Below are 57,671 nucleotides of genomic sequence, written 5' to 3'. Positions count from 1 at the left end.
GCTTAGTCAGGGTGAGGCAGCAACGCCATTGCCGGATCTGAAATGGTTAATGATTATTGCTGAACCTTGTCCTGTGCCTTTGGTTAATCGCTGGTTGCAATATTACCCTGAGATTCCGGTGATGAATGGTTACGGGCCTAGCGAAGCATCGGACGATATTACCTATTTTATTATTAACAAACCGCTAGAAGAGCGGGTTAAAAATATTCCTATAGGCAAGCCGTTGCCAAACCTGACCATGTATGTTCTGGATCAACATATGCAAATTCTGCCGACTAATGTTATTGGCGAATTATGTGTGTCCGGTGTTGGTGTGGGCAAAGGTTATTGGAATAAACCTGAAAAAACGGCAGAAAGTTTTAAAGATAATCCCTTCCACACCATGAACGGGCATGGGGCCCGGCTTTATCGCACCGGCGATTTAGGTTATTGGAACGCCAATGGCAATCTCGAACTCATCGGGCGTATTGATAATCAGGTAAAAGTTCGCGGTTTTCGTGTTGAACTGGGGGAAGTTGAGTCGGCTTTGGTGAAGTTACCCCAAGTGGCGGAAGCTGCGGTACTCGTTCATAAAGACAGAACGGGTGAAAATTGCCTGGTTGCTTATCTCGTATTAACTGCAAATGTTGCTCAGGTTGAGCAGATTATTAATAACATTAAGCAGGGATTAAGCCATCACTTACCGGATTATATGATCCCCGGCTACTATGAGATTCTGGATAAGATGCCATTGAATGCGGCGGATAAAATTAATCGCCATGCATTGCCGAAGCCTTGTTTAGTGAATCATCACGTTGAGTGGGTTGAACCTGCCAACAAGATCGAGCGAGCATTAGCCGGTATTTGGCAATCAGTACTCAATGTTAACCGGGTCAGTCGAAACGACAATTTTTTCTACCTCGGCGGCCACTCTTTATTGGTTATTCGGGTCATTTCAAAAATACGTGCAGAACTTGGACGGGAAATTGCCGTTAAAGCTATTTTTGATCATCCAACGCTTGCCGAGCTTGCGGTTATGCTTGAACAGCGGGCGGTGACGACAGTGGATTCGATTCCCAAACAGCCACGAACTGGTGAGTTACTGCCTCTGTCATTTGCGCAAGAACGCTTGTGGATTCTTAGCCAAATTGATCAAAGTAGTGCGGAATACAATATGCCGATTGCATTTGCTGTTGAGGGCGAATTTGATGTTGGCGTAGCTGAACTCGCACTTAATCAAATCATCGAGCGTCATGAAATATTACGTACGGTCTACATTAAGAAAGATGGCAAACCGTTCCAGAAAATTTTATCTGGGAGAAATCTGACGCTTAATTATATTGATTTAACCTGTATGCCTAAGGAGCAACAAAGTCAGCATGTAGCTGAATTAATGGAAAAAGACGCTAAACAAATTTTTGATCTAAGCCGTGATTTAATGATTCGAGCCACCTTTATTCAACGTCAAGTCAATAATGGCGTATTGCTATTTAATGCTCATCATATTGCGTCTGACGGCTGGTCTGAAGATATTCTTACCCATGAGTTTATTGCTTATTATGATGCTTTACGCAATGGGAATAATGTCGACATAAAGGAACTTGATATTCAATATGCTGATTTTGCAGTTTGGCAACGTGACAGGTTGCAAAGTGAGTATTTAGCGTCGCAGATCAGCTATTGGAAGCGGCAGTTGGATGAGATACCACCCGTACACGGTTTACCGCTGGACAGGCCGAGGCCGAAGGTGAGACAACATCAAGGTGCCGTGGTGACAGGCTCATTGCCGGAGGAGACGACGCAAGCACTTGTCAGTTTGGCCAGACAGCATCAACTGACTCCGTTCATGCTGTTCCATGCTGCATTGGCATTATTACTATCTCGTCACAGCAACAGCCATGACATTGTGATAGGTACGCCGGTGGCGAACCGTTTGCAGGCAGAGCTGGAAACGCTTATTGGCTTCTTTGTCAACACCTTGATATTACGCGTGGATACTCGGCACGCGATGCTTAGTGATTACCTTTCTCATGTCAAACAGGTGCATCTGGATGCTCAGGCCAATCAAGACGTGCCGTTTGAACAACTGGTTGAACAGTTACAAGTAACAAGGAGTACAGCATATACGCCATTGTTCCAAATCATGTTGACGACCGATACAGATTATGGACTGACTAGTGACGTTGGCGAGGTGACCTTCAGCCTGCCGGGAATGAAGCTGAATTCAATAGCTCCGAACCATATCCAAACCAAGTTTGATCTCAATATTGACTTGAGTATTAGTGAACATAGATTGCATTTGCACTGGGTCTATGACACCAGCGTGTTCAGTCATGAACATATTGAGCAGCTCAATGATCACCTGTCACGTTTACTGGTAGGGCTGGCCGAAGCGACGAAGGCCGATGACGATACACGGGTTTCGCTTGCCAGTTTGCCGATGCTGTCAAATGTGGAGATCGAGTACCTGCGGCATACTCTCAATGATACTTATGTAGAATATCCAAAGAACCAATGTATCCATGAGCTGTTTGAACAACAGGTCGAAGAAAACCCCGATAACATTGCGCTGGAGTGCGGTGATCGCCAATTGACTTACAGGCAGCTCAATGAAAAATCTAACCAGTTGGCGCACTATCTGTTGGAACACCACGCTATTGAACCGGATACGCTAGTCGGTTTATGCGTGGCGCGTTCACTGGAGATGGTCATTGGCATTTTGGCGATCCTCAAGGCAGGGGGAGCTTATGTGCCGCTGGACCCAAGATATCCTCAGGAACGTTTGGGTTACATGTTGGAAGATGCTCAGCTTGAGGTGGTGCTGATCCAATCACATCTGGAGCAGGTACTATCAGGCTTCAATGGTCATCGGGTGATATTAGATAACCTTGGCTGTGCGAATGGTCAAATCAGCACGGCATACCGCCACTACCCTACCACTAATCTGGATAAGCATTCATTGGCGTTGACTGCCGGTCATCTGGCCTATGTAATTTACACCTCAGGATCAACGGGTAAACCTAAAGGGGTGATGATTGAGCATAGTAATACAATTGCCATGCTCAGTTGGGCTTGTTCGCAATATACCAAGGAGGACATTGCTTGTGTTCTCATGTCAACGTCTCTGAACTTTGATTTATCAATATTTGAACTGTTTTTACCTTTAGTCTCGGGTACACGGGCGTGTATTGTTGAGGACATTCTGGTTCTACATCAAGGCATTGACCGCAAGGTGACTCTGATAAATACAGTACCTTCGGCAATGAACTCTCTGGTTGAACAAAATGCGATACCGAAGGGGACTCGGGTTATTAATTTGGCCGGCGAGGCGTTATCTGCAAATTTGGTCAATGCAATATATGAGAAAAATCAAGGTGTAACAGTTTATAACTTATATGGACCGTCAGAGGATACGACATATTCTACTTGGGCGAAATTGGATTCTCCCGTGCACACCACACCGGCTATTGGCAGGATTATTAGCAATAGTCAGGCTTATATTTTGGATAAAGAGCAGCAACTTGTGCCTTACGGCTCTACGGGGGAGCTTTATATCGGCGGCGCGGGCTTAGCCCGTGGTTATCTCAATCGTCCTGAACTCACGAAGGAACGCTTCGTTGCCAACCCATTGCATGATCTGACCAATATCAATAGTAGTGAGCGTTTGTATAGAACCGGCGATTTGGTGCGCTACCTGTCAGACGGTAATTTGGAGTTCGTTGGTCGTATTGATGATCAGGTGAAAATCCGTGGTTTCAGAATAGAGTTGGGTGAGATTGAGTATCAACTCAATCAGCAGGCCGGAGTGAACTCGTCTCTGGTGCTGGTCAAGACAACGTTGACAGGCGACAAACAACTGGTTGCCTATATCAAACAGGTATCGGATAAGCTGACGAATGAGAGGGAGCGTGCAGAGGAATGGCAGCAGGCTCAAACTCAGTTTATTCAGGGTATCAAATCTGCATTAGCCAAATCCTTGCCAGACTACATGATACCGTCAGTCATGATGGTGGTTGAAGAATGGCCGTTGACGCCTAATGGCAAGATTGACCGTAAGAGGCTGCCTGAACTCAATACAGAGCATGATAAAAGCGATAATTTTATTGAACCGGTTGGTGAAACGGAAATCTCTTTGGCGGCAATTTGGCAAAGGGTACTGAATGTCAAACAAATATCGCGTAACGATAACTTTTTTGAACTAGGCGGTCACTCATTATTGGCAATCAAATTAGTCACGGAAATCAATGCTGCATTTGTCATTGAGCTTGGTGCTATGCAGGTTTTCCAGACACCTCTCTTGCATGAGCTTGCAGAATTAATCTGCAACCAGCAATTACAAGGACAAATCCAAAGTGAGCTTGAAACGGCAGGTGAAGAGGGGTGGTTATGATGGACATGTTTAAATTAGTTAAAGATGCTTATGAGCAGGGTGTATTGCTATTCAGTAAAGAGGGTAAGTTAGGGTTTAAGCTAAAAGGGGCTGACTTCCCTGATGAACTAAAAGCCAGGATTAAAGCACACAAAGCTGAGCTGATTGATTTTCTCGATAAAGGCAGAGTGGATATCCCTGGTAATGAAATGGTGATTGAACCGGCTCTTCGAACCCAAGAGTTGCCACTAAGTTCTTCACAGCAACGGATCTGGTTTATCGAGCAGTTTGGCGGTGGGAGTACCGCCTACAACATGGTGTCAGCCTATACGGTAAGTGGTGAATTTGAATTGGCGGCGGCGAATCTGGCCTTGCAAACCATCATAGATCGACACGAAGTGCTGCGTACTGTTTACCACAGCGATGAAAATGGAACCTGGCAGGTTATCAAGCCGGAGTGGTCATTCGAGATAGCCCAATCAGATATCCATGATATAGGCGAAGCCGGGCAAGAGGCGTGGGTTGAGCAGGCCATTCAGGATGAAATGACCTACCGATTTGATTTGGCTCAGGATGTGATGGTGCGTTGTCGCTATATCAGCACTTCGATGAAGCAGGGCGTGCTGTTATTTAACATGCATCATATTGCTTCCGATGGTTGGTCGATGGGGATATTGGTTAAAGAGTTTGTGAGCTTGTATCAGGCTTATCGCCAAGGTCGGGCTAACCCGTTACCGGCGCTGGAGATTCAGTATGCCGATTATGCGGTCTGGCAGCGCAGCCCGGAGAGAGAAGCTCAGTTAGCGGCAGGGTTAGCATATTGGCAGCAACAGTTGTCGGATTTACCCCCAGTACACGGGATGCCTCTGGATTACGCGCGACCAACCCATCAAACCAGTCATGGCGGCAGTTATGAATTTAGCCTGAACAACGCGGTTAGCAGAGGGTTGCAGCAACTGGCGCTGGTGCAGGGTTGCACTCTTTTTATGGTATTGCATGCGGCGTTTACGGTACTGCTCGGTCGCCACGGCGGGCAACGGGATATTGTGGTAGGAACCCCGGTAGCTAACCGTTTGCAGATATCATTAACGCCGTTGATAGGCTGCTTTATGAATACGCTGGTGTTGCGCAGCGAGTGTGATCTCGAACAATCATTCATCGATTACCTAGACTCGGTCCGGGAGATAAACCTGACTGCCCAGCGGCATCAAAATGTCCCATTTGAGTCATTAGTGGAGCGATTGCAGCCGGAACGTAGCACCAGTTATTCACCGTTATTCCAAATCATGTTTTCTATGAATACGAATGACCGTGTGGCATTGCAACTGGAAGGGGTAAGTTTGCAGCCGCGGCCAGAACAGACCCGCAATGCGATGTATGAATTGACGTTAGAGGCCCAGCAAACAGAGGAAGGTCTGACTTTTAGTTTCGAGTACAACACGGATTTGTTTGCAGAGGAGACAATAAAGCGGCTGGCGGCGCGTTTGACGACTTTGCTGATGGGCATAGTGGCCTCTCCGACCGAAAAGCTTGGTGATTTGGCGCTGTTGCCGCCGGAAGAGCAGGATTATCTGCTGCACAATTTGAACCAGACCGCAGCAGAGTATGACCGTAGCCAATGCATTCATGAGCGGATAGAAGCATTTGCTGAACGAACGCCGGATGCCATTGCGCTGATCTTTGGCGACCAACAGTTGACTTATGCTCAACTCAATGCCCGCGCTAATCAGTTAGCGCATCAATTAAGAGCTCAGGGCGTTTCAACGGGTGGACGAGTTGCTGTGTTGTTGCACAGAGGCATCGACATGGTTACCGCACTATTGGCAGTGATGAAAGCAGGCGCTGCGTATGTTCCGGTTGATCCCAGCTTTCCTGCCGACAGAGTGCGGTATATGCTGAGCGATGCGGAGCCACAATGTATTATAAGCAACCGCGAATGTGCATCACGATTAGTCGGTTTTGCGGAACTCACCTGCTTACTGGATCGCCTTGATCTTAGCCAATCACCCACCACAAATATTCCTAAACAGTCGATCGGTTTAGCCGCGTCTGCTCTGGCCTACGTGATTTACACCTCGGGTTCTACGGGCAAGCCCAAAGGTGTTATGGTCAGCCACTCTGCGGTTAATAACTTCTTGATCTCAATGCAAGATAACTTGCAGTGTATGGCACAGGACAATATTTTAGCCATCACGACGATTTCCTTTGATATTGCAGTGTTAGAGCTCTATCTGCCTTGGCTGTCTGGTGCCGCTTGTGTCGTGGCGGCGCAGCAGGATGTGACTGATCCCGCCAGGCTGATTGCGCTACTCGAACAACATAACATTTCGTTGTTACAAGCCACGCCAACAACGTGGAATATGTTGCTTGAATCGGGCTGGCAGGGGCGCTCGTCGTTAAAAATGATCAGTGGTGGCGAGGCTTTGCCATTAGCGACAGCAACGGCATTATTGAGCAAAGGCAACGCGCTCTGGAATATGTACGGACCGACGGAAACCACGGTTTGGTCAACCATTGAGAAACTGGACGCACAACGGCTTGAGCAGCAACTTGTTACTATCGGGTTACCGTTAAACAACACCACGATTTATTTACTTGATGAACAATTAAAGCCGGTGCCTTTTGGGGCGGTGGGAGAGTTATACATCGGCGGTGATGGGCTTGCTGAAGGCTATTTTAAACGAGCAGATCTGACTGCTGAGCGATTCATTAACCTGACATTCTCTGACGGTTTAACCGCTAAGGTTTATAAAACGGGTGATCTTGCCCGTTACACTACCGAGGGTTCACTTGTCTATCTGGGCAGAAATGATTACCAAGTGAAATTACGGGGCCATCGAATTGAACTTGGCGAAATTGAACAGGTTATTAACCTGTTTCCACAAATAACCCGCTCTGTTGTGGTTGCGCTAAACGATCAGCAAACACAACAGTATCTCGTGGGTTATGTGGTCGCCGAGCAACAAATTGATATTGATGCGCTACGTCAACATCTTGAACAGAAATTGCCGGCCTATATGTTGCCTAGGGCAATTATTCAGCTCGAAACATTGCCACTGACGTTAAATAACAAGATTGATCGCAAAGCGCTTCCGGCACCGCAAGACAGTGATATCGCGATTAAAGCCAGTACGCCACCTATCGGCGAGACAGAAGAAGCACTGGCAGCTATTTGGTGCGAAATGCTCGGTATTGAGCAAATAGGCCGGGATGACAACTTTTTTATGGCTGGAGGCCACTCATTAATTGCGACTAAGGTGATCACAAAGGTTAATGAGCAGTGTCAATGCCATTTACAGGTAAGAGATATCTTTGAGGCTGCAACAGTGGCTTTACTTGCAGAAAGAGTGCCTTATGCAGCGTCGGATAAGCGTTATCTGACGATTCCTATTATTGAACGCAAGACAAATTTATTACCGCAATCTTATGCTCAACAACGGATCTGGTTTATTGAGCAGTTTGGCGGTGATAGCACCGCCTACAACATGGTGTCAACCTATACGGTAAGCGGTCAATTTGAACTGGCGGCCGCGAATCGGGCTCTGCAAACCATCATAGATCGGCACGAAGTGCTGCGTACTGTTTACCACAGCGATGAAAATGGAACCTGGCAGATTATCAAGCCGGAGTGGTCGTTTGGGATAGCTCAATCGGATATCAGTGATATAGGCAAAGCTGAGCAAGACGCACGGATTGAACAGGCCATTCAGCATGAAATGACCTACCGATTTGATTTGGCACAGGATGTGATGGTGCGTTGTCACTACATCAGCACCTCGATGGAGCAAGGTGTGCTGTTATTTAACATGCATCATATCGCTTCTGATGGCTGGTCAATGGGGGTATTGGTTAAGGAATTTACGAGTTTGTACCGGGCTTATCGTCAAGGCCGAACTAACCCGTTACCGGCGCTGGAGATACAGTATGCCGATTATGCGGTCTGGCAACACAGTGCAGAAGGAGAATCTCAGTTAGCGGCAGGGTTAGAATATTGGCAGCAACAGTTGTCGGATTTACCCCCGGTACACGGAATGCCTCTGGATTACGCGCGACCAGCCAACCAAACCAGTCATGGCCGCAGTTATGAATTTAGTCTGGACAATGAGGTTAGCAAAGGGTTGCAGCAACTGGCGCTGACACAAGGGTGCACTCTTTTTATGGTGTTGCACGCGGCGTTTACGGTACTGCTCGGTCGTCACAGCGGGCAACGAGATATTGTGGTGGGAACCCCGATAGCTAACCGTTTGCAGACATCATTAACGCCGTTGATAGGCTGTTTTATCAATACGCTGGTATTGCGCAGCGAATGTGAGCTGGAGCGATCGTTTATCGATTACCTGAGATCGGTCCGGGAGATAAACCTGTCTGCCCAGCGGCATCAAAATGTCCCATTTGAGTTATTAGTGGAGCGGTTGCAGCCGGAACGTAGCACCAGTTATTCACCGTTGTTCCAAATCATGTTTTCTATGAATACGAATGACAGTGTGGCGCTGCAATTGGAAGAGGTCAGTTTGTGTCCGAGGCCGGAGCAGACCCGCAATGCGATGTATGAGTTGACACTGGATGCTAGCCAGACAGAGGAAGGTCTGACTTTTAATTTCGAGTACAACACGGATTTGTTTGCAGAAGAGACAATAAAGCGGCTGGTGGTACGTTTTACGACCTTGTTGATGAGCATAGTGGCTTCTCCATCCGAAAAGCTTGGCAATTTGGATCTGTTGCCACCGGAAGAGCAGGATTACCTGCTGCATCGTTTGAACCAGACAGCAGTGGAGTATGACCGTAGCCAATGTATCCATGAGCGGATAGAAGCGTTTGCTGAACAAACGCCGGATGCCATTGCGTTGGTCTTTGGTGAACAACAGTTGACTTATGCACAACTTAATGCCAGAGCCAATCAGTTGGCACATTATTTGGTTGTTCAGGGCGCCAAACCGGATTCAATGATTGCGATATGTATTGAGCGAAGTATTGAGATGATTGTGTCGGTACTTGCCATCTTGAAATCGGGTAGTGCTTATTTACCGCTCGATCCTGCCTATCCGCAAGAAAGGCTTGCTTATATTATTGATGATGCACAGCCTTTGATGGTGATAACCAACAGCCATAACCAGAAATTATTGCCTGAAAACAGTCCATTTAGCATTGATGTGACGACAACCTCGTTTGCCGGGCTTTCAACCGATAATATTCCCGCCACTGAATTAAGTTTGTGTTCTACCCACTTGGCCTATGTTCTCTATACCTCAGGTTCTACGGGCATGCCGAAAGGTGTGATGATTGAACATCAGGCATTGGTGAATCTGGTGGTGGGGCTTGCGGATGCCTATCTTTATTCAAAGCAGGATCGGGTACTGCAATTTGCCGCCCTCAGTTTTGATATGTCTATCGAAGAGATATTTGGCGCCCTTGGTAATGGCAGTACTTTAGTCTTACGTGGCGAAGATTGGTTGATGGATGTCGCCACTTTCTGGCAAAGATGCCGGGAATACCAGATCAGCGCGGTGAATTTGCCAACCACGTTCTGGCACGAAGTAGTCAGTGAAGAGACGGTATTGGTCCCTGAGCATATTCGCCAAATCAGTGTCGGAGGCGAGCAGATTAAGCCGGATAAAGTGGTTGCATGGTACCGGCGACCGGGGCATTTACCCCGTTTAGTCAATGCCTATGGGCCAACGGAATACACGGTCAATACTTGCATTGCCTACGATTTTCAGGGAGACACCCTCAGTATTGGGCGGCCAATTCAAAATACGGCCATCTTCTTGTTGGACAAAAACCAACAGCTTGTGCCTTTTGGCGCTGTTGGGGAAATTTGTGTCGCGGGTGACGGCGTTGCGCGGGGCTATATCAACAAAGAGCAATTAACCCGTGAACGATTTATGGATAATCCTTTTACAAGCCGCTATCCAAAGCTCTATCGAACCGGCGACTTGGGACGTTACTCACTGGCCGGGGATATTCAATATTATGGGCGTGATGACCATCAGGTTAAGATCCGTGGATTCCGTATTGAGTTAGGGGAGATAGAAACAAGGTTGCGCAGCTTGCCGACAATTCGCGATGCGGTTGTCATTGCTCGGGAGGATGAACCGGCTCACAAGTATCTGGCGGCCTATATCACCCTTGATGGTCAGCAGAAAATTGCTGAGATCCGACACCTATTAAGTCAGCAATTACCGAGCTATATGGTCCCCGCCGCTTTTGTGGTGCTAGAGGAAATACCGCTTACCGCCAACCGTAAAGTGGATCGTAAAGCGCTCCCTAAACCAGATTTTGTTGCTCAGGGAGAAATTGAATATATCGCGCCGGCCACTGAACAGGAGACACTGCTAGCTGAAATTTGGCGAACACTGTTTGGATTGGTGCAAGTCAGTGCTGTTGCCAACTTCTTTGAGTTGGGTGGACACTCGTTGTTGAGCATGAAGATGCTATCCCATCTTAAAAAGCAGGGTTATCGATTGGATATTCGAGCCTTATTTGAATACCCGAAATTGCGGGATATGGCGAAACAACTACAGGCAATTGAGCAGGAATCACCGCTGTTAACAGCCCATGAAGCACTGGAAAGTAGGGTTTCCCTGTCAGAAACTGAGCGGGCCTTGATCGTATCTCAGTCGCCGGGAGGTGAGCAAAATATTGTTGGCATTTATCCTTTGGCGCCATTACAGGAAGGGATCTTGTTCCATCACATGATGTGTGAGCAATCTGACCTTTATGTGACGCCGATGCTGTATTCATTTCCGTCAAACACCGCGATGGAAAGCTTTATTGGCGCATTGGATAAAATAGTACAGCGGCATGATGCGCTGCGAATCGGAATTTTTTGGCAAGGCATTGATGAACCGGTGCAGGTTATCTACAAAGAGGCACCATTGCCGGTGGTTGACATCGATTTGAGGGATGATGTTGATATCCAGCAGCAGTTAGCGCGGTTTATGGAACCATCACAACAATGGATGGATGTTACTCAGGCACCGTTGGTCAGAGTAACCCGGTTTATCGACCGCCAGCAAAAACAGCGCTATGTCATGGTGCAGGAGCATCACCTGATAAGTGATCATGTGTCATTGGAGATTATTCAAGAAGAGTTGCTGACTATCTTGGCAGGTGATGAAAAATCACTGCCGGCAGCGTTGAGTTATCGGGAGTTTGTCCTAAACGCTATCAGCCAAACCGACACGAAAGCGGCGCAGCAGTTTTTTACCGAGCAGTTGGCTGGGGTTGATGAAATCACGGCACCCTTTGGGATCACAAGTGGAATGGTTGACAATAACTTATTCACTGAAATCCAAGTTGGCTTGCCTGCGGATTTATCCGCACAGATTCGTCGGTCTTCTTCTGCCTGGCGGATAAGCCCAGCGCTTATTTTTCACATGGCATGGGCATTGGTTCTGGCAAAAACCAGCGGCACTAAAGATGTCATATTCGGTACTGTATTATCTGGTCGCTTGCAAGGGGTTGATCATGTTGAGCGAGTCGTTGGTTTATTCGTCAATACCTTGCCGCTGCGTGTTGATTTGAGTCAGTTGAGCGTTGATCAGTTAATGCAGGAAATGCAACAGAAACTGGTTAGCTTGCTACAATTCGAGCAAGTACCGACTGCGATTGCTGAACAGTGTAGCAAATTGGCCGGTTCTAGCCGTTTATTCGACAGTATCTTGAATTACCGTCACTCCGAAGTGAGTGGCGAGACAAGTGAGCTTAACCAGCTTTGGCAAAAAACCGGCATTGAGTTAGTTAATGTAAAAGAACGTACCAATTACCCGATTACCCTATCCATTGACGATTTTGGTGATGATTTTTCTGTTGCAGCCCAAATTGACAGTCGATTTGATGCTGAACGCTTGGTGGTGTATCTCATCAATGCTAGCAGGCAACTTGTTGCTGCTTTACAAAGTCAGGAACAGGTTGCCGCACTGTCACTCGACATCCTTGATGCTGAGGAACGAGCGTTCCTGCTGCATTCGTTAAATCAAACGGTATTACCGTATGACAACTCACTCACTCTGATTGATAGATTCGAAGCCCAAGTTAAGGCGACTCCCGATGAGATTGCGTTGAATTTTAATGGCGAGACGATGACGTACTGTGAGTTAAATCAACGAACCAATCAACTCGCGCAGTCTCTCCTGAACCGGGGGGCGAAAGTGAATACTCCCGTCGTGATGTTTATTGAACGCTCCTTCGAGATGGTCATCACTGTTATCGCCATCTTAAAAACGGGCGCCGGTTATGTGCCACTGGATACCTCATTACCGACAGAACGCTTAAACATCATTCTTAGTGATCTGTCTGACGAGATCTTAGTCACGACGTGCGCCTTGAATGATAGGATTGCGGTAAAACGCCAGAAAATGGTGTTATTGGATGACCCTTGCACAGCAGAGATACTGGACAAACAGCCAATCAGTAATTTGGCTATCGAATCCTCTTTGGATGACCTCGGTTATGTGCTCTATACCTCAGGTTCAACGGGTAAGCCTAAGGCGATTGAAATGCCACAGCGGGCGCTGAGCAATTTATTACAAGGTATTAGCCAGCTTGAACCCGCGCTTGCGGGGCCGAACCGTTGGTTACAATTCTCATCAATCGGTTTTGATCTCAGTTTTGAAGACATATTCATGCCGCTGTTGTCCGGGGGATCAGTACAGCTTATTGATAAATCGACTCAGTTGGATATTAGGCTGCTCGCGAAGCAAATCCAGCAGGCGCAACTTCAAGTTCTGAACTTACCTTATGTGGTATTGCAGAATTTGGCTGAATATAGCGGTGTCAATGGGCTACAGTTCCCTGAATTAAAGGTGATTGTTTCGAGCGCTGAAAGGCTCAAAATCACGGCGGCCATCAGACAATTTTTCACGACACATCGTCACTGTACGTTAGTGAACCACTATGGCCCGGCAGAGACTCATGTCGTAACGTCTAAGACATTACAGGGAGAACCTGCTTCATGGCCTGATTTGCCGACGATTGGCCGATCATTGCCTAACGTGGCTGGTTATATTTTGGATGAGTATTTGCAGCCTGTCCCGATGGGCGCCATCGGCGAACTGTATTTGGCAGGGGACTGTTTATCAAGAGGCTATTATCAGCAGCCCCAGCTTACCGCAGAGCGTTATCTTGATTGCGATTGGGTTTTTGGGAAACGAGTGTATCGAACCGGGGACTTAGCCAGCTTTCATCAAAACGGTGAAATCAACTACTTTGGCCGCAACGACCATCTGGTCAAGATCCGTGGGTTCAGAATTGAACTCGGTGATATCGAAGCCCAATTGAGTAAGTTCGATGGAATAACCGGAACCGTAGTCATTGCTATTGATACAGAAGCCGGTGATAAGCAGCTTATCGCTTATTTTATCGCGGCTAACCCATTGGATTTATCCGAAATTAAAACCTATTTATCGGCTAGCTTACCTGATTACATGTTGCCATCTGCGTATGTGCAGATGGCGGCTTTTCCGCTGAATACCAATGGCAAAGTGGATCGCAGCCGCCTTCCACAACCTGGAGCAGATAACTTTGTAAAAGCCAGATACATCGCGCCAGTGACTGAACTGGAACAAAGCGTTGCGAAAATTTGGCAGGGGTTGTTGCAGCAAGACAGGGTAAGCATGGCCGACAGCTTTTTTGATTTAGGTGGTCATTCCTTATTAGCTATGAAGCTAATTTCTCGCATTGAACAGGCATTTTCCGTTGGCGTACCGATTGCGATCGTGTTTGAGAGATCAAGATTAGAACAGTTATGTGATTGGCTTGAAAAAGAAATGGTTATTCAACGTAACAAGTCAATTGGGGCTGTAGTGGAAGAATATGAGGTAACCGAGTGGTGATTATGAACCTAAAAGGCTTTATTGATAGATTGTCCGAGCAGGAAGTTCGTCTTTTTGTTGAAAATGGGACGCTAAAATCTCAGTCTGCTCCGGGTGCCATCACACCTGAACAGGGAAAATTTATTAAACAAAACAAACAAGCCATTATTGATTTTCTCTCTTATGCAGAAGTCGGGGGGCAACAGAAGTTTTCGTTATTACAACGTCGGCACCTTACCAAGGCTCCGTTATCCTTTGCACAGCGCCGTTTTTGGCTGGTCGAACAGGTTTCTACTATTATTGAACGTCAGTATAAGATTTCAACCGCGTTCAATTTATATGGTCAATTTTCCTTGGCAGCCGCAAGCCAGGCGATAGATGCCATTCTTAAGCGACATGAAATTTTACGAACGGTTTATCAGGAATCACAGGGCATGCTCGAACAAGTCGTGTTGAGCGACTATGTTTTCCAGATAGACAAAGACACCCTTGCCGATGATGTTGACCAACAGCAACACATAGAGGATTGGCTGGAGGGACAGAAACAGAGAATATTTGATTTAAGTAGGGATTTACCGCTAAGAGTGGCTTATCTGGCATCTGATCTAAAATCAGATACATCTGATAAGCCGTTGGCCGGCGTATTGTTTTTTGATTTGCACCATATTGCTGCTGATGGTTGGTCTTTGGCGATATTAGTTGATGAATTTACCCTTCTTTATCAGCAAATTGTTCATGGTAAACCGGCTTTGTTGACTGAGCTTGAACTGCAATACTCGGACTATGCCTACTGGCAGAATCAAGCTGAAACTCAGCAAATGTTTGACGAGCAGTTGCAATATTGGCAACAACAGTTAGCTGACTTGCCATTGGTTCATGAATTGCCGTTGGATTATGCTCGCCCTCAAAAATTGGATATGCGTAGCGCAATACACACGCAAAAGATACCCATGGAGACGGTGAGTAAACTTAAGCGATTAGCTGTGGATTCAAATGCCACGTTATTCATGCTGTTGCATACCGCTTTTGCGGTGATGCTGGCTCGCTACAGTGATAACCCGGATGTGGTTATTGGGACACCTATTACAAGTCGACCGGTACAGAAGCTGGAGTCGCTAATTGGCTGTTTCCTCAATACGCTCGTATTGCGTTTGGATTGTACATCGACGCTGACATTCAATGAGTTGTTGAAGAGTGCAAGGCAGGTGCACCTTGATGCACAGAGCAATCAAGCCATTCCATTCGAATTATTGGTTGAGAAGTTGTTAGCTGAACAAAGCACTGCGTTTACTCCCTTATTCCAAGTGCTTTTCTCAATGCAAAATTATGAATCTCAGCAGCTAGAACTTGCTGATGTTGAATTTGAAGAGGTGATGGAGCAAAGGGGACAAACGCAGTTTGATTTGACCTTAACCGCAGCAGAAGATAAGGACGAACTGTCACTGATTTTTGAGTTTAATCAAGGGCTCTTTAATTCAGACACCATCGCCCGTTTTGCCGAAAATATGCAGTTGTTGTTAGCGCACATTGTGGTCAATGGTGATAGGCCAATTAATCAATTGGCGATTGTCAGTGAGCAGGAACAAGCTGTGTTGGACAAATCTCATCAATCAGCTTGGCAACTGCCTGAGGAGCAACCTTTTGTGCATCGGCTTATTCAACAGCGGGCGGCTGAGTATCCTGAGCGAGTGGCAATTCGCTATCAGGAGCAAAGCCTCAGTTTTGCTGAACTTGATGCAAGGGCTAATCAGATCGCCCAATTATTATTGACTAAAGGTGCCGACAACAACCCGTTGGTTGCGATTTTGATGGCGCCTGGCATTGACTTTGTTGTCAGCATGCTAGCGATATTGAAAGCAGGGTGTGCTTATTTGCCATTGGACCCCACTTATTCTGTGGCGCGGTTAAATTTTATCTTGGCTGACAGCCATGTTGGTTTGGTTATCGTCGATAACGAGAGTATCGATAAGGTCGATTTACCAACGAGTCGCGTTTGCACTATCTTGCTTGATGAGACTGAAATTGCCGCCCAGCCCCGTACTGAACCGATGTTGACCTCAAGTGTGACAGCGGAGTCCCTCGCCTATGTCATTTATACCTCGGGTTCGACGGGTAATCCTAAAGGAGTGATGATCCAGCATGGGGCGTTGAGCGCATCCACTGCTGGGCGGTTTAATTCATACTCGATAGTCCCGGAGAAATTTTTACTGGTGTCATCATTTGCTTTTGATTCATCGGTTCCGGCGATATATTGGGGGCTTGGCAGCGGTGCAACGTTGCATTTAATGGCCCCTCAGGATGCGAAAGATGCATCGCATGTGGCGAAGATTATAGACAGTCAACAAATTAGCCACGCCCTTTTTATTCCCAGTTTCTACGATGCCATGCTTGATTACCTTGCAGGACATTCACTCCGTAAGGTGATTTGCGCCGGTGAAAATTTGTCGGACAACGTAAAGACAAAACATTTCCAATATCAGCCTCAGGCAACGCTTGTCAACGAATATGGGCCAACGGAAACCACGGTATGGTCTTCGTTGAAACTCTTTGAAAAGGCGACGGAGCCAGTCACGATTGGTCGTCCCGCTCCCCATGTGTCACTTTATGTGTTGGCAAAAGATCGCTCCCAATGTCCGGTTGGTGTAGTTGGAGAACTGCATGTTGGTGGTGTCGGACTCGCAAAAGGGTATTTGAACCGTCCAGAACTGACGGCTGAACGTTTTATTGATCATGTGGACGCTAAAGGTAACCGCGAACGGCTATATCGCACCGGTGATTTAGTGAAAGTGTTGCCAACAGGCGAAATTGCTTACATTGGCCGAAATGATTTTCAAGTGAAATTGCGCGGTTTTCGTCTCGAATTGGGTGAAATTGAGCACTGTATCCGCGCTAATTTTGATGTAACGGATGCTGTGGTTTGTGTGAGACAGGATGACAAGCTGCGGCAATCCTTGGTGGCTTATTTGGTGGCTCCGTCGATGCTCGACATACGTGCACAGCGCGATAAAGTCGAGCGCATCTTGCCGGAGTTTATGTGGCCTAGCTTCTATGTGTTATTGCCGGAAATGCCATTGACTGAGAATGGCAAAGTTAATCGTAACGCCCTGCCTGCGCCAAGCATGGAAAATATCGCTAAGGCGCCTTTTACATCACCAGAAACGGCAACTGAAAAGCAGTTAGCTGGATTGTTCCATCGGGAGCTTGGGTTGACGCCAATCAATATTGGGGCTCGGTTTGTACAGCTCGGTATTCACTCACTGCAATTTGTCAAACTCGGCAGTGCCATCAGCGAAGAATTGAAGATCGAACTGTCCGTGAAGGATTTTTACGTCTATGACACGCTGTTTGCTTTAGCACAGTATGTTGAGCAGCAGCTTGCCGAACAACAGAAACAGAGTGGGGAAGAAAGGGAGGTCGTTGAACTGTGAATATCGCCGCATTTTTAGCTGACTTAAAACAGCAAGACATTATGGTATACCTTGAATCTGATTCGCTTAAGTTAAACGCGCCTAAAGGCGCGGTATCGCAAGATATACTGACTGAGTTGAGAGCGCATAAGGTAGAAATTATTGCCTATCTGCAAGGGCAACAATCAAATCCATTACCGATCAAGACTGTCGACAGAGGGTTGACTCGATTACCTCTTTCTTTTGCACAACAACGCCTGTGGTTCATCGACCAGCTCTTTGGCAGCAGCGAACATTACAATATGGCGACGGTGTTGGAAGTGAGTGGCGCATTCGATTTAACGATTGCTGAAAAAGTCATGCAACGAATTGTCGAACGCCATGAAGTGTTGCGCTCAGTTTACCGAGAAGAACAGGGAGAGGTATGGCAGGAGATTCAGTCAAATGTTAAGGCAAAAATCAATGTTCGGCACTTGACATGTGAACCTGCCGAGCTGAAAGCGATACTTTATCAGTATGTTTCTGCTCAGTTTGACTTACAAAAAGATCTCATGGTGCGGATCGACTTTTTTACCACTGATATTCAGCGGCAATTCCTTATCATCAATTTGCACCATATTGCGGGAGACGGATTATCTTTCTCTCTATTGATGGAAGAATTTGTCGCTCATTATCAAGCGATTAAGCAAAATCTGCCGGAATCCTTGCCAGTATTGCCGGTACAATATGCAGATTATGCTTACACTCAGCAGTCATGGATTGCTGATGGGGTGTTTGATGCGCAACTTGATTATTGGCAACAAAAATTAGCGGATATACCGCAAGTTCACCAATTTCCATTAGATTTTCAGCGGCCGGTAAAACAGACCAACTATGGTGTTAAGGTGCGATTCCGATTGGATCGGCAGCCTTCGGCAATGTTGCGTCAGCATGCAGGCAATGCCGGTGCGACCCTGTTTATGTTATTGCACGCTGCATTCTCAGTATTTATTGCTCGCTATAGCCAGCAAACAGATATTGTCATTGGTACGCCGGCCACCAACCGTAAACAAAAAGAGTTGCAGCCACTGATAGGGTTGTTTGTCAATACGCTGGTGCTGAGAACCGAATATCAGGGCAAAGTTGATTTCATGCAGTTTATGCAGCATGTAAAGCAAGTCAACATTGAAGCACAAATGAATCAGGATTTGCCGTTTGATGTTCTCGTGGAGAAATTGGCGGTGAGTCGGAACATCGCTTATTCACCGATATTCCAGTTCATGTTCACAATGGATACGACTGAGGCCAGTGAATCGCGATTGGATGACGTGGTGTTTACGCCGGTATCTTCGGGTGAATCATTCTCTAAATTTGATTTGGAACTCGATGCGATTGATGACAGTGACACGATTCTGTTTGAAGTGGTATACAACAGTAGCCTATTCCATGAACACACGATTGCAAGGTTACTCAAATCATTTGAAGTCTTGTTGATTGATATCGCCGAAAATCCTTATAAAACATTAGACTCTTTAGCGTTGTTAGATGAAGACGAGAAACGTCGTTTAGGTCAACAATTGGCGATACCGTCTTCTATCGCAACAACGACAGAATCTGTGCAATGCCGATTTGAACGTCAGGCAGCACAAAGATCCGATGCGACTGCTTTGGTATGGCAGGTTGCAGGAGAAAAGCAAACCCTGACATATCGCGAGTTAAACCAGCGGGCTAACCGATTGGCGCATCACCTCATCGAAAAGGGGGTTAGGCCGGGCAATATTGTCGCGTTATGTTTACCTCGTTCCCCTGAGATGATTGTCAGTATATTGGCGGTACTGAAAGCAGGCGCCGCTTACACCCCCATTGACGTTGACAACCCTCAATCCCGAATTAATCACATTATTGCGGATTGCCGGCCGGCGGTCGTGTTGACCAACAACACATATGCAGACAAGTTTGCTGAACTGAATGTCATTGTTGAGCGGTTAACTGCGGAAATGGAACAATTTTCAGAGGCTGCATCGGATAATCCAAATATCAACCATAGTTTGGATCAACTTGCCTACGTTATGTATACCTCCGGATCGACGGGCAAACCTAAAGGGGTCATGGTAGAGCATTCGCAGTTGAGCCATTTTGTGGCGGCAGCATTGGCAATGTATGCCGTTAAACCTGACGACAACATATTACAGTTCTCCTCATTTGCATTTGATATTTCCATTGAAGAGTGTTTTGTCACCCTAAGTGCAGGGGCCACTCTGGTATTGAGGAACGATGATTGGCTTAACAGCGCTGACCTATTTTGGCAACAGTGTCATCAGCACAACATCACTGTAATGAGCTTACCCACTACCTTTTGGCATCAGGTGAGTAGTGGCGACGCTTTGGTGCCTGACACACTACGGTTGGTTATCGTTGGCGGTGAAGCCATTAATGCTGAAATTGTCAGACATTGGTTCGCATCAGCAAACCGTCCTCCGGTGATGAATACCTATGGGCCGACCGAAACAACCGTCTTGGCGAGTTACTACTTGATTGAATCTGCGTTGCAGATTGAGCAATCGGTTCCCATTGGCAAGGTATGTGGTCATGTTAAAGCCTATATTGTTGATGAGCGTTTGAATTTGGTGCCACAAGGCGTCATTGGTGAATTAGTTGTTGGCGGTAAAGGTGTTTCCCGCGGTTACTTAAACAGACTTGAGGAGCAGCAGAGAAGTTTTATTCAGATTGCTTTTTTCGACGGTGAGGTTGAGCGGCTTTACCGAACCGGCGATCTGGTGAGGTTTAATGTTCATGGTGAGATTGAATATATCGGGCGCAAGGATAGTCAGATAAAAATTCGAGGTTTCCGTATTGAGCCAGGTGAGATTGAGAGCCAACTTATTGCGATTGAGGGGGTAAGGCAGGCAGTTGTTACGGTTGATGAGCTTAACGGCAACAAACAACTGATTGCATATTACGTTGCTGATGCGCCGCTGGAGCCAGCTGCGCTGAAGGAACAAATCAGCCAAACCTTGCCGGAATATATGGTCCCTAATGCCTTTATTTCGCTAGCCAGTATTCCAATGACGGTCAACGGAAAAGTCGATTACAAAGCGTTGCTGAGTGTAGAGACGCAAGAACCGTTGCCTGAGAATTATTGCCTACCGAAGGGAGAACTGGAGGAACAACTGGCTGATATGTGGCAGCAGTTGTTAGGCCATCCTAAAGTGAGCCGTACCGATAACTTTTTCAAGCTAGGGGGACATTCCCTGTTGGCGATTAAGTTGGTATCGGAGATCCAGAAAACCTTGGCCGTATCGATCTCTGTTCGGGTTGTCTTTGAAAGCCAAACCTTGGCGGAACTGGCGCAATTGATCGTTGAACAACAAAGAGCAACTCGCGGCAATGCAGCGATAGCGCCAATTACGCCTGTCGCTGAAATGGCGCGGCTTCCATTGTCGTTTTCCCAGCAACGGCTTTGGTTTATTGACCAATTAGATGGGCAAACGCCTCAATATAATATGCCGCTGGCATTAACCGTCAAAGGGGATTTCAATCTCGCTATCGCTGAACGTGCGATAAACATGATTGTCCAACGCCACCAGGTGCTGCGAACTGTCTATCGGCATGATACCGCCGGTGCATGGCAGGAAGTGCTGGACAAAGTAATCGTGAAGATCGACCGGATTGACTATCAAAGCCTTGGAGAAAAAAGTTGTCAGCAGCAGGTACAAGAATTTATTCAGCAGCACGCGGAGCAGGTATTTGATTTAGCTAACGATGTCATGCTGCGAGCGGCCTATCTGAAGATAGCCGAAGATCAATGTGTTATGGTCTTCAACATGCACCATATTGCATCAGATGGTTGGTCAATCAAAGTGCTTGCTGATGAATTTGTCGACATATACCGCCAACTGCTTGAAGGCAGTCAGCAACCGGCTTTGCCATCGCTACCCATTCAATATAAAGATTATGCTGTCTGGCAACGGCAACAACTACAGGGTGAAACGTTACAAACGGATCTTAACTACTGGCTAACTCAGCTTCATGAATTGCCTCCGGTACACGACTTACCGTTGGATTACCCGCGTCCATTACAACTTGGCAGCCGTGGTGGGTTATTTGAATTTAGTACTGATAAGTCTCTTTTGATTGGGCTTAAATCGCTTGCCGGTCAACATAATACGAGCCTGTTTGTGGTATTGCATGCGGCATTTACCTTGTTACTTGCCCGTCATGGACAAAGCAAGGATATTGTCATCGGGACGCCGGTTGCGAATCGTTTGCAGGCGGAAGTTGAACCGCTTATCGGCTTTTTCGTCAATATGCTCGTGCTGCGCACCCAATACCAAGCCGATCTCACTTTTGCTGAATATCTGTCACATATTCGCCAAGTTAATATTGATGCTCAAGCGCATCAGTTACTGCCGTTTGAATTGTTGGTTGAAAAAATGCAGCCGGAGCGGAGTACAAGTTATTCGCCGCTATTCCAAATTGTATTCTCGATGGATACCAATGAATCCAAGGTATTGCAATTGAGCGACGTCGAATTTGAGTACCTTGATAGCGAACATGTCACGGCTCAGTTCGATTTGACCTTAGATGCCAGTGAAAGTGAGGACGCTCTTGATTTTAGTTTTGAATACAACTGTGAATTATTCGAACGGTCAACAATAACCCGATTCAGCCAACGGTTCCTGACTTTATTGTCTGCATTAGTGAGTGAGCAATATCAAACGGCTCCTTTGACGAAACTGCCGGTGTTAACTGAGCAGGAAAGACAATATCTGTTGGTCGATATCAATGACAATTGGCAGCCTTATCCGGCTGATAAGTGCATTCATCAATTGTTTGAAGAACAAATGGAACGGAGTCCAGAACAAATAGCGGTTATTGACGGCGAGCTTCATCTCACTTACCGGCAAGTGAATGCTCAAGCGAATCAGGTCGCTCACTTTTTGTTGGGCAAAGGTTATACACCGGATTCCTTTATTGCGGTTTGCATGGAGCGAACTGCGGCCTCGGTGATTACTGTACTTGGCATCTTGAAGGCGGGTTTAGCCTATGTGCCATTTGATGCTGATCAGCCATTGCAGCGGATTGAATACATTCTTCAAAATAGCGGTGCGCCATTAGTTGTGGTTGATGATATTCAGCGTTTGCCTACTGAGGTGGCTTCGGCGTACAACGTCTGGAGATTGGATGAAATATTAAGCCAGTCACGGATTGAGACCCATATTGCGGTGACGCAGAGTCATTCAACCGCGACCAATTTGGCTTACATGACTTACACCTCAGGAACAACGGGTCATCCCAAGGGCGTGATGGTTGAACACACGGCGATGATTGCGCGTTTGTATGGTTGGGATGCCGTATTTGGTTTATTCCAGAAGCCGCCAACCGTATTACAAATGGCGGGTTTGGCTGTAGATATTTTTCTGGGTGATATCGTTAAGAGCTTGACCACCGGTGGCCGCTTGGTGATTTGCCGCAAGTCGGATTTAATTACCACAGAGGCTTTGTATCAGCTTATCGAACAACAACAAGTGACGTTTGGTGACTTTGTGCCGGTCATTCTGAGAAATTTACTCGATTATGCTGAACAAAACAGGGGCCGATTGAATTCACTGCGCCATATATTAGTGGGTTCCGAAGCTTGGTATGGTCGTGATTTGAACCGCTTGCAAAAACTGATGCATACCGATGCCCGTTGTTTCAATATTTATGGACAAACAGAATCAGTGATTGATGCCAGTTACGGTGATGTGACCCATCTCTCTTTGCCTGATGATGCCTATGTTCCCATTGGTACGCCGTTTGCCAACACCCACATTTATATCCTTGATGCTTATGGCGAGCCTGTGCCTATGGGCGTGATGGGTGAAATTGCGGTAGGCGGCCCAGGTTTGGCAAGAGGTTACAACCGCAATAGCGAATTAACGCAACAAAAATTTGTTAAAGACAACCTTTCTGGTCGTTGTGGTTACATTTATCACACAGGTGATCAAGCGAGATTAAAATCTGATGGAACGCTGGCGTTTTTAGGGCGTAATGATGATCAAATAAAACTGCGTGGATTTCGTATTGAACTGGCTGAAATTGATGCCAAGCTTCGTGCATTGCCTGATGTGCAGAATGCTATTGCCGTGGTGCGGGAAATTGAGCAGGGTAATAAACAAATTATTGCTTATCTTCAAACGCCACAACCGTTATTGGTTGAACAGATCAGAGAACAGCTACGGCATCAATTACCTCATTACATGATCCCCAGTGCATTTGTCTGTCTGAATGTTTTCCCGATGACGATTACCGGAAAAGTGGATAAAGAAAAACTCCCTGCACCGGAAGCCAGCGCTTTTACCAGTACTGAATATGTTGCGCCACAAAATGACGTTGAAAGAACATTAGCCTCTATTTTTGCGGTTGTTTTGAAGCAGGAGAAAGTGAGTCGTTACGATAATTTCTTTGCTTTGGGTGGTGACTCAATATTAATTGTGCGTGTTGTTGCAATGGCTAAACAGGCGGGGTTGGCACTCAATGTAAAAGATATTTTGGCCTATCAAAGTATTCATGAAATAACGCAGCAGTTACCTGATTTAAACAACAAAAATGTCTCTTCTAAAGATGCTTATCACGCTTTTTCATTACTCACAGATGACGAACGGGCGGCATTAAAGGCGCCATCCGCATTGGATGATGCATATTCATTGTCGAGTTTGCAAATGGGGTCTATTTATCATCAGCTAAAAGATAAAAGTTACCACATTGTAGAACATTACTCGATTGATGCTGTATGGAGTGAACAAACGTTTCGTCAGGCATTTAATGCCATAGTACAGCGCCATGAGTTATTGCGTGCGACATACAACTTCGAATTAGGAAGAGCATTGCAATATATTCATAAAACGATTGCTTTGCCGGTTACGCTTAATGATTATCGCCACCTTTCCGTGCAGGAATTTGAGCATCAATTAGCGCACTGTTTAGCACAGGAAAATAGCCACTTTTTTGCTGAAAATGAATTAATGTGGCGAGTTAATGTATTTATTGATGCTAATAATACATTTGCTCTGGTTTTGTCCCATCAACACGCCATTCTTGATGGTTGGAGTGTCGCCAACCTAAAAGTTGAGTTTATGGAGAACTATTTATCGGTGTTGTCTGGCGGTTCTATTCCACCAAGAGCTGACTTACCGCATTACGGTGAATACATTGCTGAAGAACTGGCTGCTATTGATGATCCTGAACACAAAGCCTATTGGCAGAACATAGCCAACGCTGCGGTATTGCCTGACTGGACCAGCAAAGGGTCAACACAACATTATTCTGTTCGCCTTGAGCTATCTTATTTACATGACGATTTGCAACAACTTGCGATGCGCTTAAAAGTGCCGTTGCGCACATTGCTGTTGGCGGTACATGTTTATGTATTGGCGAAAGTCAATGGCACTGATTCCATAACCAGTTCGGTGGTAAGCCACGGGAGACTTGAAGTAGAAGGCGCTGAATCTTGTCTTGGATTATTCTTAAATACGCCGCCAGTTAATGCCGATATCCATCAACAAACCTGGGCGTCATTGATTCAGCAATTAACCGAATATAGCACGGCAAGCTGGCCTTATCGGCATTATCCGGTTGCTATGATGCAAGAGGAATTCAAGTGTGATTACTCTGGCGCTTTGTTTAACTATGTCGATTTTCATGTGTCTGATGAGTTACAGACAACGCAAGATGTTGAGCCTGAGCAGGCTTATGATCATGAATATGAACGAGTTGACTATGGTTATGATTTTGTTTGCCATCATAGTTCAGCTAACGGTTTTCTGGTTCTGCAATTAGCGTTGACACAATCGGTGTTTGGAGCACATCAGGCAGGTCAAGTATTAGCCTATTATGAAACGGCAATAAAATCGATGTTAGTTTCACAACATCATCGCTTGGGGCATGCGGATTATCTGGCATCAGGTCAAATCCAACACTTGCAACAATTAGCCCATAATCCGTCATCTATTGCTAATGATTGCCCATCTCTGACGCAATTATTTGCCCGAGTTGTGCATCAGATACCTGATGAAGTGGCCTTGTCAGGGCCTTGGGGAAGCATGAATTATGCTCAGTTGGCGTTAGCGGCTGACAAGCTGGCGGCACTCCTTGCTGCGCGGGGAATTGGGGTAAATGATACGGTGGGTATTTATTTATCAAGTCGTCCTGAGGTGGTGATTAGTGTCTTGGCTATTTTGAAGGCGAACGCAACGTTTGTGCCATTGGCAACCGATTATCCAACAGAACGCATTGCCCATATTATTAATGATGCTGATATTCAGCTTATTGTTTCACAGCGTTCTGAAAGCCACACTTTGCCTGTTGATAAACAGCGTATTGTTATGGTTGATGAGATTGAATCGGTTGATACTGCGGTTGTGACACAAGACGTAGCATTATCAGCGCAAGAGCGTGTTGCTTATATCATGTATACCTCGGGTTCAACGGGTACGCCTAAAGGCATTAAGATCAGTCATCACAATTTACTGAGCTATTATGAGGCGGTTCAACGCTGTTATCCGACAAATTCTGCCCGTGTATTGCAAATTGCCAACATTGGTTTTGATATTTTTATCGAAGAATTAATGTTGTCGGTATTTTCCGGTGGTTGTCTGGTTCTGGATAGCCATAAAACAGCGTATAGCGTTAAACAGTTATGTCAGATCATTGATGCACAAAAAGTCACACTGATTTCAGTACCCACAGCTTTATGGCATGAATGGACGTATCAGTTAACTGCCGACGATGTTGAGCAACTGGTTAAGCATTTGAAGATATGCATCGTGGGTGGTGAAGCCATGCGAATGGAGTTATTGGCGCTATGGCAACAAAAAACAGACGGAAAGATCCGTTTATTCAACACGTATGGACCGACAGAAACAACCATTGTGGCAACCGCCATTGATGTCACACAACTCGATACCTCAACAAACTCAGTGGTGCCGATAGGACGTCCTTTGGCGCATTGTCAGACCTATGTTTTGGATTCTCAGGGTGGATTGGTGCCGCCAAATGTTATTGGTGAACTCTACATTGCGGGTGATGCTTTAAGCTTAGGTTATGTGAATAACCCAGAGCAAAATGCGGCACAGTTTATTGAAATGGCTATCTTGCCGGAACAAACAGTACGCTTATATAAAACCGGTGATCGTGTTTATTGGAATAACGAAGGTGAACTGGTTTATGTCGGTCGTCTTGATAATCAGGTCAAGATCAGAGGTTTTCGTATCGAAACCCGCGAAATAGAGTCAGCACTGTCAGCGATTGATAGCGTGGCGACAAGTATTGTGCGAGTGACAGTCGATGCAACCGGCGAAAAACAGCTATGTACTTGGCTAGTGATGCCAAAGGGCGCCGAAACGGATGTTGTCATCCCCTTGATAAGAGAACAACTGAAAACCCGATTACCAGAATATATGGTGCCAACCCTATATGCCGTGATAGCCGCTATACCAACCACGGCTAATGGTAAAGTGAATTTTGCTGCCCTACCTGAGCCAAAACCTTGCATTAAGAGTGGGTTAGAGCGTGTTGCAGAAACTGAAATTGAAAAACAATTGGTACAACTGTGTGCCGATGCACTGAAATTACCGTTAAGCATGGTGAATTTAACCGCGTCTTTTATCGAGTTGGGAGGGAACTCCTTAACCTTGTTAAGGTTTTTACATCAGATACAACAGACTTTTGCTGTAGCGGTAAGCGTTGCCGATATCATGACGGCCAGTGATCTAGCCATGCTGGCACTGATCATTGAACGTAAGCAGTTGCAACAGGTTGAACTAGCCAATCAGGGAGATAACGCTGTGGCGGAAGAAGGCTGGTTATAATGATAAAAATAGACGCGGATAAATCAGGTGGAATAATGCGAATCGTTGATATTATTCGTCAAACTTCGGCTGCGGGGGTGCAGTTATTTGTTGAGCACGGCAAATTAGGTTTTAAAGTCATGTCAGGTTGCGTTTTTACCCCTGAACTAAAAAACCTAGTGATTGCCAATAAAGCTGAAATTATTGCTTTTTTGGTGCCCGATGACGCCATTAAATTGGTGTCATTGGGCGCTGACCGAACGCCATTATTTTTGGTTCCTGGCGCAGGTGCTCCAGTCTCATCTTTTATTGATTTAGCCCGAGAAATAAAAAACGATTTCTGCCTCAAAGTATTTGACGCAACTTCCCTATTCTTGGAAGGGAAAACAGTGACTGTCAAAACATTGGCTGAACGTTATGCGGTATTGCTTTTGCAAACTTATCCTCAAGCGCATTATCGATTGATGGGTGATTGTGTGGGGGCATGTGTTGCTTTCGAGGTCGCTTTATTGTTGGAAAATGAAGGAAAAACGGTTGACTTGATAACGCTTGATAGTTTTCTGACCGCCTATGAGCAACAGCCTTATACCCGCGAGGAGATCGATGGAGTCAGTGCCGAGTTAGCTCAAGGCATTGAAGGTGAAGCCCTAGAAAGCTTTATTGAAGTTTATAAACGCAACTCTATGATGGTTTGCAATTATGTGCCATCGGCTAGGTTAAAGGGCAAGATGACATTCATTTATTGCGAAACTTCTATACAACTACGGGCAGAAAAAGAGAAAATTATTGCATCCTTACAAGATTATGTCACACAACCGATTATTTGTGGCATGGTAAGTGGTGATCATTATTCAATATTAAAACCGGGTGACGTTGAATCTCTGGCCGAAGCTATATTACGACAACGTTACCGGCCAGAGCCTGCATTCAAAAAATCGAATTTAACCTATCAAGAGTTGCTCGACATTGTGCAATATCGGGCCGATATTTATCGGCCTGTAAATGACATCAATCATTGTCACCGAGTGAGAATATCACAGGTCGGGTGTTGGTTTATTGAAATAGCGGATGGCCGTGTACATATTGATTTCAACGCTGATGATGCAATGTATAAACAATATGATTTTTATAGTGAGATTGAAATCAGCACGGATTTATTAATGGCGTGCGTAACCAGCGAGGAACCCGCAATCGCTATCGCTAAGGCGATATTGGATCATAAAATTCAGGTACAACAAGGAGAAGAGCTATATCACTTATTATGGATTATTTTTGGCATCACGAAACCTGATGAAATTTTTAACTGGATTGATCAACAAGATAGCCAAGATCAATATTTAGGTGTTCAAACTGATGGAATTGCTTTTGACGATAAATGTCATATCAATTCTTACGATGGCACTTACTTTATGCCTGCTCATTACAGTGTGATTCATAAGGCATTAATATCTCTGCCGATCGAGTACAGTGACTTTGAATTTGTCGATTTGGGATGTGGTAAAGGGCGGGCGATTATATGTGCATCTAATTACAATTTTAGCAAGATTACCGGAGTAGAAATTGTTGAATCATTGGCGTTAATTGCACAGAAAAATATTAACATTATAAATAAAAAAAATCACATTGAGATAATACAGACCGAGGTAAATAATTATCAATTTAATGAAAACAATGTGGTTATTTATAACTTTGATCGTTTTTTTGATGATCAGCTTAAACAACTGCTAGGGCGGTTAAAAACAGATATTTATGACAAAGGCTATAAGGTGTTGATTTTGCAAATTAATGGTGATGATACTCTTTATCAACACTGTTTTTGGTTAACGTCAAAAACAGTTAGCCGAGGTTTTATGGGGGGATGGAATATCACTTTATGGCAAAGTAAAGATTGTTAAAGTCTGGCAATAATAAAATCTTATTTAGGAGTTAATCTCGATGATCTCTGATTTGGTTAAAGCCAATCGGTTAAAAATTATTTTTAATAGTATTGTTGGTGCTTTTAGCGCTTTCTTTAGTATTTGGTTAATTTCCTTGATTACCGATGATGCATTGGAGCAGATTAGTGCTGACTTATTATCATGGACAGTTAGGTTCTTTATCGGGCTAGCATGTTTATTTATTGTGAGCTCTTTTGCTAATTACCTAATGACAAAGTTAAGTATCAAAATTATTTTTGAAGTTCGTAGTACCTTAGTGAAACGTATCTTGAATACCCCTTATGCCATTTTGGATAGTATCGGAGGACATAAAGTTCAGGCTAGCTTAACATCTGATGTCGGTGATATTTCCAGGGCTATTTCTACCATGCCGCAGTTTATTTATCATGTCATTACAGTGATTGCATGTTTAGGTTTTCTGGCATTCAAATCGATTGAACTATTTATGGTCACGCTGGTAATTCTGCCATTAGGGATTTTGGTTTCGCGTTATTTCATCCGCAAAGCCGAAGCTTATGATGAGATATATCGTGATGATTATGATAATCTTCATGAGCAGTTTAAAAGCCTGGTGGATGGGGTTAAAGAGCTTAATAACAATGAAAAGCGTAAACATTCATTTTTTAATCGGGGTGTTTTACCATCATTAGAAAAGATTAATGACTCTGATCTTAAATCAGAAATTTTCTGGAAATTGAATGAGAATTGGGGGCAAATACTATTATTTCTGGTCCTTGGTACTATTTTATTTTCTCATGTGATGTGGGGTATAGGGGAAAGTAACGATATTCTCACCTTTATCTTTATTATGACCTTTTTACTGGGGCCTGTTGATTTTATCCTGTCCTCACAGGAAACCATAGTAAAAGCGCTCATCTCTCTGCGTAAGATTGATCGCTTGAGGTTTTCTGAAAACTTATCAATGGAGCCGACGTTAACCAACCCAGAAGAATATAAAGAATGGTCTCGAATTTCCCTGCGTTCCATTAGCTTTAAGTATGCCGGTGAAGGGAACTGTTTTTCTGTTGGGCCGATTAATCTGGATATTCAGCGCGGCGAAATTATCCTTATTAAAGGCGGTAATGGCAGCGGTAAGTCAACTTTTGCCAAATTGTTGATTGGCTTATTGAATAAATCTGAAGGTGATATTTTCATAGATGATAAGGTGGTTAATAAAGATAACCTAGAGAATTATCTGAATATGTACAGTGTTATTCATTCGGATTTTTATCTGTTTGATACGGTAATTAATCGAAAAGGTGAACTTGCCGATGATGAATTAACTCGTCAATATCTGAAAAAATTGGATTTAGCAGCAAAAGTCACGGTTAAAGATGGCAAATTATCCACAACTAAGCTTTCTCATGGTCAACGTAAGCGCTTAGCGCTGGTTATCTCTTATATGGAAGATGCGCCTATTTATTTGTTTGACGAATGGGCAGCCGATCAGGACCCTAATTATAGAAAATTTTTCTATCATGAATTACTTCCTGAAATGAAGCGCAATGGAAAAACGATCATTGTTATTAGTCATGATGATAAATATTTTCATATCGCCGACAGAGTTATCACGATGGATAATGGTTTGGTAGATAATATTGAAATCAACGTACACCCCGATAAAGTAGAAAATACTGCTTTAGAGCCCGCTATTGCTAAGATGTAATCATAATATACCCTATGGATTTCAAGATGGATCGTGGCGGCAAAGGAGTGCAGCCAACAAAGAGGCAGCTTGAAAGATGATGGGTATATACCCTATGGATTTCAAGATGCATCGCGGCGGCAAAGGAGAGAATCCCCGGGAGCATAGATAACTATGTGACCGGGGTGAGCGAGTGCAGCCAACAAAGAGGCAGCTTGAAAGATGATGGGTATAAAGCATAAATATCAGGAGGTTATCATGTTAGAACTATTTGAAGATCAATTGGCTGGAATTAGAGAAAAATATGGGAGTGACTGTTTAAAAAGAGTAGAGGATATGTTTTATCCTTTACTACAACAAAGAGCGCCATTACAAGCAGATGCCAAATATATCATGCCCGGTCTTTCTACCACGCCGTGGTTGGATACGAATTCGTTTCCGCAGTTGCAACCGTTAGTCACCTCATTGATGAATAATGCGGGTAAAATAAAACAGGAAATTAACGCAGTCATCAGTGGTGAGTCCCAATATATCACCGATTATGAGCACTATTTGGGAACGCAAAAAGATTGGAAAGCATTATATTTATTTAAAAATGGTCAGCCTAATAACGCAGTTGCCAATATTTTGCCTGCTACATGGCATATTTTTAATAATGAATTACGGGATTGGCATTGTCCTCTATTGGAAGTTCATTTTTCGGTGTTGCAACCAGGTACGGTGATTAAACCGCATTGTGATTTATGGAATTTCACCCTTAATTTACATTTTGCGGTCGATATTCCTGCTAGCAATTGTGAGATCATTGTTGCGAATGAAGCCAGATGTTGGAAAGAAGGAGAGTGTTTACTTTTTGATTACTCTTATCAGCATGAAGCTTATAACCGTTCAGATAAACATAGAATTTGTTTATTAATGGATATCTGGCATCCCAATTTATCATTTGCAGAACGAGAAGCACTGGTTTTGATCATTACCGGTATTCGTAAACTTTTTGGTTAGTTTATACCCAATGGATTTCAAGAAGGACAGCCTATTATGAATAGAAAAGGGCAGTGCATCGTGTCTGATATTCAAGAGTTTGATGACTTCATTTTTGAGCTTGACTCAGCAGAACAGACATATTTAAAGCAGGCATTTTTAAAGTCTTCTCTAAAATATGACATTGATAATTTCGAAGATTTTTATTGGAAATGTTTTTATCAATCATTTAATTTGCCTGTGCGTTTACAGAAAAAACTATTTGATTTTCGAGCGTTAGAAAATGAAAATTATTTGTTGATAAAGGGATTGCCTGTCCCTGATGATCTTGGCTTAACGCCTTTATCTTATGAACAAACAAATAGTTCTGAGGTAGCGGGTGTTCGTACTTTGATATCAACGCTCTTATCTCGAATTGGGTATATTTATTCGTTTGTCAATAAAAAGAACTTTAATTTTATCGATGATGTCTTTCCAATGGAACAATATAAGAATATGCAAGTAGGCACAAATAAAGAGTTTTTGGAATGGCATGTTGAAGATGGTTTCCATGATGCAAAAGCAGACTGGGTTGCTTTATATTGTCTGCGTGGCGATATAAATGCCGAAACCTACTTATTTCAAACAAAGAATATTCATTTGGATGCTGAAACCATTGCTGAATTGCAAGAACCAAACTTTGAGATCGATGTCGATCCAACCTTTGTGTCGAATATTGCTGGCCGCCGTCGTGTTGCTATATTAAGTCAACATGAAGAGCCAGAAATGATATTTGACCCAGCTTATATGCGTTGTTTAACACCAAAGGCAGAAGCCGCGTTGGAAAAGTTAAATCAGTGTATTAATGAAAATAGAGAGACTTTTATATTATCTCCTGGAGAAATGTTGCTATTTGATAACCGTAAAGTCGCTCATGCGCGTAGCGAATATGAACCTCGATACGATGGTTATGATCGTTGGTTACTCAGAGCATTAATATTGGAATCAAAATTCAAAGCCAGAGATTGCTTTTATACAGGCACATTAAGGGCAAAATAAAAATGACATCATTTAAAACAGTATTATTTAAAACAATATCATTTAAAACAATCACATTACTGTCAACTATTTTGTTGACAATAAGTTGTGGCGGATTTAAAAGTTATTCAGCAAAGACGACGACAGCATTTGAAGCGAAAATTGTTCGTACTCATTATGGTGTTCCTCATATTTATGCGCAAGACTTGGGAAGCTTGAGTTTTGGCAATGCTTATGCTCAGGCACAAGATAATATATGCATTATGGCGGATAATTATGTGCGCATTCGAGGGGAGCGTGCGCGTTTCTTTGGTGCTGATAGAGATCAGGTGGGTGACTCACTGAATTTAATTCAGGACTTCGGCTATAAAGCTTTAGCTTTGGTGGAACAGGCGCGTGAAAAATGGCCGCAATTAAGTACTGATTCACAGGTAATTATTGATGGATTTGTTGCAGGTTATAATACCTACCTGTCCCATGTAAAGGAAGGGCGTTATACCTTACCAAAAGCTTGTCGAGATAAGGAATGGGTAGTACCTATTCAACGTGAGGATGTACTGGCATATGTGTTTTCTATAGCGGTATTTCCTGGTTCTGCTCAATTTCTTGCTGATTATTATGCTGCTGATCCCAATAAAGATGATCAAAAACAATTGTCTTTAAATATATCTAGGAATGATGGTTATTCCATTGGTTCGAATGGTTGGGCATTAGGCCGTGACAAAGTTGAAGAGGTCAATAGCATGTTATTGGCGAACCCCCATTTTCCTTATGAAGGCAACATGCGTTTTTGGCAAGTGCATCATGTCATGAACGGAAATATTGATGTTATGGGAGCGTCTTTAATTGGTTTCCCGGGTATTGTTAATATTGGATTTAATCACAACATTGCCTGGACTCATACTTATTCATCGGCTGAACATGTCATTGTTTACAAAATGCAAACTGTTGCTAACAATCCGCTCAATTATGTGATTGATGGCGTTATTAAACCGGTAATGTCGAAGCCAATTCATATTGACGTCAAAACCGATAGCGGTATTAAAACTGTCACGAAAGATCATTTTTATACTGATATTGGGCCCATTATTGAAAATGAAGACTTTGTTTGGTCCGAGTCTGAATTTTATGTCGTGAAAGATGTCAATCTTTACAATATTAATATGATTGATCATTGGTTGGCGTTGAATCGAGCGGATAGTCTTGCCGATGCAAAACAATCTTATAAAGATTTTAATGGCTTGGCTTTTAATAACACGTTGTTAACCGGTAAAGAAGGCGTTGGTATTTTTATTGGTGATAGAGCTGTACCGGCATTATCTCTTGAAGCTATTCAATTATTGAATGATAACGAAACCCTAGCGGCGGCACGTGAGAAGTATGGCGTGACTATTTTACCGGGTAACGCATCATCAATGATTTTTACCGAAGCCTTGGGTTATGATCAGATCCCACAACTTGTGGAAACATCCTATGTACAAAATTCCAATGGTTCTCACTGGGCAACGAACCTGGAACATTTGCTCGAAGGTTTTTCTCCACTTCTTGGTAATGAACAAAAACCCCTGTCGTTCAGAACTCGTATGGGGTTGCAACTAATAGAGGATGCGGCGGGTGATAATAAGCGATTTTCTCTCATGGAGTTAGAGAGGGCGTTATTCTCTGAGCGTTCATATTTAGCTGAACTGATATTAAAAGATGTGATTTCCTTATGTGATAAAACACAGAACCGATTAATTAAATTGGTGAATGGCATGAAGGTGGATATTACTCTGGCATGTCAATTGCTATCACAATGGAACGGTGAATTTAATGCGGATAGTCGGGGCGCGATTATATTCCGTGAATTAGCGTTTTTAATTGATCAGCAAAAACATTTTGCCGTACCGTTTGATATAGCCCACCCGGCAACAACGCCACGCCAATTAAAACAAAGTGAAGAGCTTGTTACCTTGTTAGCACGGGCGGTTGCTAATGTGAAGAATACGGGGCTGGCTTTAGATACTCCGGTAAGTAAATTTCAATTTATTGAAAGTACCGCACCTGACGGTAAACCGGCAGGTAATCGCATGAGTTGGCCGGGATTATTTCAAGAAGAAGGCGGCTTTAATATGATCGCGACATGGGATGGGGATGAAACCCTATTTCCTAAACATCATTATACTGTGGGTAATGATGTGGTGAGTGGTGAAGTATTGGAATCGGAGCTAACTGATCAAGGATATCATATTCGTTATGGTTCTAGTTGGATAATGTTGGTGGCATTTGATCAACAAGGGCCTAATGCGCGCGGGTTACTCACTTATTCGCAATCTTCTGATATTGATTCGCCTCATTTTGCAGATCAGAGCAGATATTATTCTCATTATAAACAGCTATTGCCGTTGCCTTATGGGTTAGAAGAAGTTCAGCAATCAACTATTTCGGAATTAATTATCCAACATTAAGTTAAGATTGCTTGGCACTGGTTCACAAGAAATTTTTTGATGTTTTTAACATAAGCATTATAACTGGCTGGTTATTTCAGTCAGTTATAGAAAAGACTATTTATTCTTTGGAACGATATAAATATGATAGATTTTTCTAATTCTGGTTATCAGAAATGCGTAGAGTTCACCGAGCCATCCATAGAGGATGTGTTTGCTTGTATGCTGAATAGAGTCCCTTTTATTATTCGAGGAGGCGCTGAACAGTGGGTAGCAAGAACAAAGTGGACATGGGACTATTTTCAGCAAAAATTTGGTCATCACCTGATAAAAGTATTTCGATCATCAAATAATAAAGATAATAAATATATGTCTCTTGGTGACTATATTGATTATATAAAAGATGTGGAAGACCCTGATCCTTATTACGCCTCTGCGTGGCCGTTTTCGCTCTATTTTAAAGCGTTGGTGAGTGATTATGAGGTCCCTGACTATTTTTCTTGCTTAATTCGTCAACGTGTTTCAGACGATATTTTGCATAATGAAGCAGCATTACTATTACTTCGCTGGATATATATGGGGCCTAAAAACAGCGGCTCTCGTATGCATTTGGATATTGCTTCTACTCATGCTTGGAATGCGGTGATTAGTGGTCGAAAAGAGTGGGTATTTTATGGGCCGGAAGAGGCAATGGAAATAGGTTATGGCAAAGTTGATGCTTTTAACCCTGATCTGGTCTTATATCCCGATTTCATTCAGGCTCAAGGAATTCATTGTATACAGAATCCTGGTGATATTGTTTTCACGCCTTGTACACACTATCATCAAGTTAAAAATTTGGTGGCAGGAATTTCAATCACTGAAAATTTTATTAATGACACGAACTTGGAGCTTGTTAAGCATTCCATAAACAACGATGATGATATATCACCGGAACAAGCAAATTTTATTCGTATGTTGATTCCTGAGTTAAGTTAACCTTAAGTCTGCTTAAGCCGTCACTCTCGAATGGAAAAATTCAGTGACGGTTTCTTCTTTTTCAAATAATAAGTAATGAATCCACCCAACACGGTTAATAAATTCCTCTTGCCGGTACATGGTCGTGAACGTCCTAATATTGCGTCTACGACCATGATGTAGTATGGAAACCCAGCATATCAATAAATTGATGTGTGTAACGATGATTTATTATCTCTGCTTATCTTTATTCCAATTACTGGCCATTTAGCGGAATTGAGCAGAAACGTGGCAGGTTGTCCAGTTGTACCAATAACGGGATCGCCAGCTTTTAATGAAGCACCATATGGAATGGCATGAAAAATCGCAGGTGTAACTTCAACGAAGTTCTCAGTTAAAAACTGAATTGATTGAATGGAATCAGCTTGAAAACGCGTTGAAGTTGCAACAAATAAAATCCAATAAAGACAATATGTTGGAGGGTATTTTTGAGAGGTTTAATACTTAAGGTTCAGTGTATGATCGGTGATTACAAGTAATAGTTTCATGTAATGATAACCATGACTATTTGTATTTTGAATATTAACATTTAAATACAATAACGACTTGACAGCCAAAAAAAACCTACAATACTTATGTGTAATGAAAATTCCAATTTTGCATGACACATAAATAACAATGGAGGATGTATCTATGATCACTCAAGTAACAAACATAGAAATTCTTGAAGAAATTGCTTCTGATATGGATATTGAGACAGCTGCTGTTGAAGTAGATTATGAAGCGATCGGGGGTAAGACAGCACCTGAATTTTAATTTTTTAGCCTTACTCCTTTTTATAAGGAGTAAGGCTACACTAAGGGCTTGAAAATATGTATTTAAAAGTTAAGGATGATATTATCTGTCTGGAAGACCTAGGTTTTTGTTTTTTCCATAATGGTGAATTAATGGTAAAACTAAAAAAAATATTGGTTATGAAAAGTTTTGAGGATAGTAATTTGGCTATTCGACTTGCTGAAAGATATCCACTTTTTTTCATATTATGCCAAGTAACTCATGATGGAATATTTTCATATGAACAAAGTATTCAGAGATTTACATTGCCATAATATAGTGTCCTGTAAAAATAATATTCGCTTAGCATTAGTTGCATTGCCTTATGGAGAAGGGCCGCAGGTCATTATGCCTTTGGGTCTTCAGAATATTTCCGCATATATCAAGAAAAATACAAGTTTTGTCAAGACAAAAATATTTGATTATTCAGATTTAACTCAGGACAGAACAGAGGAATTAACTGATTTAATTGAATGGAAACCAGATATTGTTGGGATTTCGATTTATAGCAGCCATGTTGATACAGCATTAGTTTGGGGGAAAATAATTAAAAATCTAATCCCTAACTCTCTCCTTTTTTGCGGTGGTCCGCATATAAGTTTAGCCGCAGAAAATTTTATGCAAACTGGGAGAGATATTTATAGTGTGGCTTTTAAAGGGGAGGGAGAATATTCTGTAAAAATTCTGGCGGAGATTTTCCAGCAGTTTAAAAAGCTGTATGGTGAATCAATACCAGCAGAGAATTATTTGTATTTTGAGTATTTTAGAAAAAATATAGTGAATGCTGTCTATTTCGACAGAAATGATCAGTTGCAGGTAAGTAGAGTTGAGAAATACCAACTTCCTTCAGAGGAGTGGGTAAACCCTCTCATGGAATATGATTCAGAACGCTTGCAAAATTTGATTTTTACTGACAGACGGGATGGACGAAAAAGAAAAGCTATCGCGTTTACCAGTAGTAGAGGTTGTCCACTAACTTGTTCATTTTGTGCGATTATTGCCGCAGATGCAGAAGGCCCCAGATGGCGTGCTGTGGATGCTGATATTTTGGTTAATTGGATTAAAGAAGCATGCGAAAAGTACGATTTCCAGCATGTCTATATGATGGATGCGAATTTTTTTGTGAAGAAAGATAGAGTATTAGCCTTTTCTAAAGGGTTACATCAGATTGGAAATGGTGATATTACATGGAGCTCTTCTTCTACAGTTCGCTATTTACTTCGTCTACGAGAAGAATTACCTACTCTGGCTAAAGAGGGGTTAAGGTTAGTTGAGATGGGTGTTGAATCAGGTTCTCAAACTCAACTCAAATATATGAATAAACGTGTGACAGTACAGGAGAATATCGATGCTATTAGGGCGTTACAAGAAAATAAAATTGATATTGGATTAGATTTTATCATGTTTTACCATGATCAAACAAAAACTGAGATTATCGAGAATCTGACATTTTTGATCAAATCTGGTATGGCTGAACATGAGTCCCTTGATCATTATTTTAATTTAATGATGTTGTATCCTGGTACTCCAGTTAGAATTGATCTCGAAAAAAAGCTAGGAAAATTATTCAGTTTAAATAGGCTGCCTAACAGTCGAGAGCTTATTAGTGATAATGGGGTAAAAAAGATTTATCATTTATTCATCGATAAATTTGCTAAGCCTTGGCTTCATCAGTTAGAAGAGGCGATATCATTAAATTTGGAGGTAATAAGAAACAATAGAAAAAATAAATTGTTATCTTCTTCTCTTTCGTTAAGGAATGTATATTTGAGGCACATTCCATTTAAAGTATTGTGGGAACTTTGTCATGCAAATGATCTCTCTGATATGAATTCCGCAGTCAAAGATTTTAATATCTACACAGATGTGATAAGCAACACCATAAAAGAGAACACCCGTTTTTTTGGAATAAGTAAAAAATATTTTGGTATTGAAACAGTAGGTGTTGGTGGAAGAAGAGGAGAAATTGTGATGATACAAAGCGTGGACGGCAATAATACACAATGATAAGTTTTTTCTTAAATTAGATTAGTGATTGGGGGAATCAATGGATGAGATAAAAGACATGTGTATTGGTGTGAGTGGTGATATTGAAAAACTTCGTTTCGTTTATCATGAAAAAAATAAAGATAGGAATAGCATCTTTCATAAAATTGGGCATTTTAGTCTGGGGGCAAGGGTATGGGATGAGTTTGATGATGAAATTGTCGCGATGGCTAATATGGGTAACATGACGATCTCTTTTCATCCAGTTGATATCAATTTTTCAGGTAAGCTTATTAAGGAAGAAATGCTTAGTTTAAAAAAATTGATAAAAAAACTACCTATTTCCTATCTAGAAGAGGATATTGGTATATGGCGTTGTGGAGATCTTTTTCTAGGACCTCATCAAACGAATCCTGCACTTAATGAGGAAGGTATTTTGGTAACTGCAAAAAATATTTTGTTTGCACGAGAGTTTTTTGAAAAAGAGATTGCTTTGGAAAACCCACCCGTGTATAGCGAATTAGGCGATATAAACTTTTGGGATTATTATGTTAAACTTTGTGAAGAATCAAAGGCTTATTTTGCTTTCGATTTAGGGCATTATATTGGGTATTGCCGAACACTTGAGTCCGATGCAACTGTTCTGCCTGATATGGATAATGTAATTTGGGATAAAATTATAACGATACATATTTCCGGGATGAAAAAATGGAAATGGAGAGGGGTATCGGTGTGGTTAGATCAGCATTCAGATCCATTTGATGAGGATTTGATCTCGTTATATAAACAGTGTAAATCATGGTGCAAACGACTAGAAAACACGTTACTTGAACAAGAAGGTGCTAACCATCAAGTTGAAAAACTAAACATTAATAGCATTTGGGAGGCTATTTATGAAACGTCACCAAGATTTTCATCTGAATGAAGATAGCTTAGAGAGAATGTCGAATCTTTATTCTGGAAGAGCTTTAGTAGAGTTTAATATCAACCAAACCATTGCAGAAAATCACTTGTTATTTGATAGAGTCAGACGGTTTTTAGATATAACTCGTGCGATTCATAAACGGTGGATTTATGTTTCGAAATATATTCTTTCTCTTTCTAATGAATGTGTTTTGATTGATGTTTTTGATGAATTTCATATAAAAGCTTCTACAAGCCATAGTATTTCAACAGCATCATGTAATATTTTCTATAACAATATAAAAAGTTCAGGTAATGAACTCTTTGTCGAATTACTGGACTACGAAGATTATGTGAATCAACATCCAAGGAGACATTATATTTATAGTAAAGATAATAAGGATGAAAAAAATATTTTGGTACCTTATGATCTAGAGTCACTCTATTTGAGTATTATGTTTTACGCTCGTGCTTCTGCTCCTTCATTTTTATATAGGACAATACTGACTGAGCCGGGTGTAATCTACAAGGAGAGCGTGTAAAGATGGTTCTTCTCACTATTGCGCGAGCAGATGCTATGTATAGTAGTGTTGCTATGAGTGTAACGATACTTGAGTTGGCTCTTATTGCAACCAATGAACATTTAGGTAATTTTTCACTAGAATTTACACTTATTTCCCAATTGGTTATTTCGTTAATTATCGAGTTTGCCTCTGGCAGTCTGATGAGTTTTAATTTTGGGTTAGCGAAAACAACTGTAATTGGATTTGGGTTGAAATTATTATCCGCATTTTTTCTTTTAGCGGGTTTTGCTTTATCTTATATTGGTTGTTTTTATCTCGCTTGGTTTATTATTATTATGTCATTTGTGTGTGATGCGGCTGGAACAGGATGCTTAAAAACGACATTCAGACCTTCATACAATATGATGAGCATTTTTAAAATCGGAGAACCAGCAGATTATGTCAATTCTTTTAAATATTATCTTTCCATCAGATTGATATTGCCATTTGTTCTTCTTGGCATAACAATTGTATTGATTGGTTTTTTTAATGAGAAAGTGGCCGCAATAGCAATTTTTTCTATGATCATGATATTAAGGTTGATACAGATTTTTCAATCTAAAAAGGATCTGGATTGTATTCATAAAGAAAAAAACAATAATAATGTATTGGGATTTTACAAATTCAAAGACTTTCTATCGGTAGTAAAATTAAACGTTCCGAATTCCCTGTTTTTTATTACAGGAAATATATTTGAATCTATAGTACTCATGTATTCCATTGGTTTATTATACAAATATCAGGTTTACCTTAATCTTCCCAATTACCTTGCATGGCTTGGCAGTTCATCTGTTGCATTTGTAATTTATCTTTTTTCCGCAGTTATGGGTAATCAAATTATGGTCAGACTTAAACGGTTCGAGACCAGTGTTCAGCTAAAACAGTCATTAGTCTTGGTTTCATTGCTTGCATCCACTTTATTGTTAATTTCTCCTCTTGGGGCTAGTCAGTTTATTGCGCTTTCATTTTTTAGTCTGATAGGTGTATCCGTTGGTCTTATTATGACTCGTATTGCGATCAATACAGCCCTTTATGAGTTTGATGAAAGGAAAAGTGTTATTTTCTTCCTCTTTGTAGAAACGATGACTACTGGTTTCATTATATTATTTGCCATAGCAGGGAGCCTATTTTTTAAAGAGAATAGCGTGATAAAGGCATTTTGCGTAGGACTTATTGTTTTTTTGTTGAGTTATTTTATCTACACCTTCTTTGTTAAATTGCCTTCTTCTTATGAGAAGAATAGCTAATGAAAATGAAGTTGCTCTATCATCTTATTCAGCATAAGGAGAGATTATGTGGTTTAAAACTTTTTATACCCGTTATCTTTCAAGTTGCTTCTTTGTTAGCTGCACTCGCTCACCCCAGTCACATAGTTTGCTATGCTCCCGGGGATTCTCTCTCTTGCCGTCGCGATGCATCTTGAAATCCATAGGGTATACATGGGGAAATACCCTTGCCCGTGACGTTAATCTCTGTGATTTTGCTCGATGTTCATGAAAATAATCCTGCAGATTTTAAAAAAACAACAAATTCTGTCGCCAAAGCGACATTCCTGCATAAAGTGTTTTAACATTTGGTCGTTAAATACGTACAATCTCGTCCCTGAATGTGTTCTCTACAGAATAGGCTTAGTTTGTCACTGATCCAATTTTATACCTCGCGGAGCCGCCTGCCAGCTTGGCTCGGTATTTTCGCGATACTGATGTTGTTCATTGCGCCAGTGATCTCCCGGTCACTGGAACATGTGCGCATTGGTGAGGCTCATTCATCGAAAGTGGTCGATTGCCATAGGGTGATGTCATCTGACGGTGATATGCCTTGGAATATGTCTCATTCTGACGTTTCTTCCGCATCATATGTTACTAACCAGCATGATGGCATGCAGATGAGTATGCATGGTAGTGGTATGTCGATGTTGGAGGATATTGCCTGTGGATACTGCGTTTTTCTGATCCATATACCTATGCTGGATTTGGCGAATACACCGCTATTTTGGTCAACTTCGCTGACTGCACGGCCACCACCGATTCAAACCGTAGCTTCCTTTCTGCCGCATTTCATCTTTTCTGATTCGTTGCCTCGTGCTCCGCCTGAACAGATCTCATCTCATTGATTTAAACGTAATGAAATGTCTTGTCCTGCTCATTATTGAGTCAGGAAAAGTGTGTTCATACCAAAAACGATTTGGTTGGATTCTATAACGTATTCCGCTGTTGATAGAAATATCTCTTCGGAAGGTGGATTCACATTAAGGAAAGATGATGTTCGAAAAAAATTCTCCTCATAAAAAAAACAGGCTATCCCATTGTATCCGTTCGGCCATGCCACTTTTTTTGCTAGCGACTTTTAATGGCTATGCGGCTGAAACCGCAGCGGATGTACACGACCATGTAAAGGGTTCAAAAACCAATGATGGGGATGTGATTACCGTAACCGCCCCTTTGTATTCTCCTTTGGCAATTGTCACCTCGCCAAAAACCCCCCGCCAACCGGTTCCGGCAAGTGACGGCTCTGATTATTTAAAAACCATACCTGGATTTGCTCAAATCCGTAATGGCGGCACCAATGGTGATCCAGTATTTCGGGGAATGTTTGGTTCTAGAATTAAGCTCCTGACTGATGGCGCAGAAATGCTAGGAGCTTGTCCCGGCAGAATGGATGCTCCTTCATCCTATATTTCGCCAGAAAGTTATGATTTGCTGACAGTCATTAAAGGGCCTCAAACGGTATTGTGGGGGGCCGGTGCTTCAGCAGGGACCATAAGGTTTGAACGTGAACATCCGCGATTTGATGAGCCGGGAGCAAAAATCAATGCTAGTGGATTGACGGGTTCAAATGACCGTTGGGATGGCAATGTGGATGCCAGTATTGGCAATGAATTGGGATATTTACGTTTAATGGCAAATAAATCCCGTTCAAATGACTACAAAGATGGTGGTGGGTATCGCGTTCCTTCACGTTGGGATAAATGGAATAGTGATCTGGCGTTAGGGTGGACTCCGGATAAAGATACATTGCTTGAGTTGACCGCAGGAAAAGGGGACGGAGAAGCTCGTTATGCTGGACGTAGCATGGATGGTTCGCAATTCAAACGTGAAAGTCTCGGTGTGCGTTTTGAGAAATCTAACCTCGGTGAGGTGCTTGATAAGGTTGAAGCCCAAGTTTATTACAACTATACCAACCATATTATGGACAATATAACTTTGCGTTCTCCGAATAGCGCCATGTCAATGGGTATGCCTTCTTCGAGTTGTAAACATATGTGTGGTATGCACATGAATATGAATCACGGTATGTCTATGCAACTGGATCGTCGCGTTGTGGGAGGGCGAGTCATGGGCACCTGGCTATGGCAAGACTTCAAATTGGAAAGTGGCGCAGATACGCAAACCAATACCCATCGTAATAAAGCAGGTAATGTATGGCAAAAGGATGCCCAATTCTATAACTATGGCCTATTTGGTGAGCTAACTTGGTATGCTACAGAACAGAGCGAATTGATAACCGGTGCCCGTCTTGATCGCAGCCGAGCAAAGAAATTTGCGGGTAATAGTGAAAAAGAGCGTAATGATACTTTGCCGAGTGGTTTTATGCGGTTAGAGCATACTTTGGCTGATATGCCTATGATGTTTTATGCCGGTATTGGTTACACTGAACGTTTCCCTGATTATTGGGAACTGTTCTCGCCTACATATGGTCCGACGGGAAGTACTAGTGCTTTTGATGGGGTAAAAAGTGAGAAAACCACTCAGCTTGATATTGGTGCTCAATATACCGGGGAACGTTTTAATGGTTGGGTATCCGCCTATGTAGGGCGTGTAAATGATTTCATTTTATTTAGATATAGCCCGACAAATGCCCGTATTAGCCAGGCTGATAACGTTAATGCCAATATCATGGGTGGAGAAATGGGCTTTGGTTATCAATTGACAGATCATTGGAAAACGGATGCCAGCCTTGCCTATGCTTGGGGAGAAAACCGGACGGATAACAAGCCGATGCCTCAGATCCCGCCTTTGGAAGCCCGCTTCGGCTTGACCTATGAACGTGGTGATTGGAGTAGTACCGGCTTGTGGCGATTGGTGAGCAGCCAGCATCGGATTGCCGTGGGGCAGGGGAATGTCGTCGGCAAAGATTTTCAAAATAGTTCAGGTTTCGGCGTACTCTCTGCCAATGTTGCCTATAAGGTTAACAAAGATGTAAAAGTGAGCGCTGGCATTGACAATATCTTGGATAAAGAATATAGCGAACACCTTAACCTTGCCGGTAATAGCACCTTTGGTTATTCAGCGAATACCTCAGTGAATGAACCCGGCCGGACGGTGTGGGCGAAAATAGATGTAAAATTTTAATGAGAAAATGGCGTCCAATTATTGGACGCCAATATTTGTTTACCCTTTTCCATATCGATGATTATTTCTTATTACCGATATACCCGTCATCTTTCAAGTTGCCTCTTTGTTGGCTGCACTCACTCACCCCGGTCACATAGTTTGCTATGCTCCCGGGGATTCGCTCCCTTGCCGCCGCGATGCATCTTGAAATCCATTGGGTATATACGGATAGACTTTGACGTAATCAACATCGAATGTTGCGGTTGTTTTATTTATCGAGCCATAACCTTGTGCTGGATAATTGCGTGGTACTTCGGAGCTTAAAATAATATATTGGTTGGCGATTGAAATTGGAACTTGATCTAACCCCGCCAGATTTTGCGGAATATCATCAATATAAAATGTATAACCACTTGGTGTCCATGCCACGGCAAATTTGTGGAATTGACCATCAGCAAGTTTATTTGTAGACAATCTCTTTGACCACTCCTTATTACCCCCATACTTTTCAATGAAAAGCCGTGAGGATCGATGAATAGAACCCCGTTCATTGGAACGGGGAATATGACAGATTTACATTATTTCGATGCATCCAGAGCTTGAGCAAGATCGGCAATAATATCATCGATATGTTCAATGCCGATTGACAAGCGAATCATATCCTGAGATACGCCGGCTTTAATTAACTCCTCATCATTTAATTGGCTATGCGTTGTTGACGCTGGATGACAGGCAAGTGATTTAGCGTCGCCAATGTTAACCAGTCGCACAATCAATTTTAGTGCGTCAATAAATCGTGCGCCGGATTGCTGACCGCCTTTAATACCGAAAGAGAGGATAGCTGACGGTTTCCCATTCACATACTGTTGAGCCAGTTTATGTTCCGGGTGGTCTGACAACCCTGCATATTTCACCCAACTAACTTGAGGATGCTCTTGCAGATAATGAGCGACTTTCAGTGCATTTTCTGTATGACGTTCCATTCTTAATGCCAGTGTTTCCAATCCTTGTAGAATAAGGAAAGCATTAAAAGGTGACAGTGCAGCGCCCATATTACGTAGCGGTACAACGCGGCAATGCCCGATAAATGCAGCCTTGCCAAATTGCTCGGTATAAACGACGTTATGGTAGGAGGGATCTGGGGTAGTCAATATAGCAAACCGTTGCTTATATTTTTTCCAGGGGAAATTGCCGGAATCGACAATGATGCCGCCAATAGAGTTACCATGCCCTCCCATATATTTGGTTAAAGAGTGAATCACAATATCAGCGCCATGCTCGAAGGGGCGGCAAAGCACAGGAGTAGCGACAGTGTTATCAACAATTAAGGGGACGCCATGACGATGAGCCACTTCGGCAAATTTTTTCAGATCAACAATATTACCGGCTGGATTACCAATAGATTCACAAAATACCGCCTTGGTACGATCATCAATCAGTGACTCCAATGCTGCAATATCATCGTGTTCAGCAAATCGTGTTTCAATACCGAATCGCGGCAATGTGTGAGCTAGCAGGTTATAAGTGCCGCCATATAACTTAGCAACAGATATAATGTTATCTCCAGCGCTAGCAATGGATTGAATCGCACAAGTGACGGCCGCCATGCCAGATGCAACGGCCAAAGCGGCTATTCCTCCTTCAAGTAGAGCAACCCGTTTTTCCAATACATCATTGGTTGGGTTCATAATGCGGGAATAGATGTTGCCTTCAACCTTTAAATCAAACAGATCGGCACCATGTTGAGTATCGTCAAACGCATAGGATGTTGTTTGATAGATAGGAACGGCAACGGCTTTAGTTGTTGGATCAGGGGAATATCCGCCGTGGATAGCAAGAGTTTCTGGTTTCATTTTCGATCTCTTCTTTTACGGTAAGATGACATATATCTTTGTTGGCTACACTCGCTCACCCCGGTTACATAGTTTTCTATGCTCCTGGGGATTCACTCCCTTGCCGTCGCGATGTATCTTGAAATCCATAGGATATATTTCCGATAATTCTTTATTAATTAAAGAAATAATTTGAAAAAGTTACTAATTATCTGATTTAGCTATGCTAGCATCTTTATTTTTTAAGAATGTGGATATTATCACAAAAGCCTTCAACGATTTCAGCCAAGTAACATTAACTATTAAAATAAAAAATGAGAACAAAATATACAAATAAATATCCAATCTTTTAGAAAGATCACAAAAATTTCTGTGAAATAGTTAGTTTTCGTTAGATTGCTTTAATTTATTTCTTCACTGTTGCCTGAATGAAAATAGAAGGTATACTCATCGTTCAGATTTTTTCAAACTTTTTTAAATGATTTTGGTCGTAATTTATTGTTAGTATGATCAATATTGGCACTAACCAATAAATTAATAGGATTCTTATGGCTAAGTTTTCAAACCGGCGGGAGTTAAAACAACTTTTATTTTTCTCTTTCCCTATCATCGTTAGTCAGATAGCACGTACAGCAATGAGTTTTGTGGATATTGTGATGTCTGGTCACTATGCCACGGCTGATTTAGCAGCCGTAACATTAGGAAGTAGTATTTGGTTTCCTATATTTGTATTAGGATATGGGACGATTATCATGCTGGCCGCAGATGTAGCTAAGCAGAAAGCGCAACATGATGACGAAGGGATTAAAGACAGTCTTAAAAATTACTTGTTTCTGGCGGTGATACTTTCGATACCAATAATTCTTTTATTAATATTAGTTAGCTGGCTACTTTCGTTTATAGGCATCGATGAGCATATTTTAGAAATCACACAGGGCTATGTTATTGCTCTGGCCTGTGGTGTTCCTAGTGTTATGATATTTAACGTTTTTCGTTCATTTCTACAAGGATTGGAAGACACAAAAATCGCAATGTATTTGTCTGCGGGTGCTTTATTATTGAATATCCCATTAAATTACATATTTATTTATGGAAAACTGGGTTTGCCAGAAATGGGGGGCATTGGCGCGGGTATTACAACTGCAATTATTAATAATCTCATTGCTGTATGCTTGGTTATCTATTTTTTGCTAAAGAAGGAATATCGGCGATATAGGCCAGATTTCAGTTTACCAAAATATAATTCTTTGATTAAAACTTTTTATATTGGTATTCCAAGTGGATTGGCTCTTTTTGTTGAAATGGTTTTTCTGGATGTGATTGCGATAACCGCTGCTCCTTTGGGGGCGCAAGTCATTGCTGCACATAATATTATGCTTAATATTACCTCTATCATCTATACCATAACTGGGGGAATTGCAGCTGCTGTAACTGTGAGAGTCGGTTCCTATATTGGTAAGAGAGATAGAACATCATTAACAGGTACTATAAAGATCTCAATTGCTTTAATTTTATCTATTTCCGCAGTTATTGGTGTTTTAATCTACTATTTCGCAGGTTCATTTATTTCACTCTATACTAACGACAATGGAGTCATAATAATTGCGCTTAACATAATCTTTCTGTTATGCCTGTTCCAATTCTTTGACTCTTGCCAGGCAGCTTTATCCGGTATTTTACGGGGTTTTCATGATACCCGCTCGGTATTTTACGCACCGTTATTCGGTTATTGGCTAGTGGGTTTGCCATTAGGGTTTATTTTGGCTTTGACAGACTGGATAACCGAGAGAATGGGAATTATAGGATTTTGGTATGGCTTGGTTTTGGGGCTTTTTGTGAACGCTATTTTGCTGTTTATCATATTAAAGGTTAGGCAGAGAGGAATGATTTCTCGGTTAATTTCTTAATTTAACCACATAGTTGATGCAGCAAGGATATAAAGAACCTGAATAATACCTATATTAGCCTAATAGTTATCATATCTACATTTAATTCTCTATACCCGTCATCTTTCAAGTTGCCTCTTTGTTGGCTGCACTCACTCACCCCGGTCACATAGTTATCTATGCTCCCGGGGATTCGTTCCCTTGCCGCCGCGATGCATCTTGAAATCCATTGGGTATATATTCGATATAATAGTTTTTTCTATTTAAATCATTTAGGTGAAATATATCTTTTTGATTTTTAGTTCTCATTGTCAAATATTTCTTGATTAATGTGAAATAGTTAATTTCAGATTAAATGGTTTCTATGATGATAATAATCATTGCATTAATTTCTTTTTAAAATAATTTCTCATTCATATATCGGTATGTATTGATTTTTTTACACTCATTATTGGTGATTCATCTAAGATTATATCTATTATAATATTATGGTTATGGTGAATATTTATTTAATAATTAAATGGTTAGCTGTATTAATTGCCATTCTATACAAATAGACAAGATTATTTTATGATAATGATTATCATTTCATTTTTTATTAAAAGTGCGTTAATATGCGCGGCAGTCTTCGGACGGTACTAAAACTATGTAATAAGCAATACTCTAACATTTAATTAGTTAACATAAGGAATATGCTATGAATAAGGTTAAAGTGTTAATTGCAGTATTAGGTACATGTGGATTAGTTACACAAGCTATAGCGGCCCCAGGTTTTGAGCAAACTCAAGATTTTGATAAGAATAAATCCAGCATTAAGGTAGGTGTGACTAGGGCGGGTGGTGCTGGTCATGCAAGCCCTGGAGGGGAACCAGGAGTTGGGGTACATTCCATTGCTGGTGGTCAAATTGTTAGTTTCTCAGGGCTTACCCGTTATGCCGCAGCGGATGCGAATGGCATTCATAAAATTTCTATGCCTGGATCGGGTAGCCACAATGGTATGGGGGTGTTTAATTTCAGTAAAGTGGCTAATGCTGATGTCTATTTTGGGGAATGGTCACAAACCGGTAAGGTGACTGATACTACTCATACCGCCTATTATTCCGGTAAAGATGTCACGACTAATTTACCTACCGGTGGTATCGCAACTTATACGGTTAAAGGAGTTAACCAATATAGTGGTAGCAATGCCCTGCATGGGACATTTACTGCGGATTTCGGTCAGAAAAGACTGACTGGTTCAATAGCAAATAGTGCGCTCACTGTTGGTATTAATTCCGTTATTAAAGCTGATGGTTCATTTACGGGTAGGGCAACCGCTGGAAATCTTGTCGGGACAAACAATGGTCACTTCTTTGGCGATAATGCATCTAGTTTAGCTGGTGTGGCTAAATTTAATGCAGATCACAGTAAAGATACTGCCTTTGGCGGAATTAAGAACCCATAATATGAGTTTGTGGTGACTGGATAAGACAAAGTTCATATGGGCTTTGTCTTATTTTTGGTTCGACAATTAAGCAGTGATATTAACGATGTTAAATACCCCAATTGTTCGTTTTGCTTTACTCATTAGCTGTTTGTTTATAAAGCCATCTCTGGTGTTGGCAGATGAAGATACCGGTAGAAGATTGTGGCATAACGTACAGCGAAATTTGCAAGATCAAGAAAAAGCGCTGGTTACAGATGAAACTGTAAATAAAAAGACAGATCATTTATCGATAGTACTTAATGGTCAAACGTTTAGTGTTGAAAATAATGTGAATGATATTGGTCAGGCGCTCTATTTAGCCATTAATCATCAACAAGTGAAGGATGTCGAGCGCTTTTTGTTGATATACCAGAAGTTACCTGGACATGATACCCAATTGGTCCATTTTGCTCAGGCAAATCTGGCGCGTTCTCAGGGTGACTTGGCAGCAGCAGAACTGCATTATCAGGCCATCTTGCAGCAACAACCTGATTTTACCCGGGTTAAATTAGAGTTAGCCAGGGTCTATTATGAGAATCAAAAAAATAGAGAAGCCAGTTTACTATTTAATGAGATTTCAGCAGTTAGTCGCGATAATGAAAATAAATTACCACCGGCAGTCATTAAGAATATAACTAATTATCAGGAGGCGATTAATTTGCGCAATTCCTGGCGTGGATCTTTCTCCGTGGGATATATCTTTAACGATAACACGAATATGTCGCCAGATAAGCCCCCTACTTGTACTGAATATCATAAAGATGTTGGTTGTATAACTGAACGTAGGTTGCCTATGGCAAAGAAGGCAAACGGTATTAGTTATGATGCTACGTTACGTAAGATATATCCACTAAGTGGTCATCATGGTGTTTTTTTACGTTCGATGACTTATGGAGAAAGCTATCGTCATCACAGTGAGGAGAATGAAAATACTACTTCTGCTTATTTGGGATATAGTTATAAAACACAACAAAATGATTTCCTAATGGGGCCAGTCGTTGAGTTTAATTATGTTGGTAATCATTCCCGTTATCGTACTACGGGAGTGAAAACCGAATGGATGCATATTCTATCTAAAAACCTGGCATTAAATTTGGAAGGTGAATATAAGCAGTTTCGTTATCATAAACTTTATAATCATAATGACGGTAATATGACTTCTGTTTATGCTACCTTATCTTATTATTTAACTGATCAAACCATTACCTTTGCGGGTGGTGATTGGGTTAATAAAACCAGTGTTGAAAAAGCGGATGATTATCAGCAAAAAGGCGTGCGAGCGGGCATTTCCACTCAATTATATCCGGGAATTAATGCAGTGGTATTTACTGCATTACGCCAACGGCAATTTGGTGATTACAGTGTACCTCTAAATGCACGTCGTAAAGATAATGAACAATTCTATGCGGCAATTGTGAGTATGCCTAAATTTGAAGTTTTTGGTTTAACTCCGGTAATTACTTATCGATTTAGAAAAAATAGTAGTAATGTTGATTGGCTCTATTCCTATAATAAAAATGAAGTGTTAGTCAAGTTTGAAAAGTATTTTTGATACTGATTGAAGTAACAAGTTATACCCTATGGATTTCAAGATGCATCGCGACGGCAAGGGAACGAATCCCCGGGAGCATAGGTAACTATGTGACCGGGGTGAGGAGTGCAGCCAACAAAGAGGCAACTTGAAAGATAACGGGTATATTTCAATCCACACTATGGCAGATAATGACTATGTATAAATTAAATAATAAATATAGCAAAATAACATTCATGCTGGCATTAGCCTACAGTATGATGCCCTATCGTTCTGATGCAGAAACACTAATAACCTCGGCTCAATCATCTAAACAGCCAGCTGAAAATAAGGCTGACCTTGGTAAAATTAACGTTTCAGCGACCAGTGAAAAAGATGAGGCAGGTTATGATGCGGTTTATGATAAAGATATTACCAATATTTACTTGGGTAAGGATTTGGTAGAACGTTATAAGGGTGCTTCACCAGCGGATGTTTTAAAAAGTGCAGTCGGCGTATTTAGTGGTGATTCGCGAAACAGTGGCGCATTAGATCCTAATATTCGAGGTATTCAAGGGCAGGGACGGGTTCCTGTTACCATTGATGGTACTGAGCAGGCAATTACCACTTGGCGTGGTTATAACGGTGCGAATAATCGTAATTATATTGATCCTAACTTGATCAGCAGCATTGAGATAGAAAAAGGCCCATCACTGACACGTGGAGTAAAAGGTTCGATCGGTGGGGCGGTAATGATCAAAACTTTGGGTATTGATGATGTGGTACCAATAGACGAACGATTTGGTATTAACTTGAAATTGGAAACCAGCAGTAATGCGGTTAAGGAACGAGTACCGCATCTGGAATTAGGGCAAGATTATCGGGATATTCCCGGTTTTAATCAGGGATTTAATTATGTTGATCCTGCGTTAGAAATTACGCCAAAAACGTCAAAAGATAATAAATTATTGGGCCTAAAAGATAATGCGATACGTCTAGCGTTAGGTACCCGACAGGAATATTTTGATTTAATGGCAGCTTATAGTTATCGCAGTAAAGGAAACTATTTTGCCGGTAAGGGGGGTGCTCATCGCTATGATGATCCCATTAATAAAAAGGATATAGAGATCCTTGATGGTGGTACCCGGTCGTATGATCCTTATTTGCCTTTTGTTGCACGTATATATCGCCCCGGAAATGAAGTGCCGAATACCTCCAGTGAAATGGAATCTTGGTTGTTTAAAAATAACTGGTATTTGGCTAACCAACAGACGATTGGGTTTGGTATCCGCGATACTAAAACGATTTACGGGGAGATTATGCCTTCGCGGCTTGGTTGGGCTCGGGCAGAAAATAACGTTTTACCACAGTGGCCGCTAGCGAATGTACATCAGCAGGCATTTAACTTGGATTATAAATGGAAACCTGACGGGAACAAATGGGTTGATTTTGATATGAAATTTTGGATTACCCGTACTATCAGCGATACCAATACTGCCGGGGGATATCCACGTGAACCGCGAGAGCGGGATGCTGTTTGGGATGTAAATGGTAAGGAAAGAGATCCAAATAAAGATGGTCGCTTGGTAGATACTGCTTCTACCAATACCCATAATAACCGTTGGGGTGTTGATCTCTCTAATGCTTTCGAATTGACCTCAAATTTAGATTTAACCTTGTCAGCTAGCCTACAACAGGAACGTTTAGGTTCCCATGATGATTATAAAGGGAAGAATTTTTCTAGTTTTCGATCACCCCCAAGAAAAGGACGCCGCCAGGAGAATAATATTGCTTTTAATTTTGACTGGCGGCCTACCTCATGGTTGGCATTAAGTGCTGGCGCTAGACGGGTAAGTTATTGGTCTAAGGATGATTTTTTAAATGAACGTTTGGCTGCCCGTGATATTGGTTATAGTAACAGTGAAAAATTGGTTGGCCAGGGGATACGATATCTGAGAACACTTACTGAGCAGGAAGCTATGTTGTATAAAAAATATAGTAATTGCGTTGATGACTGTTTTGATGATTTAGATGAATATTTAGAATATGAAGAAAAGAAGATCACAGAATCAAAAGAACGGGATTCAGTTCTTCGCCCTATGGCGCCGGTAGATGTGCTTTGGAAATATCATGACGATGGTAAGTTATATAAACAAGATAACCCTTATTTCAATGGGGAGCTTGATATGAATGAGCGCGTTATTGATCCTATAACGAATAAAGAAGTGTATAAATATGAATACAGTGCTGCTCAACAGAATAGCCGTTATATTGATGACTCTGGAGAAATACTAAATAATAGTGATAAGGGTGTTTATAAAGCGAAAAGTGAACAAGAGCGTTGGTCTAAACAACCTAAACGTAAAGATCATGCCTGGGCTCCGGTATTTTCCGCAACAGCCTATGTGAGTGATAATGCACGTATCTATACCCGCTATGCCGAAGCAGTACGTATGCCAAGTATTTTTGAGGATACCGTTGGCTTTTCTTCCGGTTTGACTGATAAGCCTACACGTGCTTTTAAACCTGAACGTAGTAAAACAGTGGAAGTGGGTTATGTGCATGATTTAATTCAGTTATTGGGTGCGGAACGTAATGCGGATATTAGATTCGCTTATTATAATACCATCATTGAGAATGTTTTTGACCGTGACAGTAACTTTGTATTTACTCAATTAGATAAACAGAAATTATCTGGTTTAGAATTACAGGGACGTTATGATAACGGTAATTTCTTTACCCATTTTGGTCTATCTTATAATCTTAAAAATAAAGTTTGCGATAAAACCGCATCACTTATGTTAGATCCAAGAAACCAATTTGGTGTTCCTGAATGTATTGATGGCGGTTTTCCCGGTGGTTTTTTAAGGACAACTATCCCACCTCGTTATTCTCTTAATCTGAATATTGGTGGCCGGTTATTAGATGAAAATTTAGAAATCGGCAGCCGAGTGTTATACCACAGCAGTGTGGAGAATAAGGATGAAAAATGGTTAATGAAAAAAATACCCGGTGTTTATAAAGGGATAAATAATAATCCGATGCGTTGGAACTCGGTAATGACTGTAGATGCTTATATTAATTATCAGGTTACACCAGATGTGGTTGTTGAATTATCTGGCACCAACTTAACCGATCGCTATTATCTGGACCCGTTAACGCGTTCCATGATGCCAGCGCCTGGGCGAACGTTTAAGCTTAGTGTCACCAGTCGGTTCTGACTCTTTAAGGGAGATTAGCCGGTTGCGGTTAAGAGCGCTGGCAATCTCCACAGATAACGGACGGAAAGATGGCTTGAAGTTATGATGAGAAATCGTTTTTATATTGGTTTGTTTGCTTCTTTACTGTTACATGCGGGTCTTGTTGGATTTATGGCGAGGCATTTACTGCGTGATGACAGTGCGAATAATCAATTAGTGAATTCGCCAATAATGAGTATGTCAATAGAAATGGTTGCTTCGGCAGCACCGGCCGGACAGGAACAACCGGTAGAACCGGAACCTATTCCACCCCCGTTACCGCCAGAGATAGTGGTAGCGGAATCGCCACATGAGGCAAAAATAGTCCTTAATAAGCCTGCGGATAAGCCACGGAAACAAGAACGCCCGGAGCCACCGCCAGAAAAACATGCGGATGCTAAACCGAAGAGCAAGCCTCAGCCACAGAAAGAGCCGGTAGAAGATCCTCAACCAAAACTAGCAGAGCGCGGGCGTAAACTAGGGGCAGAGCAAAATCAACCAGAGCAAACGGAGGGAAGTTCTCAGTTAGCAGGGAGAGATGCTGTGGATTCACAAGCTGGCGCTCGTCAGGCGACGACCAGTCAACCGATCACTGGCGTTGGAGCTGATGAGTTACAAAGCTATCAGTCCGCCTTACGTCGTGAAATTGAAAAACATAAACGCTATCCGCGTCGGGCTAAGAAGATGAAGCAACAGGGTATCGTACAGGTCAGGTTTAGCTTGCTGGATAGTGGTGATTTGACGAATCACCAATTAGTGCAGAGTTCAGGCGCTGATGAATTAGACCGCGCTGCCCTTGCGGCTATCCAACAAGCTCGGTCGGTAGGGCTAAAACCGGCCGGTTTGCCAAGGGAGCTTACTTTAGCAATAGAATTTAATTTGAAATAAAGGTTTGGGCAGCGAAGAGATTGTCGCTGCCTTGATAATAGTGGCGTCATGTGGAGATGGCGTATTTCGTGTTTATCATTTATCGCTTTATAAACCGTCAGCATCGGTAAATAGGTATGCTGAATCAATGGGCGTAGTTGATTAATATGTTCGTCAGATAAAAAGTCATGTGTTGCTTGTACCGAGGCTTCCCAGATTTCGATCAGTTTATTGAAATCGGCCTTTATCGCTTGCTGAATCCTCATATTCATTCTTCTTAATCTTTTATTTCTCTAAACCGATGATGAATTAACACTATCACATTTGTTGTGATGGATCGCTTCAGATATTACTCAGGCTTAGCCGTTATTCCTATCCATTATTCTTATCAGAATCTTATGCTGTCTGTTTTGTGATCTATTTCATGAAACAAAGGAGAGAATTCAATCTATTTGGTCTAATATTACTTTTTATAGATAGTTGAAATTTAACCAATTTGATTAATTGAACAATCAAGCAACACTAAACTTTAAAACCTAAAAAAACAATGCGGAATTCTCTCTATTACTAACTATAATGAGGTATTGGTTAATCAGAAAGGGGATTGCGTCATATCTCATTAACGTAGTTTCGATTTGGATTGATCATTTCAGTTGGACGGTTAGTTCAATGATAAATATAAAATAACTTCTTGAGGATCATATTAATGAAAAGGGCATTTATATTTACACCAGGCATGTTAGCACTTTCGATAAGTGCAATTTCGAATGCACACGCTTATGACCATCTATATGTTTTTGGTGATAGCTTGAGTGATGGTAGAAAAGGTCATCGATACATGATAAATGGTAAAACTAATAAGTTGTATAATGATCTTATTGCTCAACATTTAGGGACTAAACTGGAGCCTTTCGATGAAGGTGGGACTAATTACGCCGTGGGTGGATCGACTGCTGTTCCTGATGTGAACAAAGATAACAATACTCAAAATCAAGTAGATAATTATTTGGCAAGCCACGGTGGTCGTGCTGATCCTAATGGCATGTATATTCACTGGATTGGTGGTAATGATCTTAAAGCTGTCATGTTAGGGGGAGATCCGAGAATTGTTGGAAGTAGCGCGATGGAAGCCTCGGCACAGGTGCATAAGCTTCTTGATGCGGGAGCTGGGATCGTTATTGTACCTACTGTTCCTGATATCGGTAAAACACCAATGATTATGAAAGCCGTCGTTTCTCAGGGACTCACTAAGCTCCCGATTTCTCTCACTCCTGACCAGGTTGAGGAATTAAAGGATATGATCCGTGCGAGCACTAATGCATATCCAACGATAAATGAAGATACTCGCTCTCAAATTATCCAAGGGATCTTTGAAAATCTTGCGGCCAAGGCTTCAAAGGGAGATGCTAAAACAGCGGAAGAATATAAGCGACAATTACTTGATAAGTATAACGAAATAAGCAGCAAAGCCTCAGGATTGGTTAACGAGTACAATAAATTAGAAGATACCGCACTTAGCAAGAAGGGCGGCAATATTGTTCGGGTTGATGTTAATGCACTTTTGCATGAAGTCATTGATAATCCTTTACGCTACGGTTTTTCCAATACCTTAGGCTATGCTTGTGTTCGGGATAGGGATGCTAATATTTGTAGTTCTGATGATACCGGTTTTGATGCCAGTAAATCCTTTTTGTTCTCTGACGATTTTCATCCAACTCCAGACGCACAGCGTATGGTCGGTCAGTACACTATTTCAATCCTTAATGCTCCACATCAGGTTATGTCACTGACGAATACCAACAATGTGCCGGTGAAAGGAGCGCTTGCCTCTCTTGACAACCGTTTGCAGCAGCTGCGCAGCGTGGGTAACGAGCAGAGTAAAATAGGCGTATTCGGTGGTTATAGTGGAAATC

At 42.2% G+C, this 57,671-nt stretch carries 26 protein-coding genes (2 of these 26 only partly in view); 24 read left to right on the top strand and 2 right to left on the bottom strand.

Features of this window, described 5'->3' with window-relative positions:
- From LGZ98_RS01845 to LGZ98_RS01765, 17 genes are all read left to right on the top strand, one after another.
- Positions 1–4,369, top strand: partial view of a non-ribosomal peptide synthetase gene (locus LGZ98_RS01845; protein WP_262977616.1) — the 3' portion only. 5,474 nt of this gene lie to the left of the window's left edge; only the last 4,369 of its 9,843 coding nucleotides appear in the window; the start codon falls outside the window, past its left edge; the stop codon is at positions 4,367–4,369.
- On the top strand, positions 4,366–14,181 hold the full coding sequence (locus LGZ98_RS01840) for a non-ribosomal peptide synthetase (RefSeq protein WP_262977615.1): 9,816 nt from the start codon (positions 4,366–4,368) through the stop codon (positions 14,179–14,181). The genes LGZ98_RS01845 and LGZ98_RS01840 overlap by 4 nt, the downstream gene beginning before the upstream one ends.
- Positions 14,182–14,183: 2 nt before the next feature.
- A complete protein-coding gene (locus tag LGZ98_RS01835) occupies positions 14,184–17,588 on the top strand; it encodes a non-ribosomal peptide synthetase (protein ID WP_262977624.1) in 3,405 nt (1,134 codons plus the stop codon).
- Complete coding sequence (locus tag LGZ98_RS01830; RefSeq protein ID WP_262977614.1) at positions 17,585–27,397, top strand: non-ribosomal peptide synthetase; 9,813 nt, start codon at positions 17,585–17,587, stop codon at positions 27,395–27,397. The genes LGZ98_RS01835 and LGZ98_RS01830 overlap by 4 nt, the downstream gene beginning before the upstream one ends.
- Positions 27,397–29,271 carry a thioesterase domain-containing protein gene (locus tag LGZ98_RS01825; protein ID WP_262977613.1) on the top strand — a complete coding sequence of 625 codons (1,875 nt, stop codon included), beginning with the start codon at positions 27,397–27,399 and terminating at the stop codon, positions 29,269–29,271. Before LGZ98_RS01830 ends, LGZ98_RS01825 begins: the two co-directional genes overlap by 1 nt.
- 40 nt (positions 29,272–29,311) lie before the next feature.
- Entirely contained in the window at positions 29,312–30,979 is a 1,668-nt protein-coding gene (locus LGZ98_RS01820) for a cyclic peptide export ABC transporter (protein ID WP_113041432.1), read from the top strand.
- 237 nt (positions 30,980–31,216) lie between these two features.
- Positions 31,217–31,960 (top strand): aspartyl/asparaginyl beta-hydroxylase domain-containing protein, encoded by a 744-nt coding sequence (locus LGZ98_RS01815; protein ID WP_112894430.1) that lies wholly within the window; start codon positions 31,217–31,219, stop codon positions 31,958–31,960.
- Between the two features lie 60 nt (positions 31,961–32,020).
- On the top strand, positions 32,021–32,977 hold the full coding sequence (locus tag LGZ98_RS01810) for a TauD/TfdA family dioxygenase (RefSeq protein WP_228899654.1): 957 nt from the start codon (positions 32,021–32,023) through the stop codon (positions 32,975–32,977).
- A 2-nt stretch (positions 32,978–32,979) separates the two neighbouring features.
- The gene (locus LGZ98_RS01805; RefSeq protein WP_113041431.1) at positions 32,980–35,403 is read left to right on the top strand and encodes an acylase; all 2,424 of its coding nucleotides are present in this window, start codon (positions 32,980–32,982) and stop codon (positions 35,401–35,403) included.
- Between the two features lie 123 nt (positions 35,404–35,526).
- Complete coding sequence (locus LGZ98_RS01800) at positions 35,527–36,360, top strand: cupin-like domain-containing protein (protein ID WP_191214772.1); 834 nt, start codon at positions 35,527–35,529, stop codon at positions 36,358–36,360.
- A 672-nt stretch (positions 36,361–37,032) separates the two neighbouring features.
- On the top strand, positions 37,033–37,155 hold the full coding sequence (locus LGZ98_RS01795; RefSeq protein ID WP_262405121.1) for a hypothetical protein: 123 nt from the start codon (positions 37,033–37,035) through the stop codon (positions 37,153–37,155).
- Positions 37,156–37,413: 258 nt separating this feature from the next.
- Complete coding sequence (locus LGZ98_RS01790) at positions 37,414–39,180, top strand: B12-binding domain-containing radical SAM protein (protein ID WP_158536505.1); 1,767 nt, start codon at positions 37,414–37,416, stop codon at positions 39,178–39,180.
- Between the two features lie 40 nt (positions 39,181–39,220).
- The gene (locus LGZ98_RS01785) at positions 39,221–40,084 is read left to right on the top strand and encodes a multinuclear nonheme iron-dependent oxidase (protein WP_262977612.1); all 864 of its coding nucleotides are present in this window, start codon (positions 39,221–39,223) and stop codon (positions 40,082–40,084) included.
- On the top strand, positions 40,053–40,604 hold the full coding sequence (locus LGZ98_RS01780; RefSeq protein ID WP_262977611.1) for a hypothetical protein: 552 nt from the start codon (positions 40,053–40,055) through the stop codon (positions 40,602–40,604). The genes LGZ98_RS01785 and LGZ98_RS01780 overlap by 32 nt, the downstream gene beginning before the upstream one ends.
- A gap of 2 nt (positions 40,605–40,606) precedes the next feature.
- Positions 40,607–41,872 carry a hypothetical protein gene (locus LGZ98_RS01775; protein WP_113041426.1) on the top strand — a complete coding sequence of 422 codons (1,266 nt, stop codon included), beginning with the start codon at positions 40,607–40,609 and terminating at the stop codon, positions 41,870–41,872.
- A 386-nt stretch (positions 41,873–42,258) separates the two neighbouring features.
- Complete coding sequence (locus LGZ98_RS01770) at positions 42,259–42,738, top strand: DUF2946 domain-containing protein (RefSeq protein WP_058588903.1); 480 nt, start codon at positions 42,259–42,261, stop codon at positions 42,736–42,738.
- Positions 42,739–42,886: 148 nt separating this feature from the next.
- Positions 42,887–44,977: a TonB-dependent copper receptor gene (locus LGZ98_RS01765; protein ID WP_113041425.1), complete on the top strand. Its 2,091-nt coding sequence runs from the start codon at positions 42,887–42,889 to the stop codon at positions 44,975–44,977.
- 144 nt (positions 44,978–45,121) lie between these two features.
- Here the strand turns inward: LGZ98_RS01765 and LGZ98_RS01760 are convergent, their stop codons facing one another.
- Together LGZ98_RS01760 and LGZ98_RS01755 are read right to left on the bottom strand one after the other, a co-directional pair.
- The gene (locus LGZ98_RS01760) at positions 45,122–45,472 is read right to left on the bottom strand and encodes a glycoside hydrolase family 16 protein (protein WP_262977623.1); all 351 of its coding nucleotides are present in this window, start codon (positions 45,470–45,472) and stop codon (positions 45,122–45,124) included.
- Between the two features lie 65 nt (positions 45,473–45,537).
- Complete coding sequence (locus LGZ98_RS01755; RefSeq protein ID WP_113041423.1) at positions 45,538–46,812, bottom strand: bifunctional O-acetylhomoserine aminocarboxypropyltransferase/cysteine synthase; 1,275 nt, start codon at positions 46,810–46,812, stop codon at positions 45,538–45,540.
- Between the two features lie 527 nt (positions 46,813–47,339).
- Between LGZ98_RS01755 and LGZ98_RS01750 the strand changes: the two genes are divergently transcribed.
- From LGZ98_RS01750 to LGZ98_RS01720, 7 genes are all read left to right on the top strand, one after another.
- Entirely contained in the window at positions 47,340–48,698 is a 1,359-nt protein-coding gene (locus tag LGZ98_RS01750) for an MATE family efflux transporter (RefSeq protein WP_113041422.1), read from the top strand.
- A gap of 676 nt (positions 48,699–49,374) precedes the next feature.
- Positions 49,375–50,121, top strand: a complete 747-nt coding sequence (locus LGZ98_RS01745; RefSeq protein WP_113041421.1) for a Slam-dependent surface lipoprotein — start codon at positions 49,375–49,377, stop codon at positions 50,119–50,121.
- 85 nt (positions 50,122–50,206) lie between these two features.
- Positions 50,207–51,694, top strand: coding sequence for a surface lipoprotein assembly modifier (locus LGZ98_RS01740; RefSeq protein WP_113041420.1), 1,488 nt, complete (start codon positions 50,207–50,209; stop codon positions 51,692–51,694).
- Positions 51,691–51,825, top strand: coding sequence for a hypothetical protein (locus tag LGZ98_RS01735; protein WP_262405120.1), 135 nt, complete (start codon positions 51,691–51,693; stop codon positions 51,823–51,825). Before LGZ98_RS01740 ends, LGZ98_RS01735 begins: the two co-directional genes overlap by 4 nt.
- Before the next feature lie 45 nt (positions 51,826–51,870).
- Positions 51,871–54,873, top strand: a complete 3,003-nt coding sequence (locus tag LGZ98_RS01730; RefSeq protein ID WP_262977610.1) for a TonB-dependent receptor domain-containing protein — start codon at positions 51,871–51,873, stop codon at positions 54,871–54,873.
- An 81-nt stretch (positions 54,874–54,954) separates the two neighbouring features.
- A complete protein-coding gene (locus LGZ98_RS01725; protein ID WP_113041418.1) occupies positions 54,955–55,779 on the top strand; it encodes an energy transducer TonB in 825 nt (274 codons plus the stop codon).
- A gap of 685 nt (positions 55,780–56,464) precedes the next feature.
- Positions 56,465–57,671 carry the 5' portion of an autotransporter outer membrane beta-barrel domain-containing protein gene (locus tag LGZ98_RS01720; protein WP_262977609.1) on the top strand. It continues 743 nt past the right edge of the window, so only the first 1,207 of its 1,950 coding nucleotides appear in the window; it begins with the start codon at positions 56,465–56,467; its stop codon lies off the right edge, out of view.

Origin of the sequence: Photorhabdus kayaii (assembly GCF_025384895.1) — a bacterium.
GTDB lineage: Bacteria > Pseudomonadota > Gammaproteobacteria > Enterobacterales > Enterobacteriaceae > Photorhabdus > Photorhabdus kayaii.
This window is presented reverse-complemented; position numbering and strand designations above follow the sequence as displayed.

Excerpts from the sequence above, each read along its gene's own strand:
- LGZ98_RS01840 (WP_262977615.1), top strand. The coding sequence starts at position 4,366 with ATGATGGACATGTTTAAATTAGTTAAAGATGCTTATGAGCAGGGTGTA.
- LGZ98_RS01835 (WP_262977624.1), top strand. The coding sequence starts at position 14,184 with ATGAACCTAAAAGGCTTTATTGATAGATTGTCCGAGCAGGAAGTTCGT.
- LGZ98_RS01825 (WP_262977613.1), top strand. The coding sequence starts at position 27,397 with ATGATAAAAATAGACGCGGATAAATCAGGTGGAATAATGCGAATCGTT.
- LGZ98_RS01820 (WP_113041432.1), top strand. The coding sequence starts at position 29,312 with ATGATCTCTGATTTGGTTAAAGCCAATCGGTTAAAAATTATTTTTAAT.
- LGZ98_RS01815 (WP_112894430.1), top strand. The coding sequence starts at position 31,217 with ATGTTAGAACTATTTGAAGATCAATTGGCTGGAATTAGAGAAAAATAT.
- LGZ98_RS01805 (WP_113041431.1), top strand. The coding sequence starts at position 32,980 with ATGACATCATTTAAAACAGTATTATTTAAAACAATATCATTTAAAACA.
- LGZ98_RS01800 (WP_191214772.1), top strand. The coding sequence starts at position 35,527 with ATGATAGATTTTTCTAATTCTGGTTATCAGAAATGCGTAGAGTTCACC.
- LGZ98_RS01795 (WP_262405121.1), top strand. The coding sequence starts at position 37,033 with ATGATCACTCAAGTAACAAACATAGAAATTCTTGAAGAAATTGCTTCT.
- LGZ98_RS01790 (WP_158536505.1), top strand. The coding sequence starts at position 37,414 with ATGAACAAAGTATTCAGAGATTTACATTGCCATAATATAGTGTCCTGT.
- LGZ98_RS01785 (WP_262977612.1), top strand. The coding sequence starts at position 39,221 with ATGGATGAGATAAAAGACATGTGTATTGGTGTGAGTGGTGATATTGAA.
- LGZ98_RS01780 (WP_262977611.1), top strand. The coding sequence starts at position 40,053 with ATGAAACGTCACCAAGATTTTCATCTGAATGAAGATAGCTTAGAGAGA.
- LGZ98_RS01775 (WP_113041426.1), top strand. The coding sequence starts at position 40,607 with ATGGTTCTTCTCACTATTGCGCGAGCAGATGCTATGTATAGTAGTGTT.
- LGZ98_RS01765 (WP_113041425.1), top strand. The coding sequence starts at position 42,887 with ATGTTCGAAAAAAATTCTCCTCATAAAAAAAACAGGCTATCCCATTGT.
- LGZ98_RS01755 (WP_113041423.1), bottom strand. The coding sequence starts at position 46,812 with ATGAAACCAGAAACTCTTGCTATCCACGGCGGATATTCCCCTGATCCA.
- LGZ98_RS01750 (WP_113041422.1), top strand. The coding sequence starts at position 47,340 with ATGGCTAAGTTTTCAAACCGGCGGGAGTTAAAACAACTTTTATTTTTC.
- LGZ98_RS01745 (WP_113041421.1), top strand. The coding sequence starts at position 49,375 with ATGAATAAGGTTAAAGTGTTAATTGCAGTATTAGGTACATGTGGATTA.
- LGZ98_RS01740 (WP_113041420.1), top strand. The coding sequence starts at position 50,207 with ATGTTAAATACCCCAATTGTTCGTTTTGCTTTACTCATTAGCTGTTTG.
- LGZ98_RS01730 (WP_262977610.1), top strand. The coding sequence starts at position 51,871 with ATGTATAAATTAAATAATAAATATAGCAAAATAACATTCATGCTGGCA.
- LGZ98_RS01725 (WP_113041418.1), top strand. The coding sequence starts at position 54,955 with ATGATGAGAAATCGTTTTTATATTGGTTTGTTTGCTTCTTTACTGTTA.